Below are 55225 nucleotides of genomic sequence, written 5' to 3' on the forward strand. Positions count from 1 at the left end.
CGATGTTCCGCACCTGGCTGGTCAGGGTCGAGGCGAGCTGGTTGACGTTCTCGGTGAGGTCACGCCACGTACCCGAGACGCCCTTGACCTGGGCCTGACCACCCAGCTTGCCCTCGGTACCCACCTCACGCGCCACCCGCGTCACCTCGTCGGCGAACGACGACAACTGGTCGACCATCGTGTTGACAGTGGACTTCAGCTCCAGGATCTCGCCCCGGGCGTCCACAGTGATCTTCTGCGACAGGTCACCCTTGGCGACGGCGGTCGACACCTGCGCGATGTTCCGCACCTGCGCGGTCAGGTTCGACGCCATCGAGTTCACGTTGTCGGTCAGGTCGCGCCAGGTGCCGGCGACACCGCGCACCTGCGCCTGGCCGCCCAGCTTCCCCTCGGTACCCACCTCGCGCGCCACGCGCGTCACCTCGTCGGCGAACGACGAGAGCTGGTCCACCATCGTGTTGACAGTGGACTTCAGCTCCAGGATCTCGCCCCGGGCGTCCACAGTGATCTTCTGCGACAGGTCACCCTTCGCCACCGCGGTGGTGACCGACGCGATGTTCCGCACCTGGCTGGTCAGGTTCGACGCCATCGAGTTCACGTTGTCGGTCAGGTCACGCCACGTACCCGAGACGCCCTTGACCTGGGCCTGACCACCCAGCTTGCCCTCGGTACCCACCTCGCGCGCCACGCGCGTCACCTCGTCGGCGAACGACGAGAGCTGGTCCACCATCGTGTTGACCGTGTTCTTCAGCTCCAGGATCTCGCCCTGCGCGTCCACGGTGATCTTCTGACCCAGGTCGCCCTTGGCGACAGCCGTGGAGACCTGGGAGATGTTGCGGACCTGGCTGGTCAGGTTGCCGGCGAGCTGGTTGACGTTCTCGGTGAGGTCGCGCCAGGTGCCGGAGACGCCGCGCACCTGCGCCTGGCCGCCCAGCTTGCCCTCGATGCCCACCTCACGGGCCACCCGCGTCACCTCGTCGGCGAACGACGAGAGCTGGTCCACCATCGTGTTCACGGTGTCCTTCAGCTCCAGGATCTCGCCCTGGGCGGCCACCGTGATCTTCTGCGACAGGTCACCCTTCGCCACAGCGGTCGACACCTGGGCGATGTTGCGCACCTGCGCGGTCAGGTTCGACGCCATCGAGTTGACGTTGTCGGTCAGATCCTTCCACGTGCCCGCCACGCCCGGCACCTCGGCCTGGCCGCCCAGCTTGCCCTCGGTGCCCACCTCACGGGCCACCCGGGTCACCTGCTCGGCGAACAGCCGCAGCGTGTCGGTGAGCGAGTTCATCGTGTCGGCCAGCTCGGCCACCTCGCCGCGCGCCCCGACCGTGATCTTCTGCGACAGGTCGCCCTTCGCGACGGCCGTCGCCACCTGGGAGATCGACCGCACCTGCCCGGTGAGGTTCGACGCCATGGTGTTCACCGAGTCGGTGAGGTCCTTCCAGGTGCCGGCCACCCCGCGCACGTCGGCCTGGCCGCCCAGCTTGCCCTCGGTGCCCACCTCGCGGGCCACCCGGGTCACCTCGTCGGCGAACGACGAGAGCTGGTCCACCATCGTGTTCACGGTCCGGCCGATGCGCAGGTACTCACCGCGCAGCGGACGACCGTCGATCTCCAGCGCCATGTGCTGGGAGAGGTCGCCGTCGGCCACCGCCACGATGACCCGGGCGATCTCGGTGGTCGGGCGGCCCAGGTCGTCGATGAGCGAGTTGACCGCCCGCTGCCCCTCCGCCCACGAGCCGTCCAGGCCCTCGTCGTCCAGGCGCTCGGTGAGCCGGCCGTCGCGGCCGACGATCCGGCTGATCCGCCGCAGGTCCAGGTGCTGCCGTTCCTGCAACGACACCACGTCGTTGAAGGCGTCGGCGACCTCACCGGGCAGACCCGCCCGCCGGGGCAGGCGCACCCGGAGATCACCGCGCCCCACCCGGCGCAACGCCTCGACCAGTTCACCGAGGAGCACCTCGTGGTCGGACGCGGACGGGTCCGCGGTCAGCGACTGATTCACCGTGGCCATCGTTCCTCGCTCCGCTCGGGCTCGTGCGGTCACACGGGCCATCCCATCATTGTGCCGCGCGATCCGTCGAGGTCACCGCGTGTGATCGCGCGTCACGTGCGGTATCAACCCGGGTGGTGGGTTCGCCGGGACGCTTGGCACCCGGGGTGGGCGCGGTGGAGGATACGAAGGTGTCAGCGGAGGCAGGGCCGGCCAGCGGCGGCGCGGACGAGCGCGTCCGCCGGGTCCGCCTCCCCGCCGACCGCCGCACCCCCGCCGCGGCCCGCGCGCTGGTGCGCACCATGCTGCTCGAAGCGCGGCTGCCCGAACTGCTGAACGAGGCGCTGCTGCTCACCACCGAGCTGACCACCAACGCCGTCGAACACGCGCGTACCGAACTGGACATCGAGGTCGACACCGACCGCACCGGCCTCACCGTGACCGTCACCGACTTCGCCTCCGGCCCGGTCGACGAGCTGATCGTCGGTGTGCGCAACACCACGTCCGACATCACCGAGGTGGCCACCAGAGGGCGCGGGCTGCTGCTCGTCGACCACTTCTCCAGCCGGTGGGGCACGACCTACCTGCCCACCGGCAAGGGCGTCTGGTTCCGCCTGGACCGGCCCGGCCCCGGCGGGTCCGCCCGGCCGTCGGCCGGCCCGCTGCGCGTCGCCGAACCGGACCGGAACGGCGACGGTACGCCGAGCGCCGCAGCCATGAGCGACCTGATGCAGCTCACCCCCGACGCGTACGCCGACGAGCCGCTGCCCGAGTTCGCCACCGGGCTGCTGACCCGGGTCGCCGAGATGGTGGGCGCCGCCGGTGGCACGGTCCGGCTGGACCGGGGCGACGGACTCGGCACCCAGGTCTTCGCCCGGTACGGCCGCCCACCGCGCGAGGGCAACGAACTGCTGCGCGTACCGCTGGCGGTGCACCGCCCGTACTCCGGCGAGCTGGAGCTGGACGCGGCGCCCTCGGCGTACGCCCGGCCACTCGCCGTACTGGCCGCCGAACGGCTGTCGCTGCACCTGGAGAACGACCGGCTGCGCCGCGCCGACGTACGCCGCTCCACCTGGCTGACGTTCCTGGCCGAGGCCAGTGAACTGCTCGCCCAGTCGCTCGACGTCGAACTGACCATGGCGCTCGTCCCGCAGCTCGTGGTGCCCCGGCTCGGCCAGTGGTGCGCCGTGCACACCACCGACGAGTGGGGCCGGCTGCGCCTCGCCGCGTCCAGCCACGCCGACGAGGCGATGCTGCCGCAACTGCACCGGATCCTCCAGGAGACCGGCCCCGACTCGATCCAGTCCCGGCTGCGCGAGGCGTCCCGCAACGCCGCCCAGGTGCCGCTCGGCGGGCCGATGGAGGGCTTCGCCGTACCGTTGATCGCCCGTGGCCAGCGGCTCGGCACCCTCGCCGTGGGCCGGCACCAGCGGCAGCGGCACGACCCGGACGAGGTGTCGGTGCTGGAGGACGTGGCCCGCCGCGCCGCCCTCGCCATCGAGAACGCCCGCATCCACGCCGAGCGCCGCCGGGTCGCCCAGACGCTCCAGCAGTCGCTGCTGCCGCCGGTCCTCCCGGTGGTCGAGAGCATCGGCTTCGCCGCCGAGTACGTCCCGACCGGCGACGACGCGGAGGTCGGCGGCGACTTCTACGACGTGCTCCCGCTGCCGGACGGCCGGTGGCTCGTGGTGGTCGGCGACGTATCCGGCAAGGGCGTGCAGGCCGCCGCCGTGACCGGGCTGGTCCGGGACGTGATCCGGGTGCTCGTCGGCGACGGCAAGCCGCTGCCCGAGGTGCTCGGCCGGCTCAACGAGACGCTCGTCGAGCGCGGCGGCGGACGCTACTGCACGCTGGCGCTGGCGGCCGTCGCACCCGGCGACGGCGACCAGCTCGACGTCTCGCTGCACCTGGCCGGCCACGACCGCCCGGTGCTGCTGCACGGCGGTGGCGGCGCGACGTTCGTCGGGGCCGGCGGTACGGCGCTGGGCCTGCTCGACACGATCACCACGCCGACCGCCGAGCTGACGCTCAAGCCCGGCGACGCGCTGATCTTCTACACCGACGGGGTCACCGAGCGGCGGCGCGGACGGGAGCTGTTCGGCACCGACCGGCTGCGCGAGTCGGCGGCGCCGCTGGCCGGGTACTCGGCCGACGTGGTGGCCGCCCGGCTGCGCGCCGCCACCATCGCCTTCTCGGTCGAGCCCCCACGCGACGACATAGCCATCCTGGTCCTCCGAAACGACACCCCCTAACCCCCGCCCTCCCGACCCGGGCGGACGCCCCGTGCCCGGGCGGGACGCCCCGTCGATCATGAAGTTGGCCGCTCAATTCGCCCGTTTCCTCCCCGTCAACTTCATGATCAACCCACTCCGGCACGCCAGGGGCGCCTCGGGTGCCCGTCGTCGCGCTTCAGGTCGCTCCCGTCGCGCTTCAGGTCGCCCTTCGGCGGTGATCAAGGAGTTTGTGTTCTCCGGGGGCGCGAAATCTGACGCAAAGTCCTTGATCACCGGGGAGAGGCAGGGCGGGGACGAGAGGCGGAGACGCGGGTGGCATCGAGGGTGGGGGCGGGAAAGGGCGCTAGGCGGGTGAGGGCTGGTCAGAGGCCTCCGGGGAGGCGGCCGGGGGCTAGGCGGTGGTGTGGGTCCAGGTGGGCCTTGGCGCTGCGCAGGCGCGGCAACGTGGGCAGCTCGCCCCAGAGGTCCACGGCACGGCGTACCGGCGCGGGCGCGGCCACCACGACGCACCGGCCCCGCCGGGCGATCAGCACACTGCGGACCGCGGTGAGGATCGAGGCGACCCGTTCGGGCGGCAGCGCGCCGGAAAGGGCGGCGTGGACGGTGCCCGAGCCGGCCGAGCCGCGTACCGGCACCGGGCTGCCGGTGGCGTCGCGCAACGCGTAGACGGCGGCGTGCAGGTCGTTGATCGGCACCTCGATGCGCAGCGCGGTGTCGCCGGGCGCGAACGGGTAACGCCCCCACCATTCCGGCGCGTGGTGGCTGATCATCGCCTCGGAGCCGAGGACGGCGGTGAGCCGTTCGGCCCGCTCGGTCACGTCGGCCGGGCCGCCTTCCAGCAGCACCACCAGGCTGCCCGCCGCGGGGCGCCCGGTCACGGCGGGATGGTCGGGACGGTTGATCACCGACGGGTGCGTAGCCGGGATACGACGCCGGGGCAGCGGCACCGGCACCGGCAGGTCCAGTTCGACAGCGGCCGGATCGACGCCCGCGGCCAGTACGGCCCGGACCAGGTCGTGCACCTCCAGCGGCGTCCACACCGGGCGGGAGATCCAGAGCCGGCCGGCCGGCACGGCGTGCACCCGCATGGTGGCCGAGACCAGCACACCGAGCCCGCCCTGCGAGCCGCAGAGCAGCCGGGCCACGTCGAGCCCGGGCACCTCGCCCCGCCCGAGGATCGCGTCCCCGCCACCGCGACCCGGATCTCCGCCGGCACCGCCCGCCGGACCGCCGGCACCCCAGCCCGCACCAGCCGCCGGATCTCCGACACGCCAGCGGACACCGCCCGCCAGATCTCCGGCATCCCAGCCGCGGCCGTCCGCCAGACCGCCGGCACCCCAGCCGGGACCGTCCGCCGCACCGGCAGGCCCGGAGCCGGCACCGCCACCACCATCGCCCGTCGGACCGCGCCCGCCCGGTCGGCCACCGCCACTGCCCGGGGTGGCCCGGCCGAGCGCCTCCGTGCCGGACTCGCCGACGCTCACCAACTCGCCGTCGGCGTCGAGGTAGCGCACCCCGACGAGCTGGGCGCACGGGCTGCCGTGCCGGTGACGCAGCGGACCGGACTCGTCGGCGGCGAGCACCCCGCCGAGCGTCGCACCCGGCGAGGGCGCGTCGACCGGCAGCCGCCGGTTGGTGCGCGCGAGCGTGGCCTGGACCGCGCGCAGCGGCGTGCCGGCGCCGATCTCGGCCACCGCCGCGTCGCGCGGCTCGTGCCAGACCCCGGCGAGGCGGCCGGTGTCGAGCATGATGTCCACCTGGGCCGGGGCGGCACCCCAGTCGATCTTCGTGCCGGCGCCGCGGGGCACCACTGTCAGGTCGTGCGCGGCGGCCAGCCGCAACACCTCCGCCGCGGCGTGCGGGCCGCCCGGCACGGCCACCCATCGGGCGGTACGGCCGGCCACCTCGTCGGCCGGGCCGGCGAAGCGGGCGAACGGGTCACCGCAGATCGCGGCCAGCTTCCGGGTGATGTCGAGGGCTTCGAGTCGGTCGATGGAACGTGCCGCATCCGCCATGGCGGTTATCGTACACATGTTCGAAAGACCTGGCGGCGAGTCGCGGGATTCGGCCGGCGGGCGAGCCCGGCGGCGGCCCGGCGACCGGTAACGTGGCGCCGTGACCGAAACCCCACCGCCCGTCGCCAAGCGCGTCCCGACCGAGCGCGTCCATCACGGTGACACAGTCCTCGACGAGTACGCCTGGCTCGCCGCCAAGGACGACCCGGACACGATCGCGTACCTGGACGCCGAGAACGCGTACACCGAGGCGCGCACCGCCCACCTGGCCGGGCTGCGCGCGGAGCTGTTCGAGGAGACGCGCCGGCGCACCCAGGAGACCGACCTGTCGGTGCCGACCCGCAAGGACGGCTACTGGTACTACACCCGCACGGTCGAGGGTCAGCAGTACGGCGTGCACTGCCGGCGCGCGGTCCGGCCGGGCGAGACGGCGCCCCCGGTCAGCGCGGACGGCGCCCCGCTCGACGGCGAGGAGGTGCTGCTCGACGGCAACCAGCTCGCCGAGGGGCACGACTTCTTCTCGCTCGGCGCGTTCGACGTCAGCCCGGACGGGCGCTGGCTGGCCTACTCCACCGACTTCTCCGGCGACGAGCGGTTCACGCTGCGGATCAAGGATCTGACCACCGGCGAGTCGCTGCCGGACGAGGTGCCGGACACGTTCTACGGCACGGCCTGGTCCAGCGACGCGTCCACGCTGTTCTACGTGACCGTGGACGAGGCGTGGCGGCCGAACCGGGTCTGGCGGCACACCGTCGGCACGGCGTCCACCGAGGACGTGGTGGTGTACCAGGAGGACGACGAGCGGTTCTGGGTCGGTGTCGAGCTGACCCGCTCGGAGCGCTTCGTGGTCATCGACATCCACAGCAAGATCACCAGCGAGGTGTGGGTGATCCCGGCGTCCAACCCGACCGGCGAGCCCGCCGTCGTGGCCCCGCGGCGTCAGGGCATCGAGTACGCGGTGGAGCACCACGGCCACCGCTTCCTGATCCTGCACAACGACGGCGCGGAGGACTTCGCGCTGGCGTACACCTCGGCGGACGCGCCGGGCGAGTGGGAGCCGCTGATCCCGCACACCCCGGGCACTCGGCTGGAGGCGGTCGACGCGTTCGAGAACCACCTCGTGGTGTCGCTGCGCGCCAACGGCCTGACCGGCCTGCGGGTGCTGCCGGTGGGCAGTGACGACAGCTGGGACATCGACTTCCCCGAGCCGATCTACAGCGTGGGGCTGGACGCGAACCCGGAGTACCGCACGAACGAGGTCCGTCTGCGCTACACCTCGCTCGTCACCCCGGACTCGGTCTACGACTACGACCTGGTCACCCGCGAGCTGACGCTGCGCCGGCAGAAGCCGGTCCGTCCCGGGCCGGACGGGCGCGCGTACGACCCGGCCGACTACGAGCAGCACCGCGACTGGGCGCTCGCCGACGACGGCACCCGCGTACCGATCTCGCTCGTCTGCCGCCGCGAGACCCCGCGCGACGGCTCGGCGCCCGCCGTCATCTACGGCTACGGCTCGTACGAGGCGAGCATGGACCCGTGGTTCTCGATCGCCCGGCTGAGCCTGCTCGACCGCGGCGTCATCTTCGCGGTGGCGCACATCCGGGGCGGCGGTGAGCTGGGCCGTCGCTGGTACGACGAGGGCAAGCTGCTGGCCAAGAAGAACACGTTCACCGACTTCGTGGCCTGCGCCCGGCACCTGGTGAAGGCGGGCTGGACGGCGAGCGACCGGCTGGTCGCCCGGGGCGCCTCGGCCGGCGGCCTGCTGATGGGCGCGGTGGCGAACCTCGCCCCGGACGCGTTCGCCGGGATCGTCGCGCAGGTGCCGTTCGTGGACGCGCTCACCTCGATCCTCGACCCGTCGCTGCCGTTGACGGTCACGGAGTGGGAGGAGTGGGGCAACCCGCTCGACGACCCCGAGGTCTACGCGTACATGAAGTCGTACACGCCGTACGAGAACGTCACCACCGCCGACTACCCGGCGATCCTGGCGGTGACCAGCCTCAACGACACCCGCGTGCTCTACCACGAGCCGGCCAAGTGGATCGCCCGGCTGCGGTCGCTCGCGCCGGCCGGCGACTACCTGCTCAAGACCGAGATGGGCGCGGGCCACGGCGGCCCGAGCGGCCGGTACGACTCCTGGCGCGAGGAGGCGTTCGTGAACGCCTGGATCCTCGACCGCGTCGGCCGGGCCTGACCCGTTCCGGAGCAGATGAGCGACGAGGAGCAGCCGGGCCGGCGTGCGCCGGCCTGGCTGCTCCTCGTGGTGGTCGCCGGTGCGCTCGTGGTCTGCTGCTGTTCGACGGTGATCGGGCTGGCCGTCGCCGGCTCCGCCGGCCTGCTCGGCCGCTGACCGGTCAGGTGCTGCGCAGTTCCTCCACCGAGGTCGCGGCGCGCAGGAACAGCAGGCCGGCCACGACCGTGCACAGCACCGCCGCCAGCCCGCCCACCGCGAGCCAGGCCAGCTGATCCCACGGTACGTCCGGCGGGACGGTCGTCTTCGGCACCCATTCGATACGGGTGTACCGCGGCGCGGTGGCCGGGTCGCCGCACAGCTCCGTACCGGCGTCGCAGATCGTTCGCGCGAAGCCACCGTTGCTCGGTGCCGGCATGACGCCCCGGACCAGCAGGTAGCCGACCGTCAGCGCGAGCCCGATCGCGGGTACGGCGGGGGCGAGCGCGGCCCAGAGCAGTGACCGGCCGATGGTGGCGCGTGGTACGCCGGTCGCCACCTGCGCCGCGTACGCCCGTCGCCGGCTGGTGATCCCCTCGACCACGGCCACGAGCAGCCCACCGCCGGCGATCGCCATCGCCACCACTACCGCGAGGTCGACCAGGTCCATCGCGCCGAGGAAGAAGTCCGGGTCGGCCAGTCCGGAGCCGGTGCGGCGGGTCACCTCGGCCTGGGCCTGGAAGTCGGCGCGCAGCGCCGCGGCACCGGCGCCGAAGATCAGCGCGGCCAGCAACGCGGCGAAGGTGCGGCTGCCGGCCCACGGGTCGGCGGCCAGCCGGCGGGCGGCGAGCAGGGCGGCCGGGCCGCGTCCGTGCCGGTGCAGCAGCCGCCCGGTCTGGTACGAGATCCAGCCGGTGCCCGAGACGACGCCGATCATCGCGGTCAGCCCGCCGACGACCAGCAGCGTCGGCACCAGCCAGTCGGGTGCCACGACGCCACGCCGCTCGTACCAGAGCAGGAGCGGGCGGATCGCGGCGAACATCGCCAGTGCGGCGAGGATGAGCACGCCCGGCCACGGCCAGGGCGCCCGGGTGCGGACCCTGCGCACGACGCCGAACGGGGTGGTGGCGACCCGCCGCAGCAGCAACGCGCTCACCAGCGCGGCGGCCAGCGGCAGGCCGAGCACGACGGCGGCCACCGCCACCGGGGCCGGATGCACGTCGGTGGGCAGCGGCAGCCGCCCGTCCGCGTCGGGCCGGTGCAGCAGCCGGCGTCCGGCCAGGAAGACGGCCAGGCCGACGAGGGTGCCGATCAGGCTCACCACGCCGGTCTCGGCGACCGCGACCCGGGTGACCTGCCCGGGGGTGGCACCGGCCAGCCGGAGCGCGGCCAGCCGCCGGTCCCGGCCGGGCGCGCCGAGGCGGGCGCACTGCCCGGCCAGCCCCAGCACCGGTACGCAGAGCAGCAGCAACGCGAGCGCGACGCCGGGGCGCAGGCCGGGTTCCCGGAGCAGGGCGTTTGTGTACTGCTCGGACTGCGTCCAGGCATGGCCGGGCGGCTTGACCACCGACAGCACTGTCAGCGCGGCCAGCCCGGCCAGTGTCGCGAGCGCGGCGCTCACCGCGGTGAGCGCCACCCGTGCGATGTCGGTGCGGGTGCCCGCCAGCACGAGTCGCAGCAGCGTGCCCGGCCTCACCGTGACCCGCCCGGCAGCGCCGGGTCGAGCCCGAGCCCGGTGTGGTCGACCATGCCGTCGCGCAGGCTCACCTCCCGGTCCGCGTACGCGGCGATGCGCGGCTCGTGCGTCACCAGCACGACTGTGGTGCGCTGCTCGCGGGCCAGCCGGACCAGTTGGGTGAGCACCTGCTCGCCGGCCAGCGTGTCGAGCGCGCCGGTCGGCTCGTCGGCGAAGATCACCCGTGGTTCGGTGACGAGCGCCCGGGACATCGCGCAGCGTTGCTGCTGCCCGCCGGACATCTCACCGGGCCGGGCGTCGGCGACGTCGGCCACGCCGAGCCGGTCCAGCCAGGCCAGCGCCGCGGTCCGTGCCGCTCGCCGCCCCGTGCCGGCGAGCAACAGCGGAAGTGCGACGTTCTCCGCGGCGGTCAGCTCGGCGACGAGCTGACCGAACTGGAACAGCACCCCGAATTCCGTACGGCGCAGCCGCGAGCGGGCCGCCTCCGACCACGTGTCGATCCGTTCCCCGCGCCAGGTCACCTGACCGGCGTCGGGACGCAGGATGCCGGCGAGGCAGTGCAGCAGCGTGGACTTGCCACAGCCGCTCGGGCCGGTGACCGCGAGGATCTCGCCTTCGGCCACGTCGAGCGTCACACCCCGCAGCGCGGGTGTGTGACCGTATGCGCGGACGACTCCGCGCGCTTGCAGGAACGTCACGAGCGCACCTCCCGGTGCCAGTCGGCGACCCGGTCCAGGGTGGTGTGCAGCCACCGGAGATCGGCGTCGAGGTGGGCGATGGCGAAGTCGGCGGCGACCACCTCGTCGAGGCGGGCGCCGGGGGCCGTCTTGAGCGCGGTCAGTTCGCGCAGCCGTTGCGTGTGCGCCTGCCGCTGCGCGATCAGGTAGGCGCGGGCCTGGTCGACGTCGGCCACCAGGAGCGCGACCACCACCTTCGCGAAGAGCGTGCTGGCCACGTACGGCATCGGCGGCTCGACGGTGCCGAGCCAGTGGTCCAGCGCCGCCCGCCCGTCGTCGGTGAGCGCGTACGAGGTGCGGTCGGGGCCGCCCTCGCGGGTCTGGCCGGCCGTGGCCACGAGGCCGTCGCGGCACAGACGCGCCAGTGTCGCGTAGACCTGCCCGAAGGCGAGCGGACGGGCGCGGGGCAGCCGCTCGTCGTGCGCGCGCTTCAGCTCGTAGCCGTGGCGTGGGCCTGCGGCGAGCAGCCCGAGCAGGACGTGCGATGTGGACACGGCCCTACTATTCGCTGAGTGAATAGCGGTGTCAAGAACGGCCCGCGCGGCGTACCACGCGGGCCGTCCGGATTCAGCGGGTCCAGGCCGGGTCGCGCCCGGCCCGGCCGAGCAGCGCGTCCATGCTGTCCGGTGCCGCGTCGGTGGGCACCGGCGGGCCGAACGCGCCCATCTTCTGCCCCGTGTCGCCCATCCGGTCCATGAACTCGTGCCCCGCCGCCACCACCGCGCGGTCCACGGTCAGATCCTGGCCGGTGGCCCGCGCCAGATCCCATCCGTGGATGGTGAGGTCGATCAGGGCCATCAGGCCGACCGTCTCCTGCGGCAGTCCCATGCCCGGCGAGACACCCTCCTGCGTGGACGGATCGGACCACGCCTCGGTCAGCCGGGCCGCCTCGGTCGCGAACCGGTCCCGCCAGCCATCGGTCAGGTGATCGGTCTTGCCGGACCAGTCGACCTCCTCCCGGCGGGCCAGCGCCTGGAAGTTGACCACCACGTCGAACAGGTGACCGAGCAGGTCGCGCACGGTGTAGTCGGGACAGGGGGTAGGCAGGACGAGCTGGTCGTCGGAGATGCCGCGCACCATCGCGGCCGTACGCGGCGCCGCGACGGCGAGCAGTTCACTGGTCTTCGTAGTCATCGGGCCAGCCTATGAGGACTGTCGCGAGGAAACGGGACACGAACCGGCGGGGTCCGGTTCCGGCACCGGCCGGCCGCCCCGGCGACCGCGCCGGTCGCTCAGCGACGGCGGACCGCCACCACCGCGACGTCGTCCTGGATCTCCGGCGGCGCCAGCTCGACGAGCAGCCGCCGGCAGAAGTCGTCCAGGTCGTCGTCGACCCGGGTGGCGGCCACCCCGAGCGCCGCCATGCCGTCGTCGATCGTGGCGTCCCGCCGCTCGATCAGCCCGTCGGTGTAGAGCACGAGGGTCGCCCCGGCCGGCAGCACGAACTCCAGGTCCGGCGGGCGCGGCGCGCGCACGCCGAGCAGCGGCGCGGACTGCGTCACGAACTCGACCCGCCCGTCCCGGCTCAGCAACGCGGGCAGGTGCCCGGCGCTGGCCAACCGCACCAGCCCGGTCGGCGGGTGGAGCAGCAGCACACAGATGGTGGCCAGCTCGGTCGGCAGCAGGGTGCGCATCAGCTCGTTGACCCGGTCCAGGATCACGCCCGGCTGGTGCCCCTCGACCGCGTACGCCCGCACCGCGTGCCGCAGCTCGGCCATCACCGTGGCGGCGTGCAGCGAGTGCCCGGCCACGTCGCCGATCGCCACCAGCAGGTGCCCGTCGAGCATCACCAGCTCGTAGAAGTCGCCGCCCACCTCGGTCTGCGCGCTCGCCGGCTCGTACCGGACGGCCAGGTCCAGGCCGTTCACGTCGGGTAGCCGCTGCGGCAGCAGGCTGCGCTGCAACGTCACCGCGATCCGGTGCTCCTCGTCGAAGGACCGCTGCGCCTCCACCGCCGAGGCGACCGCCTGGGCGAGCTGCACCAGCACCGGCGTGCGTACGGTCTGGGTGGCGGTCGGCACCACCACGTAGAGCGGGGCCCGGTCCTCGCGCAGCCGGGACGCGGCCACCGTCACGGTGTCGCCGTCCGGCCAGCCCGCCACCGCCCAGTTGGCCGGCTCGTCGACCCGTACCCGGGTGCCGATCGGCACTCCGGTGTCGTCCACCACCCACGGCACGATCCGGGCCGGCGTGTGCGGGTCGGCCGCCACCCCGGCCAGGCAGTCCCCGTCGAACGTCTCGGCGACCACCGCCGCCGGGGCCTTGAAGATCCGCGCCGCGCCGCTCGCGGCGGCCTCCAGCAGCCGGACGAAGTTCGGCGTCGCGTGCATCTCCACAGTGGCGTCGGCGAGCGCGGCGAGCCGCTCGGCGAGCTGCTCGGCCCGCAGCCGGGCCTGGTAGTAGCGCAGCACCGCGTGGGCGGTGGCGACCAGTTCCTCCGGCTCGATCGGCTCGGTCAGGTAGGCGTCCGCGCCCCGGGTGAGACCCTGCGCCCGGTCGACCACGTCGACCGCGTGCGCGGAGACGTGGATGACCGGGATGTACGGGTACTCCTCCTTGATCCGCTCGCACACCTCGAAGCCGCTCATGTCGGGCAGCCGCACGTCGAGCACCACGAGGTCGACGTGCTCCCGGGCCACCCGGTCCAGCGCCGCCGTGCCGTTCTCGGCCTCGACGGTGACGAAGCCGGCCCGGGTGAGCCAGTTGACCAGCAGGTATCGCTTGGGGCCGCTGTCGTCGACCACAAGCACGGTCACCGGCCCGCTGTCCACCGTCACGCTCCGCCCGCGGGGAGGACCACTGTGAACGTGCTGCCCCGGCCGGGTTCGCTGGTCAGCTCCAGCGTCCCGCCGAGCAGCGTGATCAGCCGCCGCGCGTACGGCAGGCCGAGCCCGGTGCCACCGACCCGGGTCGTGCCGGGCACCTGGTAGAACTCCTCGAAGACCCGTTCGCGCAGCTCCGGCGGGATGCCCACGCCGGTGTCGGTGACCGACAGCGTCCACTGCTCGCCGCGGCGCTCGGCGCGCAGGCGGACCTCGCCGCGCTCGGTGAACTTCAGGCCGTTGTGCAGCAGGTTGCGCAGCACCTGGGCGAGCAGCACCTCGTCCGAGCGGAGCGTCGCCGGGGCGGGCGGCTCCTCGACCACCAGCTCCACCTCGGAGCGCGTGGTGAGCGCCCGCAGCGTGCCGCGCAGCTGCCCGAACACCGCGCGCAGGTCGACCTCGGACCAGTCCGGCTCGATCCGCCCCGACTCCGCCTTGGCCAGGTCGAGCAGCTCGTTGACCAGCCCCAGCAGGTCGCCCGCCGAGGACCGGATCAGCCCCACCTGGCGGGCCTGCTCGCCGGTGAGCGGGTCGGAGGCGGAGTCGGCCAGCAGCCGGGCCAGACCGATGATCGCGGTCACCGGCGCGCGCAGCTCGTGGCTGACGTTGGCCAGGAACCGGCTCTTCGACTCGCTCGCGGCGCGAAGCTGGGCGGACTTCTCCTCCAGCTCGGCGTAGAGCGCCACCACACCCCGGTTGGTCTCCTCCAGCTCCTCGGTGAGCTGGTTGTAGAGCGCCATCACGCCCTGGTTGGTCTCCTGGAGCTCCGAGTTGAGCACGGCCAGTTCGTCGCGCTGACTGCGTACCTCGTCGAGGGCGGCGATGAGCTGGGAGTTCTGTGCCGCCAGCTCGTCCAGCGCGGAGCCCGGAGCGCGCTCGGCCAGCTCGGCACGGAGCCGGCCGGCGCGTTCCGGCGTCAGCTCCTCGGCGTGGTCGGGCACCCGTCTGGACATCCTCACGACGGTATCGCCCTCGACGGCCACGACCCGCAACGTGTCCACCAGACGCGCGACGGCGCCGGACTGCGGCTCGTACCGGCCGCCGGGCAGCGGACGCAGCGGTGACAGGTCGACCTGGAGCACCCGGCGGCCCACGGCGTCCCGGTCGAGGGCGAACATCACGTCCGCGCCGTCGACCCCGCGCAGCAGCTCCCGGGCCACCTCGCTGAGCGCGGTCGCGATCCGTACCTGGTCCTGGTGTTCCAGCCCGACCGCCGCGGCCACCTCCCGGCCACGCTGCCGGACCAGGAAGATGTCCTGCTCGACCCGGAGCGCGAGGTGCAGGAGCGGCTCGCTCATGCCGCCTCCCGGGCCACCAGGACGCAGGCGTCGTCGCGGCGGGTGCCGGCGTCGCGCAGCAGCGTCGCGGCGGCCAGCAACGGGTTGCGCCCGGCCAGCCCGGGATAGTCGTCGAGATCCCAGCGATCCACCACCCCGTCACTGTGCATGACCAGGGTGGCGTCGCGCGAGAAGGGGTAGTCGTACCCGCGGATCACCGGACGCTGGTGCCCGGCGATGCCCGGCAGCGAGACCAGCCCGCGCCGCCGCTCGCCCGGCGCGACGATCATCGCGGCGATGTTGCCCAGCCCGGCGTAGCGGAGCACTCCGGCGGCCGGATCCGGCTCCGCCACCGCGAGCGCGGCGCCCCGGGTGTGCGAGATGGCGGCGTGCAGGTGCCGCACCACGACGTCCGGCGGCCCGTCCGGCGCCGAGCGGAACGCGGACACGGCGGCACCGGTCGCGGCGGCGGCGAGCGGACCGTGGCCCAGCCCGTCGGAGACCAGCACCTGCCGCCGGCCGTCGAGCTGGCGGACCGCGTAGCCGTCGCCGCTGCTCTGCTCGCCGGTGATCGGCCGGGCCAGCCCGGCCGCCCAGTCCGGCTCCGGCGGTGCGGCGTCCCAGACCTGGACGACCAGGACCGTGCCCCGGCCCGGCGACGAGTAGCCGTCGAACCGGCTCGACTGCCGGGCGATCGCGCCGAGCCCGATGCCGAGCGTGCCGGCGGTGGAGTGGCCGTCGACGGAGGAGAGCGTGAGGTCGGCCATGCCGGGGCCGGAGTCGATCGCCACCAGCTCCACCCCGGCCAGGCCGCCCCGGCGCGCCGGGCGCATCAGGAGCGTGCCCTCGCGGGCGTGCTTGACCAGGTTGCTGGTGATCTCGGCGGTGACGATGGCCAGGTCCGCGACGCGCGACGCGCTCAGTTCGAGCTGCCGGCCGAGACGCTCGGCCGCCCGGCGTACGCTGCCGGCGGTCGCGCCGGTGTCGACCCGGAACCAGATGCCGTGGTCGGGCACCACGTCGGCGGTCATCGCGACCACTTGGTGACGGTGATCCGCGTCCCCTCGCCGACAGCCGTCCGGATGTCGAAATCGTCGACGAGCCGGCGGGCGCCGCTCAGTCCCAGACCCAGCCCGCCACCGGTGGTGTAGCCGTCGGTGAGCGCCAGGTCGAGGTCGGGGATGCCCGGCCCCTCGTCGGCGAAGACGATCCGCACGCCGCGGCGGCGGCCGTCGGACACGGTGCTCACCTCGGCGCTGCCCCCACCGCCGTAGATCAGCGTGTTGCGGGCCAGCTCGCTGGCGGCGGTGACGAGCTTCGTCTGGTCGACCAGGGAGAGCCGGGCCGCGACGGCCGTGGTACGCACCAACTGCCGGACCCGCACCACGTCCTCGTCGCTGCGGATCGCCTGGGTCGCCGGCACACCCAGGTCGACGCCCGTGGTCATGCCGTCGCCGTCGTCTCGGTGTCCCCGTCGTCGGCCGTCTCGTCCCACTCGTCGGCGCGGCTGGCCGCGATCAGCTCCATGCCGCGCTCGACGTTCAGCGCGGTACGGATGCCGTTGAGCGACAGCCCCAGCTCGACCAGCGTGATGGCGACGGCCGGGCGCATGCCGACCACCACCGTCTCGGCGTCCAGCACCTTCGAGATGGACGCGATGGTGGACAGCATCCGGCCGACGAAGGAGTCGACGATGTCCAGCGCCGTGATGTCGATGATCACGCCGTGGCAGCCGGTGGCGACGATCCGCTCGGCCAGGTCCTCCTGCAACTGGATCGCCGTCTGGTCGGACATGTCGACCTGGATGGAGACCAGCAGGATGTCGCCGATCTTGAGGATCGGCACCCGTTCCATCAGGACTCCCGGCGCGCGCGGCGGGCGGTGGTCTCGACGCCGGTCAGGCGCAGCACGTGGCGCAGCGCGTCGGCGAGGCTCGCCTTGGTGGCGATGTCGCCGAACTCGATGCCGAGAGCCACGATCGTCTGGGCGATCTGCGGGCGGATGCCGGAGATGATGCAGTCGGCGCCCATCAGCCGGGCGGCCACCACGGTCTTGAGGATGTGCTGCGCGACCTGCGTGTCCACCGCCGGCACGCCGGTGATGTCGATGATCGCGTACGGCGAGCCGGTGTCGACGAGCGTCTGGAGCAGCCGCTCCATCACCACCTGGGCGCGGGCCGAGTCCAGCGTCCCGACCAGCGGGACGGCGACCACGCCCTCCCAGAGCTTGACCACCGGGGTGGAGAGCTCCAGCAGCTGCTCCGCCTGGTCGGCGATCAGGCTCTCCCGGGCCCGGACGAACGTCTCGAAGGTGAACAGGCCCATCTGGTCGATGAGCGCGGAGTAGGCGACGAAGTCACGCAGAGTGCCGTCACCCTTCTCCTCCTCCATCAGCTCCAGCAGGGCTTCCTTCAACGCGAAGACGCTGATCGCGGTCTCGGTCGCGGAGAACCCCTGCCGGGCCCGGTTCGTGGACAGCTCGGACAGCACCGCGCGCAGCTCACCGCCGTGCTCGCCGGCCAGGTCGGAGACGCCGTGCCGGCCGACGTCGACCAGCGCGCGGTGCAGCTCCTGCATCTGGCGAGCCAGCTCGGCGCGGCTCAGACGACCACGCAGCGAACCGGCGACGATCTCGGTCCAGCGACTGGTCAACCGCTCCGCGTGCTCGGTGAGCAGGTGGGCGAGCCGATCACCCTGTTCGGCGCTCAACGCCATGGTTGACCTCCCTGATTTGGACGGGCGGACTCTATCACCGGAGGCTGACGCGGTACTTGTCGCGGAGCAAAGAATGATCGGCCGCACCCGTGACGGCTCCCGTTCTGCGCGGCGCGCCCGTCGTGGGATACCGTTTCCCCGAACACAGGAGGTCGACGTATGTCCTTGACGGTGCACACGGAACAGCGCGGCGACGTGGTCGTCGTGTCGGTCGCGGGCGAGCTGGACATGGCCACGGCACCGCAGCTGCAGGACCAGATCACGGATCTGCTGGACAAGGGGCGCAACCGCCTGGTCTTCGACCTGGCCGAGGTGTCGTTCTGCGACTCCACCGGTCTGTCCGTGTTCGTCCGGGCGAAGAACAACTGCGACGAGGCCGGCGGCGTCGTCCGGCTGGCCGCCCCGCAGCGCGGCGTGCTGCGCATCCTCGAGGTCAGCGGACTGGTCGAGGTGCTGCACACGTACCCGACCGTGGAGCAGGCCGTCGCGGGCGACCCCACCCCGGCCTCCTCCTGACCGATCCGGCTCAGCGCTCGTCCTCGATGTAGCGGGGACGAGCGATCACCATGCCCGCCGCCGTCTGCACGGCCAGCGCCACCAGCAGGAAACCGATCGGGGCGGTCCAGCCGCCGGTCGCCTCGTAGAGGATGCCCACCAGCAGCGGCCCGAGCGCCGCAATCACGTACCCGGTGCTCTGCGCGAACGCGGACAGCGCCACGGTCCCCTCGGCGGTCCGGGCGCGCAGCCCGATCGTGGTCAGGATGAGCGGGAACGCGCCCTGGCCGAGCGCCAGCAGCAGCACCCACAGCGGCGCCAGGCCGTGCGGGGCCAGCGCCAGACCGGTGTACGCGGCGGCGGAGAACACGGTCAGTGACAGCACCAGCGGCCGGAGCGTGGCGAGCCGGCCGGCGAGCGCCGGCATCATCAGCGCCACCGGCACGCCCAGCGCGGTCACGCCGGCGAGCAGCAGCCCGGCCGCTTCCGGCCGGTATCCGGCGTCCCGGAAGAGCTGGGCCAGCCAGCCCATGATCGCGTACCCGCTGAGCGACTGCGCCCCGAAGTAGACCGCCATGGCCCAGCCGAGCCGGGTCCGCCCCGGCTGCACCCGCGCCGGGGCGGCGACCGCCACCGCCGGGGGCGCGGCCCGTCGCGCGGCGCGGGCCCGCAGCGCCAGCGGCACCCACGGGAGTACGGCCAGCGCGGCCAGCCCGGCCCAGATGCCGAGTCCGGCCCGCCAGGAGCCGAACGCGTGCGCGATCGGCACGGCGGCACCCGCGGCCACCGTCGTGCCCACGGTCAGGGCCATCGTGTACGCCCCGGTGACCAGTCCGGTGCGGTGTGGGAAGTGCTGCTTGACGAGCATCGGCAGCAGGATGTTCGCCACCGCGATGCCGGCGAGCGCGAGCGCGCTGGTGAGCACGAAGATCGCGGCCGAGCCGGTGACCGCGCGCAGCACCTGCCCGACGGTGAGCGCCAGCATCGCCAGCACCAGCACCCGGGGCGCGGCCCAGCGGCGGACCAGCCAGGGGGTGAGCGCGCCCAGCCCGGCGAACGCGATGGTGGGCAGCGTGGTGACCAGGCCGGCCATCGCGCCGGAGAGGCCCAGCCCGACCCGGATCTCGTCGAGCAGCGCGCCGAGGCTGGTCACCGCGGCCCGCAGGTTCAGCGCGACGAGCAGCATCCCGGCCAGGACGAGCAGGCCGCCCCGGACCGGGCCGGCCGCCGGGGATCGGCCCGGCGCGGCGGTGACGCCCGGTGCGGGCACTGTCGCGGCGGGCGCAGGTGGCGGAGTCATGACCTCGAACCTACAATCATGGGATGAATTTCGGCACGAGGTGTAACCGGTGACACCCGCCCGGGATTCCGTCGCCGTGCCTCCGCGCGGTCATCGGGTCCGGCAGACGATCGAGCAGCTCCGGGAACGGATCCTCGACGGCGAGTGGCCGGTGGGCGGGCGCATCCCCACCGAGCCGCAACTGGTCGCCGCGCTCGGCGTGGGGCGGAACACGGTCCGCGAGGCGGTCCGGGCGCTCGCGCACGCCGGGGTGCTGGAGTGCCGGCAGGGCTCCGGCACCTACGTGGTGTCGACCGACGAGCTGGCGCCGGTGGTGGCCCGCCGGCTCACCGACGACCGGATGACCGAGGTGATCGAGGTCCGGCGCGCGTTCGAGGTGGAGGCCGCCCGGCTCGCCGCGCTGAGGCGTACCCCCGAGGATCTGGCGGCGCTCGACGGCGCGCTCGCGGCCCGCGAGGCCGCGTGGGGCGGCGGCCGGGTGGGCGAGTTCGTCGAGGCGGACGCCGCGCTGCACACGGTCGTGGTGGCCGCCGCGCACAACGCCATGCTCGCCGAGCTGTACGCCTCGGTCGGCGCGGCGCTGCGCAGCACGGTGGCCCAGGCGATGGGCGAGGCGCTGACCCCCGAGCGGTACGTGGATCACAGTCGGCTGGTCGAGGCGATCCGGGCCGGCGACCCGCAGCGGGCGGCGATCGAGGCCGGTGCTTTTCTCGAAGGGCCCGCCGGGGCATAGGTTTGTCCCCGACGCAGACTCATCAGGGCACGGGAGTACGGATGCTCAAGGGCTTCAAAGACTTCATCATGCGCGGCAACGTCGTCGACCTGGCGGTCGGTGTCGTCATCGGCGCCGCGTTCACCGGCGTGGTGACCCAGCTCACCAAGTCGTTCCTGGAACCGCTGGTACGCGTGTTCATCGTGTTGATCACCGGCAACAAGGACGGGCTCAGCGGCTCGACGCCCAAGTTCCGGGGCATCCCGTTCGACTGGGTGGCCTTCGTCAACGCGGCGATCACGTTCGTGCTCACCGCGGCGGCGCTGTACTTCCTCGTCGTCTACCCGATGAACCGGCTCGCCGAGCGCCGCAAGCGCGGCGAGGAGCCGCCGCCCTCCGCCCCGAGCGAGGAGGTCAAGCTGCTCACCGAGATCCGGGACGCGCTGCTCGCCGGCAACCACGGCACGCCCGGCCAGCGCAGCGCCCTGGACGACGTGCTCGGCCGCCGGCAGGAGCCGCCCGCGCCGCGCTGAACGCCATAGCCGATCGGCCCTCGCGACGATCTCGCGGGGGCCGACGTGTATCGAACACATGTTCGATAGAGTCCGGGCATGGAGCAGCGTAGGCACTGGTGGAACGGGAAATGGGGACGGCTCGCCCGGCGTGACGTCTTCCTCCGGGTGGACGGCGACCGCTGGCACGTGGAGCAGCGGGCCGGCGGCGCCGAGGGGGTCTCCCGGTTCTACGAGCACGCCAGCGTCGAGGAGGCCGAGGAGACGATCCGGGCGCTGCTGGACGGCACCGACACCTGGCGCGAGCTGTCCCCCCGCCCGCCGGGCGGCTGGGCCCCCTCCGTTTAGCGCCCGTGCGCCCCGGGAACCGCTGCTGCATGAGCCAGCAGCAGGACACCGTCTCCCGGATCACCACCGGCATGCGGGTGGTCGACTCCGCAGGCGTCGAGGTGGGCACTGTCGATCTCGTGCAGCGCGGCGACCCGGCCGCGGTGACCGTGCAGGCGCCCGCCCCGGTCGACCCGGGCAGCAGCCTGGACGAGCTGATCGAGTCGGCCGCGGCCGAGGAGCCGGACGTACCGGCCGACCTGGCGGCCCGGCTGCTGCGCGACGGCTACCTCAAGGTCTCCACCGAGCTGGTCCGCACCGGCGCCGTCTACGTGCCGGCCGGCCGGATCGCCGCGGTGAGCGACGGCGCAGTACGCCTCACCGTCCCGGTCACGGAGCTACCCGCCGAGGAGTGACACCCGGTAGAGGTGATGCATTTATCACTCACGGTAATGAATGATCAATGCAAGTTGCCCCGAAAGGCGCTCGCCAATCCGCTTGCACAGAGTCTCAATGGCATGACTTTGCGCTCCAATGGCAGATAAATGCCTTGATCATTGATCTTCAAAAACATTGCGCGTGCTCACGTATCTACATCGACCCTCCGCCACGGATAGTTATTGGCGAACCAAGGGGGCCGAGGGGGAACGATGAACGAAGCGCTGGCGGAACCGCTCACCGGATACCAGGTGGTGGCAGTGGCTACAGCAGTCGCCGGAGTGGTCGCCGGTCTGGTGCGAGCCTATGTGGCATACCGGGCCCGGATGAACGAGGAACGCGAGGCGACGACACGCACCACAGCCCGGGTGACATGGCTGATTCGGCTCGCGGAGGCCGACCATGACGTCGTGCGGATCGTGGAACGCGACCGCGACGGGCATCGAGAGGTCGAGCTGGGCGGACGTAGCGCGCCGAAGCCCGGGGCCGTCGAGGAGGCGGCGTGACCGACATCAAGGGCACGGCCGCGCTGACACCGGGTCCCGCCGACAGCGACGCTCTGCGCGAGGCGGAGGCAGCCCGCCTGAAAGCCCTCCACGACCGGGAGTTCGCCGAATTCGCCGAGGGCTCCTACTACCGGGTCGAACGGATCCTCAGGGCGACGTGCCGAGACCGTCAAGCGGTGGATGACGCCCTCCAGGAAGCGTATCTGCACGGCCGAGTCGAGTGGCCCAAGCTTCGCGAGCACGTCAAACCGGCCGGCTGGATCATCAGCACGGCCCGCTTCAAGATGCTGAAGGATCACGATCGGCGCCAGCGGGAAGCCGCGATGGCGCCGGAAGACCTGCCACCGTCGTCCCACTCGGACATCGCGGACGCGTGGGAGGCGCAGGAGACGCTGCGAGGCTGGCTGCACCAGCTACCGGCACGGCACGCCGAAGTGTTCCAGATGTCGCGGGAGGGCTTCTCCAACCAGGAGATCGCAAGCATTCTCGGGCTGACCGAGAACAGTGTCCGCTCCTACAAGACCGCCGCCAAGAAGAGGCTGGGCGAACTGGCCGAGGAGGCAGGCTTCACCCGTTCGGAGCGCGACCGGCGTCAGGGGGCGGGCCGTGGACCTCGATGACATCCTGACGCTGGCCGAGACCAGGCCCAGCCCTCTCGAACTCGCCCGCGCCCGCCGTGTCGCACGGACCGTGCAGAGCCAGTACGACCTCTCCCAGACCGAGGGCTACAAGATCATCGTGGATGCCGACCTCGTCGACCCGCTGACGTGGGACGCCGACGAGGCCACCCGGGTGGCGCGCGCCGCCCAGCTCGCGAAGCGGGGCACGGTCACCTGGCTGGTCGGCGCCGGCCAGACGGAGCATTCCGAGCGGCTCTCCTGGTCCGACGAGATGGCGATGATCGTCGGCCACGCGCCCGGAACGCTCCGCCTCACCCCGCGGACGCTCTTCGACCTCGTCCACCCTGCTGATGTCGAGCGTGTCCTCGCCGCGGTGAGGACGGCGTGGGAGCAGAGCCGTCCCGACGAGATCGGCTTCCGGGTGGTCCAGCCCGGAGGCAGCATCCGCCACGTGTCCTGCCACCTCGAGATCCTGACCGACGTGGGCCGGCCGGTCGGCGTCATCGCCACGGGCGAGGACGTCACCGCGCTCGAGCTCGCCCGCCAGGAGCAGCGTCGGCTCGCCACCCGCCGTCAGATGCTCGGCGCCGATCTGGCCGTACGGGACGTGCTCACCGGACTACAGACCCGCGGCTATGTCATCGACGAGGTCGACAGGGCTCGTCGCACGACCGGCGGCGCCCTGATCGTCGTCACGACCGAGCCCGCCACCCGCATGCCTGACGCGCTCACCGACGAGGACCGGGACCAACTGACGGCTGACATCGCCCGGACCCTGCGCACAGTCGTGGGGCATGACGTGACCAGCGGCCTGGTGGGCTCCGGCTCGTGGGGCTTACTACTCGCCCGACAGGAGCAAGCGGGGACGGCGGAGAGCCTGGCCGCGCGGATCGTCGGCAAGTTCCGGAATCATCTCTTCAGCGTCCGCCAGAAGCCACTGCGGCTCAACATCTCAGCCGGTGTGGTCCATTTCGGCAGCGACATCCCGGACACCGGCTTCGACCTTCTCATCGACGGCGAGCACGCGGCCCGCGACGCACGCCGGAGCGCGACCGACGTCAAGGTCCTGGAGCATCCGGCCGCCGAGAGGGAGCGGACGGAGCGCTGCCGTTCGCGGATTCTCGGTGCTGTCTCGACCAACCGTTTCGCCCTGTACGCCCAGCCCATCATCGATCTCGCACTCAACCAGATCGCCCGTCACGAGATTCTGCTGCGGGTACGGAGTGACACCGGCGAGCCGGTCGCGCCGTGGGCCTTCCTCGACATGGCCGAGCGTGTGGGTGAGATCCTGTCCGTCGACAAATGGGTCATCGATCATGCTCTGGAACTGATCGGCCGCGGAGCTCAGACCTCCCACTATCAGGTGAACGTCTCCGGAAAATCGCTCGCCGACCCGGGGTTGCTCACCTTCGTGACCGAGGCGATCAATCGGCACAGCGTCAAGCCGGAGTGCCTGACATTCGAAATCACCGAAACCGCGCTGATCGAGAATCGGAACGAGGCCCTGACCTTCGCCACGGGAATCAGAGAAATCGGGTGCCACCTCGCGCTCGACGACTTCGGCACCGGCTACGGCGCTCTCGCCCAACTGAAGTACCTGCCGGTGGACCTCGTCAAAATAGACGGAGCGTTCATCGTCGACCTCTGCCGATCCCCGGCAGACCAGGCTGTGGTGTCGGCGCTTGTCGAACTGTGTCACACGCTCGGCATCCGTGTCGCCGCCGAGTACGTCCAGGACAAGGAGACGATGGACCTTCTGCGCGCGGCCGAGGTCGACTTCGCCCAGGGCTACCACATCGGGCGGCCGGCACCGATAACAGTGAGTCAGGAGAATGTTCAGACGGTCGAACTCGAACTGCGGTTTCCGCCTCAGCAGACAGCGATGGGCTGAGCAACCCGGTGAGTAAGGCACAAAGGGCCCGCGTGAGAGCGGGCCCTGAGGCGGTTGCGGGAACCCTCGCGGGCCTCCTGCGTACGTCACGCTAACAGTTGTCACCCTGAGCGGGCGGGAACCGACGGGGCGGATTCCGGCTCGGCGGGCTCGACCGGCTCGACCGGCGGAGGTGCGGTCCCGCGGCGGAACAGCAGCAGCATGAGCCAGCCCGCGACCAGTCCCCAGAACGCGCCGCCCACCCCGAGCAGGCTCACCCCGGAGGCGGTGACCACGAACGTCACCACTGCCGCCTCCCGCGCGTCCGGCTGGGCGACCGCCGCCGTGACGGCTCCGGCGAGCGCGCCGAGCAGGGCGAGCCCGGCGACGGCCTCGACCAGCACCGGTGGGGAGAGCAGCACCAGGGCGGTGGCCACGCCGGCGCCCAGGCCGAGCAGGGCCAGGCCGATCCCGGCGGTGACCGAGGCGATCCAGCGCCGTTCCGGGTCCGGGTGGGCGTCCGGGCCGGCGGCCAGGGCGGCGGTGATCGCGGCCAGGTTCACCGCGTGCCCGCCCGCCGGGGCGCCGAGCGCGGTGGCGAGTCCGGTCACCCGCAGCGCCGAGCCGAGCGGGGCCCGGTAGCCGTACCCGGCGAGCACCGCGGTGCCGGGCACGTTCTGCGCGGCCATGGTGACCAGGAACAGCGGCAGCGCGAGCCCGACGACGGCGGGCAGCGTCCAGGCCGGCGCGGTGAACGCGACGACCGGTGCGGCGTCCAGCCGGGCCGGCCCGGAGGTGGTCAGCGCGATCGCGACCACCGCCACGGCGAGCGCGCCCGGCACCGCCCACCGACGGGCGAACCGGTGCAGCAGCAGCCAGACCAGCACCACCGGCCCGGCCAGCAAGGGCACCTCGACCAGGGCGCGTACCGGCGCCGTACACAGCGGCAGCAGCACCCCGGCGAGCATGGCGGAGGCGATCGGGGTGGGGATGGCGGCGACCGCGCGGCCGAGCGCGGGGATCAGCCCGGCCGCGATGATCAGCAGCCCGGCGAGCAGGAAGGCGCCGACCGCCGCGGGCCAGCCGCCGGCGACCGGCCCGGTGGCCACGAGCAGCGCCGCGCCCGGCGTGGACCAGGCGATCGACAGCGGCAGCCGGTGCCGCAGGCCGAGCCAGACCGCGCAGGCGCCGCTGGCGACGCAGAGCGCGAGCAGGCCGGAGGCGGCCTGCTCCGGTTCGGCGCCGACCGCGCGCAGCCCGGCCAGGACGACTGTGAACGAGCTGGCGAAGCCGACCAGGGCGGTCACCACACCGGCCAGGACGGGTTGGAGCCGACCGCCCATGCTCTCCTCCTCCGACCGTTCCGTTTACGGAACGGCACGGTGTAGCACGATAGCCCTCATGACAGCCGCCGCACCAGCCGATGACCGGGGCGCCCGGGAGGTCGGCCGGCGCATCCGCTCGCTCCGTACCGAGCGGGGCATCTCCCTGTCCGAGCTGGCCCGCCTCGCGGGCGTCGGCAAGGCCACGCTCTCCGGCCTGGAGAACGGTGTGCGCAACCCCCGGCTGGAGACCCTGTACGCGATCACCGCGCAGCTCGGCGTACCGCTGACCGCCGTGCTCGCCACGCCCGACCAGGCGCCGACCCTGCGCGGGGCCGCGGTGGAAGGCACGCTGCTGGAGGTGTTCAGCGACCGGGAGGCGACCTACGAGCTGTACCGGATGTGGGTCACCCCGGGCCCGGCGCAGCTCTCCCCCGCCCACTCCAGCGGTGTGACCGAACACGTGACGGTCTTCTCCGGCGTGCTCCGTGCCGGGCCGGTCGACGCCCCGCTGACCGCCGGTCCCGGGGGCTACCTGCGGTGGACCTCCGACGTGCCGCACACCTACGCGGCGGTGGGCGAGGAGGAGGTCCACGCGAGCCTCCTGCTGCGCTATCCTCGTCCATCCACACTGGACAGTTGACGCATACCCAGGATGCAAGCTGATGACATTTCTTTCAGCAGACCCGCCAGCGCGTGCAGACGCGGAGCCGTTCTTCTTGGCAAGCTTGTCCTCATGACGCTCATCCTCCGCTCGGCCATCCTCAACGACGTCGGCCTCGTCCGGACCAACAACGAGGACTCCGCCCTCGCCGGTGACCGCCTCGTGGCGGTGGCCGACGGCATGGGCGGGCTCCCCGCCGGCGAGGTGGCCAGCGAGATCGTCATCCGGATCCTGGACGAGCTGACGCCGCCCACCGGCGCCGACGAGGCGGCCGACGCGCTGCGCGCCGTCGTGAGCACCGCGAACCAGCGCATCCGCGCGGCCATCACGGTGGACCCGGCCCGCGACGGCATGGGTACGACGCTCACCGCCGCCCTGCTCGCCGGCGACACCCTGGTCCTGGCCCAGGTCGGCGACTCCCGCTGCTACCTGCTGCGCGACCACGAGCTGACCCAGCTCACCCGCGACGACACGTTCGTGCAGGCGCTGGTCGACCAGGGCGCGCTCTCCCGCGACCAGGCCCGGCACCACCCGCAGCGCTCGCTCGTCACCCGCGCGGTGCAGGGCTCCGACGCGCCACCCGCCGTCGGCGCGCTCACCGTGTTCGCCGGCGACCGGCTGCTGCTGTGCAGCGACGGCCTCTCCGACTACGTGGAGGACGCCGCCATCGCCGCGGCGCTCGCCACCTACGGGGACCGCCAGCAGTGCGGCGAGCAACTGGTGAAGCTGGCCCACCAGGCCGGCGCGCCGGACAACGTGACAGTGGTCATCTCGGACGTCACCGAGGCGTGAGCGGGCGCCCTTTCCGGTTGCGGACCGCGCCGGGTGCGGTTGGGATGAACGGATGCACATCCGCCGGCTGGCCGCCGATGAACGACTGACCACCAGCTTCCCGCTCCAGGCGTACGCGTTCGAGGCCTCGCCGATGGGCGCCTCCCGGACCGACCAGTTCCGCGCGTACCTGCCGTACAACGCCGGGAACACGACGCTGGTGGCCGAGGAGGACGGGGTCACCGCGGCGGCCGTGTCGGCGATACCGATGCGGCAGAACCTGCGCGGCGCGGTGCTGCCGATGGCCGGTGTGGCCGGCGTGGCCACCCATCCGCTGGCCCGCCGACGCGGTCACGTGCGGACGCTGATGCAGCAGCTCCTCGACGGCATGCGCGACGAGGGGCACCAGCTCACCGCGCTGCACCCGTTCCGCGCCTCGTTCTACGAGCGCTTCGGCTACATCGGGCTGCCCCGGCGGCGTACCGCGGTCTTCAACCCGGCGGACCTGGCGCCGCTGCTGCGGGCCGAGCTGCCCGACGAGCTGGTCTGGGAGCGGATCGGCGCCGGTTATGCGCGGTGGCGCGCGTACACCGAGCGGTGCCTGCGCGAACGGCACGGCTTCGCGGTCTTCCCGGACTTCCGCGCGGTCGGGCTGCGCGACCGGGACGACCGCTGGCTGGTCAGCGTGGTGCGCGGCGGCGAGACGGTCGGCGCGGTGACCTACCGGATCGACGACCACGCCGGCACGCTGTTCGCCGACGACCTGCTGGTCGACGACGCGTACGCCCGCGCGTCGGTGCTCCAGTTCTTCGCCCGGCACGTCGACCAGGTGGCCCGGATCAGCGTCCAGGTGACCCCCGACGAACTGCCCGAGCTGTGGCTCACCGACCTCGACGTGCAGGTGGAGGCGCGGGTGGCCCGGCCCGACCCGACCGCGCCGATGGCCCGGCTGCTCAGCCTGGACGCGCTCGCCGAGCAGCCGGTCGGGGTCGGCCGGGTACTGATCGAGCTGGTCGGCGACCGCTGGCTCGCCGGCCGGCACCTGCTCGACGGCACCACCGGCAAGCTGGCGGTGCTGCCGGCGCAGACCGCCGCCGAGGGCAGCGTGCCGACCGCGCGGCTCACCGCCGCCGGGCTGTCCGCCCTGGCGTACGGGGTGCTCGACCCGGCCGAGGTGGTCGTACGCGGGCTGGGTGAGGTGCCGGTGGACGCGGCCGGTGAGCTGCGCCGTCTCTTCCCCCGTGAACTGCCGCACCTGTTCGCCGACTTCTGACCCGGTTGACGGGCGCCGCGCCGGGGGTAGGGTCCAGCGCGTGCCGGAGTGGCTGGAAGCGGGATTCTGGGGCCTGCTCGCCGGGTCGGCCCTGCTGATCGGGGCGGCCGTCGGGTTCTTCGCGCGCGTACCGCGCCGGGTCACCGCCTCGGTGATGGCGTTCGGGGCGGGCGTGCTGCTGTCCGCCGTCTCGTTCGAGCTGATCGACGAGGCGCACGAGCAGGGCGGCCTGCTGCCGGTGGCGATCGGCGCGGCGGCCGGCGCGCTGGCGTACACCGGGGCGAACGTGCTGCTGGCCCGGCACGGCGCGCGGCACCGCAAGCGCTCCGGCGACGAGCAGCCCTCCGAGCGGGAACAGCCCGGCTCGGGTACGGCGATCGCGGTCGGCGCGCTGCTCGACGGCGTACCCGAATCGGTGGTGATCGGCGCGAGCCTGCTCGCCGGCGGCCCGGTCAGCCTGGTCACTGTGATCGCGGTGTTCCTCAGCAACGTGCCGGAAGGGCTGTCCAGCGCGGCCGGCATGCGGCAGGCCGGACGCACCCGGCGCTACGTGTTCGGGCTGTGGACGGCCATCGCGTTGATCTCCGGGGCGGCGTCGCTGGCCGGGTACACGCTGCTCGGCGGCGCGCCGCCCGAGGTGCTGGCGACGATCACCGCGCTCGCCGCGGGCGCGATCCTCGCGATGATCACCGACACCATGGTCCCGGAGGCGTTCGCGGACGCGCACCTGCTGGTCGGGCTGATCACCGTGCTCGGCTTCCTGGTCGCGTTCGCGCTGTCGCACGCCTGACCGTCGCACGCGGTGCCCGGGGGCGCTGCCTGCTGCCGCGCGGTCGCGGGCTCAGGTGCCGGCGGCGGCTCCGCGACTCCGGCTCCGGTGCCGGCTGCGGCTCCGGTGCCGGTGCCGGCTGCGGCTGCGGCTGCGGCTGCGGCGCCGGCTTAGCGGCGGGTTAAGGATCGGCTGTGGGGTCGTGCCGGGGCGGACGGTCCTCCTAGCATCGGGCGGTGCGCGTGAAGTCGGCTGTCACTCTGCTCGTCCTCGCCCTGGCGACGGCGACGCTGCCCGCCTGTGGCGACGATCCGGCCCCCGCGCCTGCCGCCGACGCCGCCGGCTCGTCGACCGGTCCGGCAGCCGCCCCGTCGCCCACCCCGAATGGGCGTTCCGGACTGGGCAGCGCCCGGCCGAGCCCCACCCCCGCCACCGTGGCGTTCCGCGCCGGCAACCCCGCCGGCCGGGCGAGCGTGCCGGCCGAGGCGCGTCCGGTGGACACCTCGCGCCCGACCCGTACCGTCGGCAGCGGCACCCCGGCGAGCTGCACCTCGGAGGCGGTGGTGAAGGCCGTCGCAGCCGGTGGTGTGATCACGTTCGACTGCGGGCCCGCGCCGGTGACCATCACGATGAAGGCCACCGCGAAGGTGGTGAACTCGCACGGCCCGCGCGTCGTACTGGACGGCGGCGGCAAGGTCACGCTGAGCGGCGGCGGCAAGCGCCGCATCCTCTACCTGAACACGTGCGACCAGGCGCAGGGCTTCACCACCTCGCACTGCCAGAACCAGGACCACCCGCGGCTCACCGTGCAGAACCTGACGTTCGCCGACGGCGACGCCACCGGCGAGCGGACCGAGGGCGGTGGGGGCGGCGCGATCTTCGTACGCGGCGGGCGGTTCGCCGTGATCAACTCACGGTTCGTCGACAACCGCTGCGACCGTACCGGCCCGGACCTCGGCGGCGCCGCGCTGCGCGTGCTCAGCCAGTTCGAGAACAAACCGGTGTACGTGGTGAGCAGCACCTTCACCGGCGGAGTGTGCGCCAACGGCGGGGCGTTGAGCAGCATCGGCGTCTCCTGGACGGTGCTGAACAGCGTCTTCCGGGACAACCGCGCGGTCGGCACCGGCGCGAACCCGGCCCGGGGCGGAACACCGGGCGGCGGTAGTGGCGGCGCGATCTACTGCGACGGCAACGAGTTCGCGGTGCGGATCGCCGGCACGGTGATCGAGGACAACAGCGCGAACGAGGGCGGCGGCGCGATCTTCTTCGTCAGCAACAACCGCACCGGCACCCTGAAAATCGACAGCAGCACCCTGCGGCGCAACCCCAGCCGAGGCTTCGAGACAAAGGGCCACCCCGGCATCTTCTTCCTGGGCGCCCGCATCTCCTGACCCTCTCCCCCTCCCCACCGGTTCGCCCCGCTGTTGATCATGAAGTTGGCGGCCTCCCCGTCGGCGTGTCGCGCCGTCAACCTCATGATCGCCGGCTGATCCAGCCGGCCCGCAGACGCCGCTCTCGCCCCGCCTCGTCGATCATGAAGTTGACGGTCCCGTCATCGGCGTGTCGTGCCGCCAACTTCATGATCACCGGCCAATTCCCGGCCCGTCGGCACTCGCCCCGCCCGTTCACCCCCGCGTTTGCCCTCTTGGCTCGGTGATCAAGGGGTTCGTGTCCTGGTTGATCTCTGTGCGGGACACAAACTCCTTGATCAACAGGGCATGAAGACGCAGCGGCGAAGGGCGGGGTCAGTAGGGGTTGGGGTGGCCGGGGAGGTGGCCTCGGGTCAGGGCTGCCGGGCGGCCGGGCAGCGCCGGGTTCGGGGACAGCGGCGGGGAGTCGGTGCCCGCTCTCGTGGCCATGCCGGCGAACAGCTCCTTCAGGGCTGTGACCGTGTCGACGGCCGGCGCCCAGCCGAGTTCGGTCTCGGCGCGGTGGCTCGACATCAGCGGCACGTTCAGCGCCAGGTCGACCCAGCCGGTGTCGACCGGTTGCAGCCGCGCCCGCCAGGTCACCGCCGCCGCGGCGCGCAGCACCGGAGTCGCCACCGGCACCGTCCAGCCGTGGAAGTGCCGGGCCACCAGCTCCGGCGTCAGCACCGGGTCGGCCGCCACGTTGAAGGCGCCGCTCGCGTCCCCCACGACCGCCCGGGCGTACGCGTCCGCCACGTCGTCGGCGTGCACCGCCTGCATCCGGAGTCGCTTGTTCGACGGCACCAGCGGAATCCGGCCGTACCGCAGCAGGCGCACGGGCACCAGCGGGCCGAGGAAGTAGCGGCTGATCTCCGTACCGGCCTCGCGCTGGAAGATCAGTCCCGGGCGTAGCCGTACCACCCGCAGGTTCGGGTGCTCCCGCTGCACGCCGTCGAGCAGTGCCTCCACCTCCGCCTTGTCCCGGCTGTACGACGACGTCTCAACCCCGGTCGCCGGCCAGTTCTCGCTGACCGGGTGGTTCTTCGGGCCGGGCGCGTACGTGCCGACCGATGAGGCGTACACCAGGGCCGGAACGCCGACCCGGACGGCGGCCTCGATCACCGCGCGGCTGCCGCCGACGTTGGTCCGGTAGAGCGTGCGCCGGTCGTGGCTGGGCTGGATCTGCCAGGCCAGGTGCACGACTGCCCGCGCCCCGGCGAAGATCCGCACGAGCTGGTCCGCGGCGCCCGGCGCGCCGATGTCGCAGGAGTGCCACTCCACGTCTTCGTACGGTTCACCGGCGTCCGGTCCGGGTAGCCGGCGGGCCACGCCGACCAGCTCGGTGCCCGTCTCCCGCCGCAGCCGGCGCAGCACTGCCGTCCCCACGTTGCCGGTCGCCCCCACGATCACGATGCGCATGGTCGTGCCGTACCCGCTGAACCGGGCAGCAACCGCTCACGGACGGGGGTTCGTGCGCACCCAGCCCTTCTCCCGTTCGCGGCGACCGGCGGTGGCGGCCAGGCAGCGCGGGCAGAGCCAGCTCTCCGGGTCGGCCTCGGTGAGCACGTCGGTACCGGAGTAGTCGAACGGCACGTGCGGGAAGCGACGCAGCCGGGTCCGGCTCAGCGGCAGCCCGCACAGCGTCTGGTTCTGCCCCGGCAGCCAGGCGTGCACCTCACCGCCGGGCCGGCGTACGCCGTCGTCGCCCGGCACCTCGCGGGACGCCGCCACGGCGGCGGTGGTCGTGACTCGCATGGTCGCCCAGGTTCCCCGGCCGCCGCCGTTCACGCCTGGAGACAACCCCTGGGGTACGCGGGCGGAGCGCGTACTCCCGTGGTGGTAGCCCGATCGACGACTCCGGGGCGACGACCGGCGGCGATGCGCGTCCATACGCTGCCGCCGTCACCACTTGCCGCGACCCGAGGGAGTCCCAGAATGTCCATCCGTCACCTGCTCGCCACCACTGTCGTCGGAGAGTTCGCCCCGGCCGCGCACGCCTCGCTCGCCGCCGGGGGCATCGGCGGCTCCGGCCGGGCGGGCGCCACAGTCATCGCCGTGGTGGGCCTGGCGAGCGTGGTCGTCGGCGGGCTGGCACTCAGCCGCTCCCGCCGCGGGCCGGGCGAGGGGCGGGCCCAGGCCCTCGTGGCGGCCGCGGCCGGGCTGGTCAGCCTGGTCCTCAGCGCGTGGCATCTGGCGCTGACCACCGAGGGTCTCGGCAGCGGTCAGGGACGCGCAGGTGCGGTCGCCGGGGTGGCGTTCGGGCTGATCGGGGCGGTGCTGGGCGGGCTGGCGCTGGCCCGTTCCCGGCGTAGCGCCTGACCCGGTCGCTCGTCCTGTCCCGGCGCGCTGGTTCCGCCGGCCGCTCGTTCCGTCCCGGCGGCTCGGTCAGGAGGCGGTGAGCCAGCCGGGCACGGTGAGCCCCGACTCGTACGCGAGCACCACGAGCTGGGCCCGGTCCCGTACCCGCGTCTTGGTCATGATCCGGCTGACGTGCGTCTTCGCGGTGGCCGGGCTCAGCACCAGCCGGGCCGCGATCTCGTCGTTGGACAGGCCGGCGGCGACCAGGGCGAGCACCTCCCGTTCCCGCTCGGTCAGCGCGCTCAGGCGAGGGCCCGGGTCCGGGTGCCGGGTCCGGGCGGCGAACTCGGCGATCAGCCGACGCGTGACGGCCGGGGCGATCAACGCGTCGCCCCGCGCCACCACCCGCACGCCGTGGATCAGCTCCGCCGGCTCGGTGTCCTTGACCAGGAAGCCGCTCGCGCCGGCCCGCAACGCGCCGTAGACGTAGTCGTCCAGGTCGAAGGTGGTCAGGATGATCACCCGGGCGTCGGTGCCGGCGACGATGTCCCGGGTGGCGGCCAGGCCGTCCAGCAGCGGCATCCGGATGTCCATGAGGACGACGTCCGGCCGCAGTTCCCGTGCCAGCCGTACCGCACCGGCGCCGTCGGCGGCCTCGCCGACCACCTCGATGCCGTCCTCGCCGTCGAGGATGGAGCGGAAGCCCGCGCGTACCAAAGTCTGGTCGTCGGCGAGCAGCAACCGGATCACGTCGTCTCCCCCCGTTCCGTGCGTGGCGCGGGGACCGGCAGCGGGACGGGCCGCAGCGGGAGGCGGGCCCGCACCAGGAACCCGCCGTCCGGCCCCGGCCCGGTGGTGAGCGAGCCGCCCAGCGCCCGGGCCCGCTCGCCCATGCCGAGGATCCCGTTCCCGGGCGGACCCGTGGGACCGGCGCCGTCGTCGGCCACCTCCACCAGCACCTCGTCGCCGTCCGGCACGACCCGGACCACCGCCGTGCTCGCGCCCGCGTGACGGCTCACGTTGGTGAGCGCCTCCTGGACGATCCGGTACGCGGACAGGTCCACCTCCGGCGGGAGCGGCCCGGTCTCCGTCACCTCGGTACGCACCGTCAGCCCGCGCCGCCCGGCCGTCGTGACCAGCTCGTCGAGGCGGTCCAGACCGGGTGCGGGGTGGCTCGGCGTCGTACCCTCCTGCCGGAGCACGCCGAGCGCCGCCCGCAGCTCCCGCAGCGTCTCCCGGCTCGTCTGCTTGATCACGGTGAGTGCCTCCGCCGACCGCTCCGGATCGGGCCGGTGCAACGCGGCGCTCGCCTGCACACTGATCAGCGAGAGATGGTGGCCGAGCAGGTCGTGCAACTCGCGGGCGATCCGCAGCCGCTCCTCGGTGGCCCGGTGGCGGGCCTCCTCCTCCTTGCGCTGCTCCGCGGCCAGCACCCGGGCCTGCACCTCGGCGAGATAGGCCCGCCGGTTACGGGTCACGCCGACGATGACCGCGACCAGCCAGCCGGCGTGCAGCAGCGTCGCGCCGTTGCCACTGACACCGGTCCGGGTGTAGCTGTCGGCGACGGCGAAGGAGACGACCGAGGCCAGGCCGAGGCCCACCGCGACCGCGAGGTGCCCCTCGTCGACGACCGTGTACAGCGCCACGACGAACACCAGCATGATCGGCCCAGGCCGGTGCAGCAGAGCGCCGTACGCGGCGACCGCGGCGAGCGCCACCAGGCCCACCGCCACCGGGTATCGCCGGCGCAGGTAGAGCGCGGCGGACGAGGCCAGGACGACGAGCAGCGCGACGAGTTCGGCGGTGGTGTCGATGCCGTCCGACTGCACGATCAGGCCGAGGAGGGCCACCAGGGCGACGGCAGGCACCACTGCCGCTTTCGCCTTGGGGCCGTGTCGGCGCCAGCTCGACATTGCCGAAGCGTAGCGGTCCGCGGACGCAGCGGAGGGCCCCGAAGCGGCGTCGTGGCGTGCCGGAGCGTGGTCGAGAGGGTCGGTGCGCGACGCACGCCGGGCTGATCGGGTTCGGGTAACCTGTGCCGTGCGGGCCGCTAGCTCAATGGCAGAGCTGTGGACTTTTAATCCATAGGTTCAGGGTTCGAGTCCCTGGCGGCCCACTCAACAGCGCATCTGAGCTGCGAAAACGTCGGCCGAAGATCATCGGGCACAACCAGGGCACAAGTCAGCTCTGATCTTGGCCGGTGGAGCGTTCAGATGACTTGCCGTCTGCCTGCCGCAGGAGGCTGCCGACCAGGCCGCGCGGGCGGTCCTTCTTCGGCAGCCAATGCACGTAGGTCTCCAACGTGATCCGCAGGTTGGCGTGCCTCAGCGCCTTCTGCACCTCCTGAGGCTCGACACCGTTACTCATGAGCGTGGTGGCGAAGAAGTGGCGCAGAGAGTGGAAAGTGCCTTCCTTCGGCCACCCGGCGGCCTGCCGCCAGTCCGCCCACAGCTCTGACCAGTAGGTGTCCGTCAGCAGCTTTCCGCGTGCCGAGGTGAACAGGACCGCCACCGGTCGAATCAAGCGCTCCCCGGTCGTGATGTCGGGCAGCTCGAACTCGACAGGACCGACCTCGTTGAGATGGGCGGTCAGTTCCTCAGCGACCACCGCGTCCAAGTCGACGGTCCCGGTGGACCCGCTCTTAGGTGGCGAGAGGTAGAAGCCGCCGAAGTGCTCCGGCGAGTGCCGTAGTTGCTGCACCACGTGCAGCTCGCCATGCTCATAGTCGGCACAGCGTGAACCGGCTTCCATTCCCAGGACCTCGCCGAGGCGAAGCCCCTCCCCTGCTCCCAGCCAGATAGCCGCCCGGAATCGCCGGGGTACCACCTCAACGAGCTTGAGCACCTGGTCCCCGGTGGGAACCCATTTCGGTGCCCGCGACAGACCGCGCAGGATCTGGGCGAGCTTCACGCCGTTGCAAGGGTTGTCCGGGATCGCCTTGTCAACGACGGCCGCGTTCATGATGGTCTTGAACAGCCCGAAGTACAGGCTCACCGAGGACTTCGGCGTCTGCTTGTCGAGCAGCCGGCCGAGCCACGACAGAACATCCGTCAGGGTGATCGACCGGATGGCCCTCGCGCCGAACGCGGGCAGGAGGTGCTTTCGCAGGTTCTGCGGTATCCGCCGCCGGGTCTCCGTCGACCACCCGGATTCGCGGGCCTCTCGCCACCGCTGCGCGTACTCGGCGAAGGTCAGTTCGGCTTCCGCCCGCTTGACCAGCACCTCTGGCGCTACACCGGATCGGCACGCCAGGTCGAAGGTTTCCGCGTCGCGCTTGAGATCGAACAGCCGTTCCCGGTCGTTGTTATCGGCATCGGCGTAGCGGACCCGCCAGCGCTTGCCCCGGCCGTGCCGCTTGGACGGGATCGGCTTCTTCGTGTCGGGGTCGCGCTTCTTGAGGTACCACAGATCATCGATGGGCATGTCAGGCCGCCTGTTCTTCCAGCCATGCCCGGACGTCGGCCGGGTTGTAGCGCAGGTGCCGACCGACCTTTGAGGCACGGGGGCCGGTGCGGCGGTGTCTCCACTGGTAGAGCGTGGCGACGGGGACACGGAGGAACGCGGCCGTGTCTTGGATCGACCACAGTTCCGGCAGTGGGGGCGGGGTGGGTGCGGTCATTGGGGCTCCTTCCTGGTGATGGTGATGTAGGCGCGGCTTTCGCCGCTGTAGTCGGCGGTGCGGGTGCTGGTGCGGCAGGTGACGCGTTCGCGCCCGCCGTGGTGGGCGACGAGTTGGGCCGCGATGGTGGCGGCGTGGGTGGTGACGGTGGCGGTCGGGCCGATGAGCCGGACCGCGACCAGGGGGCGGGGGCGTGTGGGCATGCGTGCTCCTTCCGGGCCGGGTGGCGGGGGTGTTGCGTGCGCTGTGGAGTTGTCAAGGAACGGCTACACAAGGCGTTGACACGTACGTGTCAAGCGGCCAGGGGTCGGGCCGTGCGGGTGGCGGTGAGTTCGTCGGCGAGGGCGTCGAGTCCGGCGTGGTGTCGGGCGCGGGCTTGGGCTGCGGCGGTGTTGGCGAGTAGGGCGTCGCCGGTGGTGATCCAGCCGGTGGCGTGGTAGCCGAGTTCGTAGATGACCTGTTCGGCTTGTTCGTCGTCCCAGGTGTGGGGGTGGCCTTCGGTGCGTCGCCAGATGGTGCGTTGCATGCGGATGAAGCCGAGGGTTGCGGAGAAGGCTCGGCTCTTGGTGGTGATGTGGCCGCCGTAGCCGAACTGGTGCGCCCATCGGCGAAGGCGGGTGTAGTCGGGGTGTTCGCCGATGTCCCAGCAGGCGCGGATGAGGCGGCCGAGGTGGGTTGCGGGGTCGCCGTGGACGTCGATGGTGAGGTCGTCGACGCGGCGCAGGGTCAGGCCGGTGACTTCGGTGCTTTTGGTGACGTACTTGGCGATGTAGCCGGTGATCTGGGCGAGGTTGACCTCACCGCCGGGGGCGTTGACGTGCTTGACGTCCAGGCCCTTGTCGCCCCAGGCGATGTGCCATCCCTGGCCGCCGTTGGCGGGGTGGCCGGCGGAGGTGTAGGAGGTCTTGACGAACGCCGCCCGGGCCGCCTGTTCGAACATGTCCCGGGTGATCTGGCGGGGTGGGGGGACGATCGCGCCGGGGCAGTCGGGGTTGTGGCCGTCGAGTCGGATCAGCGCGTGGTAGTGCACGACGCCGCGTACCTGGAATTCGTAGACCTTGATGTAGCGGCGGCGCAGCTCGACACCGTGGGCGCGGCCGAGGCGGCGTAGCTCCCGGTCGACCTGTTGGATGGTGCGGCGCCACAGCTCGGGTGCTTCGTGGTTCCAGACGACTTGGGCGGTGTGGTCGTAGCAGTCCAGGCACAACGGCTGCCCGAGCTGACCGTCACCGGCCTTGTGCCGGACACCGCAGCGCAGCTCCTGGCCGTGGGGGCAAGTGCGGCCGAAGGGGTGGCAGACGGAGGCGCGGCACGTGCAGCCGTCCTTCTTCCGGCAGTCCGCGGCATGGACCTTCACCACCCGGTGGTGCACCGGCCCGAACGAGGGCGCGGTGGCGGTGAGGAAGAGGGCGATGTGTTCGTGCAGCGGCGGCAGTCCCCACCGGTCGCCCTGGAGTCCGGCCTTGATGAGGTGGTAGGTGTCGCGGCGGTAGACCTCGGCGCAGGACGGGCAGACGGCGGCGCGGCGGTTGCCGCAGGGGGTGTAGATCGCACCGTCGGGCATGGTCTCGGTGTCGATGGTGACCATGCGGTTGCCGTCACGGTCGTTCACGTGGATCTGCCCCGCCAGCCGGATCGGGTGCTTGCAGGCTGAGGCAGCGCGGACGTGACCGAGCCAGTCGGCGTAGTCGGGATCCTGGGCGCGAGCACGACCGGAGGCGACGGTGCGGGGATCGTGGCCGCGTACCCAGCCGTCATCGGCGGGGCGGGTGGAGGTGGGGGAAGCCCAGGGCCAGTAACCGGCGGGCTCGGCGGAGGCTCCCGTACCCGGGACCGTAGTGGTCCCGGGTGCGAGAGGCAGCGTCGAGAAGGTCACGCGGTGGCTCCCACGGCAGTGCCGTTGTGGGTCTTGTCGTTGATAGTGGTCGGGTTGTTGAGGGCCGTCAGAAGGTCGGCGGCCGTGTGAGTCGGCACGCGCAGCCGCACGGCGAGCTGGCCCGGGTTGATCGGTTCACCGTGGGCCTTTTCGTGCGCGGCGGCGACGAGCCGGGCGTTGGACAGCAGCGCGGGCGGCGGGCCGGTGGTGACCGGTGCCGCAGGTGCCGGGATCGGGTCCGTGGCGGTGGTGTCCGGGGTGGGCTCGACCGTCGTCGGGGTGTCGGTGTCCTCGCCGGAGGTGGGCGGGTTGACGGGTTCGATGGGACGCGGATCGGTGTCGGGAATCGGGTTGGTGGCCGGGGTCGCGGCGGCCGGGCGGACCAGCGTCGAGGCGGGGTTGTCGGATGACGGGGCCTCGGCGGTGGTGGCCGGCGCAGGTGCCGGGACGAGATCAGTGGGCCGGGTGGTGCGGTTTCCGGTGGCGAGTAGTGCGGCGGTGGCCATGAGCATCAGGCCATCCACGGCGAGGGGACCGAACCAGACGACGAGGGTTTCCTCGTTGTAGTGGTCGAGCAGTCCGGACAGGTGCCGGTAGGACACGAACGCGGCGACCAGGGCGACGGGCGGCAGCCCGACCCAGCGCAGCACGTTCCAGCCCCAGCCGGTCGGCCAGGGCGTACGAGCAAGGATCTCGATGGCGATGAACAGGAACAGCGGCCACACGACCGCAGAGACCACCGCACCGGGTTCCGGCGACCAGTCGGCCGGGGCGTCCTTGGGTGCGATGAACGAGTGGGCGATGTTGGCGGCGACGGAGACGAGTCCGCCGGAGAACGCGCCGATGTAGGCGTAGACGCGGCCGTTCTTCTTGGCAGTCATGACGCCGCCTTGGGGGCGGGGTCGGCGAACAGGGAGAAGCCGAGGATGACGGCGTTGACGTAGCCGCTGTTGCGCAGGTGGTTCATGACGACGGTGACGTCATCCATCGAGCGGATGGGCCGCTTGCAGGGCCACTCGATGCCCATGAAACCGATACCGGTCGGCGCTTCGTAGCTGAACGAGATCATGTAGCGGTACATGGCGTGTCCTTTCAGAGGCAGGCGATGAGGAGGGCGGAGGCCCACAGGCAGGCGTGGTGAAGGGCTTGGTCGGCCAGGTACATGCCGCAGATCGGGGTTTGCCTGTCGGCGAAGGCGGCGGAGCCGGTGGCGCGCAGGATCAGGCGGACCGTCCAGCGGCGGTCGAGCAGGGCGTGGGTGACGGCCGAGAAGGCGATACCGGCGATGAGTCCGAACGCGGACACCGGCAGGTCGAGCAGGACGACAGTGACGGCGAGCATGACCGCGACCGTCAGGTGGTAGGTGGCGACGTGGGTCAGGAGGTGACGCCAGCCGGTCCAGCCGGGCGCGGCCTTTCCGCAGGCGTCGGCGTCGGTCTGAACAATGTGGTCGGCCAGGTGGTGGGCCGGGATCAGCACGGCCGTCACGACCGCGAAGACGAGAGCGGCATTCATCGGGAAACCTCCGTGCAGTCGAGGCAGGTGCCGGTACGGCGGGGGATGTAGTAGGGCTTGACCTGGCCGCAGTCGGGGCAGGTGCGCCGGGCGGTGAGCGCCTTGTCGACGGCCGCCAGTTGAGCGGCGGTGGCGGTGCGCTTGGGTTGCGCGAGGTCGAGGCGGTAGAGGTAGGCCACGCGCTTGCCGCGACGCCAGAGGATCTGCGCGGCGGGATCCTGGCCGCCGGGGCGAAGGTCGCGGGCGCGCAGCTGACGGCGGGTCAGCAGGTCGCCGGGAGCGAGCTTGTACGGGTAGGTGGGCAGGCCGTAGCGCTCGCCGGTCGGGTCGTAGAAGACCATCGGGTCGTCGTCCTCCTGGTCGTCGTCGCCCTGTCCGCCGGCCGGGGTGCCGGTGGCGAAGGTGGGGTGTTCGTAGGTGCCCCGGTCGATGTCCTCGGGCAGGAACGCCGCCGAGCAGACGGCGCAGACGATCGGCCCTTCCTCGAAGGCCGTGGCGGAGATGCGCAGCTTGCGGGGGCACTCGCATTCACACGAGACGCCGTTGTTGTTGTTCGTGCGCTGCTTGCCCTCGCCGGTGGGTTCGGGGTGGCGGTAGAAGCGCAGCGCTTCGGTGAGGTCGGTGATGACGGCCCGGTAGCGGGCGCGGGTGATGTCGGTGAGGGTGCAGGGGGAGTAGCCGAGCTTGTCGTCCTTGGTGGTGGACATGCCGAGTTCGGCGGCGAGGGTGGCGAACTTCTTGTTGTGCCAGCGGCCCTGCCGGGAGGTGTCCTGGATGCCCCGGACGTCGGCCAGGGCGTGGGTGGCTTCGTGCAGGAGGGTGGTGAACACCTGCTCCGGTTCGCGGGACAGCCCTTCACCGGAGATGAGGATTTCGGGTAGTTGGGTGTCGCCGTGCTGCCAGCGCAGAGCGGCGAAGTGGCCCCACTTCATGCCCTGGTTGGGCTTGGTGGGCGAGCCGGAGCCGACGACGAGGACGACGGCCGGGATCTCGGTGTGCTGGGCGCGGATCGCAGCCCAGGCCGATTCGAGCGCGCCGACGAGCGCGGCGGTGGAGACCGGGTTTTGACACGTACGTGTCAGGTCGGTGATGTGGGCGGCGGTGCTCATGCGGCCCTCCGGATGGTGTGCTTGCGGTAGGCAATGGCGGCGGCGCACAGCGCCTGCGTGACGTGGGCCGGGGTGCGGCCGGGGGTGGTCTCCCAGGCGAAGACCGGGGCGTGCTGGCCGTCGTGGCCGACGGCGATGAGGTAGGTGTTGAACCACTCGACGGCGGCGCTGTAGGTGCGCTGCTCGGCGTCGGTGATGCCGGTGAGGTACCAGCGCGGCCGGCCGAACACGGCCGCCCGGATCGCGCCGAGGATCGACGCCGGGTACAGGCCGGTGCGGTGACAGGCACACTTCGCGGGGCACCCGTCATGGGCGTCATAGAGGCCGGTCGAGGTCCAGCCGTGCTGGCCCAGGTAGAGGGCGGCGCGGTCGAGGACGGCGTGGACGTTGCCGGTCGGCAGCGCGGTGACGGTGCTCATCGGGCACCGAGCCAGGCGAGGAAGCCCTCACGGGTGGGCAGCGAGTCGTTGGCGTACTCGCGCTCGGCGTAGGTTTCGAGCTGCTCGGCGGTGGCGTGAGTCCAGTCGTAGTGGTCGGCAGCGGCGCGCAGCGTGGTGATGACCTGCTCGGCGGTCTGGTCGTCGCGGTCGTTCCAGCCGAACGTGTCCACCGGAGTGGTGCTCCAGTCGTCGCCGTAGGCGATGACCCCGAGGTCGGTCAGGTAGTCGGTGAGGTAGTCGAGAGCCCGTGCGCAGTCGCGGGCGCCGGGCCCGCGCTCGGCGGGGATGGTGATGAGGCGGCCGTGGGCGGCCATGCCGATCGCGCCGACGGCGCAGGCGGGCGGGAAGGTGCCGCCCTGGTTGCTGTAGTAGGTGCCCTTGATCCAGCCGTGGATTTCCAGGTAGCGGGCGGCGCAGCGCAGGGTGTCGGCCGGGGTCAGGTCGGCCAGCGCGCCGGGGGTGGTGGTCGGTTTTTGGGTAGGGTTCATGGCGGCCACGTCCTTTCGTGGGCGGTGGTTGGGCCGACAGATCGGGGAGCTTTCTCAGGGCGAATCCCGGTCTGTCGGTCGTCCTCTATCGGTGGTGCAGGTGGAGCCGGAGGAACACCCGCTGCCGGTCGTCATGAGGGCCAGCGGCGGTGGGTGCGGAGCGGAAGACGAGTACGCCCGCGTTGCGGGCGATGGCGGTCAGCGCGGCGACGTCCTCACCGGTGCCGACGAGCACCAGGTCCACCACGCGGGTCGGGACAGCGGTCCGGCCGTTCACGCCGCCGCTCCGATCTCGGAGCTGTCGTGGCGGCGGGTCCAGGCGGCGTAGTCCGCGACGCGGATGATGTCGGCGTCGCTCATGTAGGCGGCCTTGACGCGGTTCGGGATGCCGCCTTCGGCGATGAGGAAGCCCTCACCCTGGTTGTTCGGGTCGATGGTGTTGGAGGAGAAGCCCCGGGCGTACCAGCCGTGGCCGAGGATGATGTCGCTGGACACGTCGTTGGTGCAGCGGCCGGCGAACCGCCACGCGAACAAGTCCCGCAGCGACGGCGGGATGATGTCCGAGGACGGGCGCTGCGTCGCGGCGGCGACGATGATCCCGACCGCACGGCCCCGGGCCACGATGTCGCGCAGCAGCGCGGCGAACAATTCCTGGGTCTTCTTGTCCCCGGCGGTGGCGGAGAAGTAGGCGATCTCGTCGCAGGCGACGAGGATCTGCCCGAACACGTCGTTGCGGCCGATCTTGCGGCGGCGGCGCGACATCAGGAACGAGTAGCGGTTGTCCATCACCGTCTGCACCCGGCGCAGCGTGCGGATGGCGTGCTCGATGTCCGGGCCGACGAACACGTCGGCGGCGTCCTGCCACAGACCGAGTTCGACCTGCTTGCCGTCGAGCAGGCACAGCCGCACATCCGGGCACAGAGCGGCGTGGCCGACGATGGTGTTCAACAGCGAGGACTTGCCCGCGCCGGGCTCGCCGCCGATGAGGATGTTCCGGTAGATCATCGGCAGGTAGACGGCCTGGCCGAACTCGTCGATGCCGAGGAAGACCGGGTCGAAGATGGACAGGCCCGCGCCGACCGGCACCGTGTCGGCCGACGTGGCGGGTAGTTCGATGGTGTCGGTGAGGTCCATGACGGGCTCCCGGTGGGTCGGTTGACACGTACGTGTCAAAGGCGGGTGAGGGTGGGAAGGGCGCGGACGCTCGACCCGGTAGGGGTGCCTGGTCCGCGCCGTCCCGGCGGTCAGGCGTAGTCGGAGGGGTCGAACCCGTTGGTCGGGCTCGCCTCGGTGGTGGGGTTGCGCGGTTTGCGCGGCCGAGGAGTCTCGGCGGTGAGGGTGGCCGGGGTGTCCGGCACGTCGGGCAGGTCCAGGCCGACAGGAGGCATGCCCGGGGAGGTGGGGGCGTTGGCGGGCATGTCCGTGGGGACGTGGTCCGGCAGCGGGGACACGATGGTTGCCGCGAGGGGTTCGCGGCGGGTGATGTCCAGGCGGATCAGCGCCGCGTAGCGGCGGGAGGCGCGCATGACGCGGACCTCGTTGGCCCAGCAGGCGACGGCGAGCTTCTGCACCTGGCCGTCCTGCTCCAAGTCCCGCAGGGACAGGCCGGGACGCAGCCACACCCACACCCGCTCACCGGCCGGGGTCGGCTTCGCGGGCAGGATCAGCGGCAGCGAGCCGTGCCGGTTGGTGGCGATGAACGCGGCGAAGCACAGCCGCAGCCGGTGCCGCACCACCAGGCACCACACGAGCGCCATGACGCGGCGGCGGACCGGGCCGATCGCGGCCGGCACGCCGACGACCAGGGCGATGACGAGCAGCGATCCCCACGTCGGGGTGGACTGCATCAGCGCGGTCCAGCCGTAGACGGCGGCCAGGCCGAGCCCGATTTCCGGCAACCAGTGCCAGAAGACGCGCAGGACCGGCCACGCCACGATGAACGCGAACGTCACCGCGCCGAGCACAGCGCCGATGATGCCGCCGAGCAGGGCGCCGACGATCGGGTGCAGGTAGTGCGAGGCGACGGTGGCGGCCAGGAGGCCGACGACGCCGAGAACGAACCAGAAGGCGATGGTGGCCCGACGACGGTAGGACCGGGCGATCGGAGCTTCGATGACAGTGACGTTGCCCCCACGGTTCGACCAGCCGAACGGGGACCTCTGGCTAGACTTGGACACGACAAGTCCTCCCAACACGGGACCGGAGTTGTTGACAGGACGCGGGCTCGCAGACGACGCCAATCACCAGCGAGCCCGTGTCCACCACTACTTCTGTAGGAGCAGATGGCACGCCCGCCGCTAGGCGGCGGTGTCCAGCGGCGTCAGGCCCGAGGCCCGGAACGCCACACCCGAACGGACCTTGCCGTCCCGGTCGTTGACCCAGGGCAGCGCCTCCAGGTCCACCGGGACCACAGGCTGACGAACGGTCACCGGCGGCATCACCGGGTTCACGACCGTCACGTTGATGACCTCCGCAGCGCCCTCCGACAGGGCGTAGAGGTGCACCGTCCACATCGGGTTCTTCGTCTCCCGGTCGAACTTCTGCTGGCCGTTCTGGTCCAGCTTCGGCACCGGGTTGACCGACACCTCGTACGACACCCGCGAGGTGTCCAGCAGCAGACGTCCCATGACTGACTCCTTCAACTCGTGAGCTGAGCCCGTATCGCCGGGCCAGATTCGTCCTCCCTGGACGGCAGCTCTTCTGGAATCAGAGTGCGTCGATCGGTAGTGACGAGTTCACCACAAGATATGGACGACTAGGGACGTCCTTGCTAACGTAAGTCGTCCCTGAAGTCGTCCCGTTGTTCAGGAGCAGGAGCGTCCATGCCGAACGACCGCCTACGCAGCAGGCTGCTGACGAAAGGGCTGACGCCTGGGGCACTCGCGGAAAGACTTGGTGTCGACCCGAAGACCGTCGAGCGGTGGATCACCCAGGACCGGAACCCATACCCGCGCTATCGCCACAGGATCGCTGAGCTGCTGGACGAGAGCGAGTCCTACCTCTGGCCGGACGCTCTGCCGGCGCAGCGAGCGGCGCAGGTCAGCCAGTCCGAGGTGGTCCACATCTACCCTCGCCGCGGAGCCGTCCCGACGGACCTCTGGCAGCAGCTCTTGGAGAAGGCCACCCGACAGATCGGCGTCCTGGTCTACGGCGGCCTGTTCCTGCCCGAGTTCAACCACCGATGGGTGCCGACGCTTCGCGAGAAGGCGCTCGCAGGCGCCCAGGTGGAGTTGCTATTCGGTGATCCCGACGGCAAGCACATCGCCGAGCGGGGGAACGACGAGGGCATCGGCGCTGCCATGTCGAGCAAGATTCTGAACGCGCTTGCCTTCTACAAAGAGCTACGAGACCTGGACACCGTCGGGATCTACTACCACGACACGATCCTCTACAACTCCATCTACCGCTTCGATGACGAGATGCTGGTTAACACCCACCTCTACGGCACACCCGCCGCCTACGCCCCGGTGCTGCATCTCCGGCGCATCGGCGGAGCGGAGCTGTTCGACAACTACGTCGCCAGCTTCAAGCAGGTACTCGGGAAGAAGCGGGCCGTCTGGCCTGAGCACTGAGTTGCTGCCGATGAGAGGCTAGGACCATGGCCCGGACCGAGCACTTCAACGACCCGAACGCCCCGAAGCCGAACAGCATCGTTGTCGCGGTCACCGTCTTCGTGCAGGACGAGTTGGGTCGGGTACTCCTCATCCAGCGGACCGACAACGGACTCTGGGCGCTGCCCGGCGGCGCTCAGGATTTCGGGGAGTACATCGCGGAGACGGCCGTCCGCGAGACGCGCGAGGAGGCCGGTGTGGAGGTCGAGGTGACCGGTGTCGTCGGGATCTACACCAACCCAAATCATGTGGTCGAGTACAGCGATGGCGAAGTGAGGCAGCAGTTCTCAATCTGCTTCCGAGGGCGCTACCTCTCCGGTCGGCCGACCCCGAGCGATGAGTCCTCGGAGGTGCGGTGGGTCGCACGCGAGGAGCTGGACGACCTCGCCATCCACCCGTCGATGCGACTTCGGGTCGACCACGGCTTCGAGAGGCGGCAGCAGCCGTATATCGGCTAGGCCCTCAGGCGTTCTTCTGTTCGACGGATGGCTTCCAGCAGCGGCGCTTCCGCCTTCACCCAGAAGCGCGTCACTAGGTCATCCGGTCCGTATCGCTCGCGGATCTCTGCCAGCCGTTCATCTACGGTCAGGTCTTGACCGTCAGGCCCTGTAGTCATGTCGGCGAACCAGAGAGCGTCGGACGTCGGTGACTGTTCAAGGGGAAACTCGGCCATGAGAGCACGCTTCAACCCCCGTTCCTCAGCTTCGTAAGAGGCGCAGGAGTGATGGGCGACCAAGCTTGCGAGGCGTGGCTGGAAGCCCTGCCGGAGTAACCATCTAGCGCCATCCAGCGCATGGAATCCGGTGTCAGCGATGTTCGGCGCGTAGCCGATGTCATGAAGCCATCCAGCAGCAGCAAGAACTTCCGCATCATCGCCGACGAGTCGGCCCAGGCTCTCAGCCTTCACTCCGACGGCCTGTACGTGCTTCCACCGACGGGGAAGAGCCACGGAGAGGCATTGCTCAGAAAGTTGAGCGGCTAGGTCAGCTTGACGGTCCACCGTGACAGGCTACGGCCATGTGCCGGGCCGGTGTAAGGGCTGCGCTCTGGTCTTGACACACAGATGGCCCGCCTACGTGCGCGAGAGTTGCGAGACGGCTGAGCGGGATATGGGGCCGACGGTCGAGTAGGACGAATCCATGCTAGGTGATGTGCGACGGTCCGGCGAACCGGTTCGCATGATTGACAAGTGGTCGAGGTGAAAGCATCCTCTTCGAAGGAGCATCCAATGGCGGCGCAGGAGACGCGCTTTAGCTCAAACTTCCTGAACGGTAGGGGCAATGGACGGCGAGGGCTCGACTATGCGGCGCATTCGATTCTACGGCCCCACCGACCTGGCGATGCCGTTGCAGCGTGGTCGCGCCATCGAAATCGTTGAGCGGTTCGACCCTGAGGCCCTCCCGACGCACGCTGCGGACCTCATCGAGTTGCACAATGTTCAGCAGTTCGTCGAAGCTGGGCTATTCCCAACGGAGTATACCGACGCGCAACGCGTTCGGGCCAAGGCGCACGCATCGGCTATTCGAAGCATCGTTGCGCGAGGATTTGCTAACATCAATAATATAAACATTCGTGAGCGCATCGCAGGGGTCGACTACGACTATCACGCTGATCTGCTTGAGCTTTTGGCTAGAAGCGGGGCCTTCGAGCGCTGCGACTCGGCGGCCATGCTCTCCGCGCTTAACGCCACAGGTGTCAAACTCCGCACAATGCTTGCGAACAAGAGGCTTGTGCGCGCGTACGATACCCAGCTACGCGACACGCTTGTCTCGGACGTGCGCAACGCTGAACATTTGATACGAAAGCATTTCCATGGGGATTACATCAACGAAATCTATCTTCCTGGAACCTTGACGCCTGCCGATGCGCGTAAGTTGTTGGAAGGCTATGTCGATAGCGCTGATGCGAACTTGAACTACATCGAGCTAATTGAGACCGCCCCTGTTCGCAGTCAGACGGGTGTTGACGCCAAGCTCAAGTTGCGGGCAAAGCGGCGTAAAGAACAAATGACAGAAGAGTTTTTCCGTACCAACGCAGGCATTAATACTGGCTGTGAAGTCCGCCTATCTGACACTCAAGATGATCCGGTGAAGGTAGAGATGGATGGGATGGTAGCAACCTTCACGTATGGCCGGAATTGGCTCGACGATACTCTAGACGAACCCAGCATCCTCAACAATTTCCAACACCTCTTCGGCTTCGCCGATCTCTCCGTCCTGCTGATATTCCCTGCTTACCCGGCGGACCTGGGCGTCCTTGAGCGGGTTCTCGCGACCGCAGGTCGGCGAGCATACCGCGTCGGCGTAGCGTTTCACACCGCAGACATGATCTCTCTGCTGCAGACACGCTTCTATCATCACTACCTGGCATCTAAAGGCATAGACCTGGAAGCAGTCATCGCGTGGTTCTTCCAGGAATATCTCCCTGAAGAGTTCGGTGCCTTAAACTTTTCATTCACACCCTCAGGTGGCGGCTCGTCCTACCTTCAGAAGGCTAGACACCTCTTTGCTGAAATGGAAAGCGTCGCCATGCAATTCTCACTGTATGCAGAGAACGGCGAGCTAGACCGGGACCTTCTTGCAATCACGTCCGACCCTGCTTTGTACAAGGAGCTGCCGAGTCTCCTCGCCGGGAAGTACATCTACGCAGGCGAGGGTGAGGAGATTTCTGGCATTCTCCACACAATCTTCTCCGATCAGTCCGGGCTGACTTACATCAACGACGTACTGAACGCGGAGAGCACTGCCGAGCTCATTATCCATAACGAGGTTACTTACAGCGACTTTGCGAACTACCAGAGGCCAGTGGTAGACCATTTGATCACGCTTGGCGTCCTTGAGGACACCGGAACGCGCGTGCAGTTTGCCAATCCAGAGCAGTTTCTGATTCTGAGGTCGTTGTTTAAGACTCAAGCGTGTAGTTACTACCACCTCTCGAATCGAGGACGGGCGGAGGCTGATTCAATGGTGGCGCGGGGCTGGATGACTCGACGTTCGTCTCTCTTGACCCCAGCGGAAGCCAGTTACTATAACTACTTCCTGAACAAGGTTGATTTCGATAATGGTCCGGAACTGCGAAACAAGTACCTTCACGGGTCGCAGGCGAACGGCGAGGGCGAGCTAGCGCACTTCCGCACGTACATTATCGCGCTGAGGTTGATCGTCGCCCTAGTAATCAAGATGAATGACGAATTTAGGTTGGCAGACGAAGAAGGGCGGGCGCGAGACTAGAGATCGGTATAGTTTTTTCCGGCGGACCAACTCGCGTAGAGCGGTGGGGATGCGAGAGGATGTCGCCCCGTTGACAGATCCGCGAGTCCCGCTGGCGTACTGAGGTGCCCGTAGGCTCATTGCGCTGTTGCCCTTCAGGTGCCGGGCTATGTGTTGCTGCACCAAGTTGTTGGGTCGCCTGGCCGGTGGGAGCTCTGTGAAAACTTTCTGTACGGGATCAAGGCGGCCCGCTTCGCAGGCCGCTCGCGCCGCCGAACCTGGGCCGGGCCGATGGCCCGCCGCCGCGCCTCTGGCCTTCGGCCGCCAGCGCGACGGTGATAGCCCGCCGGCGGCGCGACATACGAAGAAGCCCCGGGCCGCCATGATCGATGGCAGTTCCAGGGCTTCGAGTTGGTCGAGACACGGGCAGTGCCTCCGGCGGGGCGCTCGGGCGCTCTGGGATGGGGGCGCCATCCCGACAATCTCCGTCCGGGCAAAGCCGAGCGGGTGGGGCCTGCCCGGTCAAGGTCGTTCAGACAGTTGGGTGCTCCACCTTGACCGGGCAGGCCCCACCCGCTCCACGTCGTGCGGACGAAGGCCGACGGGATGGCTAGGGCTCAAGGGAAGGTGAGTCGTCAGGCGCGGGGCATGGCAGGCGTTCGGTTCTCACCCGCGGGACGGTAGCGCTCTGTCGCATGTTGATGACATGGTGTGGCGGTGATGACGACACCCAAGCCTCGCGCCGAGGGCGCTGGCGAGCGAGGGAACCTCCCTCCGGCGATGCTTGCCGCACTCTGGACTGTCAGCAACGGCCAGTGCTACGCCCCGAACTGTCCAATGCCGGTCGTCCTGGAGGTAAGACCAGGCGTGTATCAAAAGAACTCGCAGGTGGCGCACATCTACGGTGTGAAGCCAAAAGCCGCCCGTTTCCAGGGAGAGATGCCGGCGGACGAACGTGACTCGTTTGCCAACCTGCTCCTGCTCTGCCTCGCGCATCACAAGGAGGTAGACGGCGACGAGAGCCGGTACACACCCGAGGTGCTGAAGTCCTGGAAGGCTCGCCATGAGGGCGAGGCAGGCGCGGTGCTGGCCAGGTTGCGTGTGCCCGACGCTGAATCGCTCGGCAAACTGCTGACGGAACTTGCTGAACCCCCGCTGGAGCGGCTTGAGGCCGTGACGAAACGGCTGGAGGAGACCGGTGTGGCGAACGCTGAGACCGTCACGGAACTGAAGGGCATCATCGCGACCATGTCGGCAGCGGGGGACGGCGTGAGCGGCCAGACCGCCCGAGCACTTGCCTACGCGGCCGAAGCGCTAGGAACGGATACCTTCGATCGCAGTGCTCGCGCTGTTGCCTACGCCGCCGAAACCTTCGAGGCCGGCAGCTTCGACCGGAGCGTCCGTGCCGCCGCACATGTCGCCGAGACGTTGCCGCACCTGGTGGAGCGGCTGGAACGAGCCGCCCGGCAGATGAGCCAGTTCCACTAGCCTCCGACCAAGCGGCGCTTGGCCCGCCCGTGCCGCCGTCTGGCCAGGTGGTATAGCAAAGAAGTGCAGCAACCGACGACACGGAGCGAAACCTATCTGACCGTCGTCAGACCCTTGATCGGCGGTGCGCTCCCAACCGGACTGCATCGCCGATCTCTGGGGGGTAAGGGGCAACCTTACGGCTGATGTCTCGCTCGATCTTCGTCGCCTTCCCCGAACGAGGCAAGGATTGATTGCGGAGTCGTGTTTGTTGCCATCGACGCCAGGTGGAGCAAGGTCACTCCTAGGTTGATCGTCCCAGTCAGTACTGGCTCAATATCCCCGTCTTCATCTATCAGTTGATTTACCGTATCGAAGAATGCTGGCGAAGGGCCGCCTTCGTGCAGATGCGCGCTGAGCACCAAGGATCCGCGCTTCATTCGATACCGGCCCTCAGGTGAAATGGCGGGTGGGCCAGTCCTAACGAATTCACCAGTGCGCCGGAATGGAGCAAGCAGGTCGCCTGTCGGATCTACCGCCTCAAGCTTGACGATGCTATCCATTGGTAGCGGCATGGGCGTTATTTGATAACCTCCCAGGTCGTTCGGCGTTAGACGCAGAAGGCACGGCTGAGCCGCAGCGGTCATTCGATCGAGGTATCGCCGAATAACTGGAAGCGTTTGAAGGCACTCCCTCACGTCAGTTGCAACGGTGGTTTGCAGGATGTCGTCGAGGTGAGGCATGGCCTGACTAATCAACGGAAGTAGTTCAAAGGCCGGCTCCATTGCGGCCAAGTCGGCTCGAACCTTCGGGCCCCAGTTGAAATCGCGCAACAGATCGTCCCGGTTGAGGCGGAAAGAAATCCGTTGGTGCAATCCGGCCGCTCGCTCCTCTTCCGTGGGCGCATCAAGATTTACGCTGCTTATGGGTAGGCCGCAGTGGGTCGCATAGTTCCTGAGCTTGTAGAGAAAGCGATATGCAGTGGAGGAGTCAAACGCGCGACTGCACGCCGACTTGAAGTCGGTGAAGTGGGTGGAGGTTTCACCGAATGTTCGTTTTAGCCACGTTTCTTCATGGTCGAGGAACAGTCGGACAACGTTCAGCCAGTTAATGCAGGCATTCATGAACCCGATCGCCGCATCGCGGGGTGGGATGCGCCCACGCTCCCGAGGTAAACCGAACAATCTCAAATAGTACGTGTTCAGCGACTCTATTTCATCATAGTTGCGGGCCACCAGCTTGAAAATGTCGCGTACCCCAAGTCGCAGGACGGGCTTAAGTGCATCCTCAAGCTCCTGATACTCTGCTGCGTCTAGCTCGACATCGAACCGGAAGTTCAATTTCGCGCCCTGGGTGCCTTCTTCCAGAGAGGCTAGGCCATAGGCAGGGCGATCTGCCCTCTGAGGAGGTGGGGTCATTGGCCTAACGTAAAGCTTGGCGAGCGGCAATGGAAGCGCAAAAGGGGCCTGCCGTCCGCTGCAGTTCGGCTGACTGGCGCGGGGGGCCACTGGCGCAGACCCGGGCGGCAGTCTGCCTCGATGCAAGATCAACGGGCGCAGATCCACTGCAACCGAGGGCAATCAGCGTCGGCAGACTCCGCCCTGGTTGAAGGGCTGAATGGTCTGGTTGATGATGTTCGGCCGCTGCGGTGAGTGTAAGGGGCCCCTCGCGTCTTCCGGATGCCGTTGCCCGGTCGCAAGATCATGCCGGTTCCAGGCCGTTGAACGAGAGCCAGCAGTGACCATCGTTGACCATCCATGCCAACTGTAGCCGCAAGTCGGAGGCGCAATCGTCCAGGTTTGATCGACTACGCTCCAACCCTAGATCAATACCGCTGGAAGTGACTTCGTCGGAAGACCGACAGGCAAGAACCCTTCATGTTCTGTGCTCGAATACGTACCGTACGCACTCATGGCGTCGCGTGGAAGATCGAAGTTGTGGCAGTACTGGGGCTACGCGGTTCTAGCGCTGCTTCTCCTATCCCTGGGCAACAACGCGATCGGGCCGGGAATCTACGCCGTTCTCGTCGGCCTCCTGGTCCTCTTCGTCCTCTTTCAAGCGCCGGTGTACTGCGGCGCCATCAATCGCAAGCGTGGTGGCGTGGTCGAGTTCTGCCGCAACAACTCGACAGGGCTGGTGCTGGGATGCCACCTCAGACAGCACAAGTGGCAGAAGTTCGGGCGTGACTGGTGGTCTCTCGGCTGGCGGGAGAAGTCCAAGGGCATTTGGACCGGCGCGTCAGCCAAGCTCGCAACGGTCAGCGGCATCGTCGGCACGGTCACGGGGATCATCGGCGTCTTCAAGTAGCCCTGCGACCGGGCACGCCCATCTTCCCTTGTGGCAAGGTCATCGGGCACAGATCCGGCACAACTGAGGCCGACAAGAGCCGTCAAACGCTGTCAGGCAACGGAAGAGTTCGCCCAGTTCAGCGCGTCGATCCGCCCGGTTCGCCATGATCCAACCGGCACCAGGGGGATTCAGGGTTCGAGTCCCTGGCGGCCCACTCCGTTCCAGCTCAGCGACCCTCTACGGGGCCGCTTTTGTTGTGCTCCGGGCCGGTACAGCGGCTAGACGCAGCAGCGAAGGGCAGCAGTGAACCAACCGCCAGTCCGACCTCCGTGTCGGGGGTGCTCTCCTAAGCGGCAGGGGACCGAACAGATGGAGGTGGGCGATGCCGGACCAACCGCTCGTGCGCAATTCACGGCTGCTCGGCCTGTTCGTCGAGATCGTTCGAGGGCCCGAAGGAACCCTGCGGGCAGTAGAAACCGCCGGCCGCGGCATCACGGCAGAGGCACGCTGCACACTGGCCGTGGCCGCCGACAAGATGACCACCAACTCCGGCAGTCCGGCCGAGGCGCGTCAGAGAAACCTCGCCTGCGCCGATCGACTCGTCGAACTTGGTGCCATCGAAGACGACCTTAGCGAGTTGTGGTCCCGCCGCCGGGAAGGCGATCTTGATGAGGCCGCGTTTGAGGCAAGCCTCCTGCGAATAGTCATGCGTCTGGAAGCGTGGCCGCAATCCTGGCCGCTCCTGTCAGCCTGATGAGCAGGGTTCGTACATCCGGCGCGGAGGAAGGAGTGGCCGGGACTGAGTCGAGTCCTCAAGGCACCGCTCGACAGCGCTCCGGCACCACCGGTCGAATACCGGCCGAGTGACGGAGGAACCGGCTGGCAGGTCGACGCGGTGGACGATTCATGGTGAGCGGGTTGTCGACCGGAGCCGGCGCTCGCGGTTGAGCATCGCAGATGTGGAGTTGCCGGTCGAGCATCGCCCTCTCGGCGTTCATCGCATTGGAAAACGGGTGCCCCCACGCTAACGCTCGTTAGGGCTAGGGTCAGCGACCATGGTGAATACGACTCGCAATCTTGGGCTGGGGCACGGCAGCGCGTTCGGCGAGCGTGGGGTGGCGAAGAGGCTGGGCACATTGGGCCGGCACACATCACTGACCGGCCGGCGATTACTGGAGATCGGCTGCGGGGACGGCACGTACACGATGCGGCTGGTCGGCGCGTTCGATCAGATCGAGGCCGTGGACATCCAGCAGGATCGGTTGGCACTGTTCCGGGAGCGGCTGGCCGACGACCCGGCGGCGGCCCGGAAGATCAACGTGCGGGAGTTGTCCGCTACCGAGCTGGACTATCCGGACGAGAGCTTCGACCTGGTCACCGCCATCGAGGTGGTGGAGCACATCGACGACCTCGATGCCGCGCTGCGGCAGGTCCATCGCGTGCTCGTTCCCGGCGGCTGCTTCGCCCTGACGACGCCCAACCGGTGGTTCCCGTTCGAGACTCATGGGTTCCTGATCCGCGGGAAGCGGTACCGGCCCGCGCGGGGTCCGTTCCTGCCGTGGATCGTGCCGCTGCACCGGCGGCTGGCAGATGCCCGTTGCTTCACCGCCCGCGGCTTGTCCGCGCGGCTCCGGCGGGCCGGGCTGGAGCCGGTAGCGGTGGACTACATCATGCCGCCGTTCGACCGGTCCCGCTTCGGGCGTCGTATCCGGCCGGTGACCGACGCGGTCGAGCGATCGCCGTTGAAGTTCTTCGGCATGGCCCTGGCGGTGGTCGCCCGCCGAACGGCGTGACGGTCCACCAGGACACCCAGGTTTAGCGGCTTTCCGGATGGCTATGAGAGGTATCGATCCGCAGACCCCATGAGCAGACCCGCGAGCGAGGAGAGCCGATGGCCAGCGTTGCGATCCCGTCCGACGATCCGACCCGTACCCTCGTCCACGCCAGTCCCGACGACCCCGCCCTCGCGCACCTCGCCATCGCGGGCGGCACCTACACGATCCTGGTCACCGGCGAGCAGACGGCCGGCCGGTACTGCCTGATCGACATGCGCGTTCCGCCTGGCGGTGGGCCGCCTCCGCACCGGCACGACTTCGAGGAGATGTTCACGGTGCTCGACGGGGCGGTGGAGTTCACGTTCCGGGGCGAGCAGACCGTCGCGCGGGCCGGGGAGACGATCAACATCCCGGCGAACGCGCCGCACTTCTTCCGCAACTCGTTCGACCAGCCCGCCCGGTTGCTGTGCATGTGCACCCCGGCCGGGCAGGACGAGTATTTCCTGCGCGTGGGCGATCGGGTGGACGGTCCCACCTCGCCGCCGCCGGCTCTCACCGACGAGGAGCAGGCCGAGCGCCGGAACCGGGCCGCCGCGCTGGCCTCCGAATACCGCTCGGAGTTGCTTGTCCCCTGACCTGGCGGGCACGAATCAGGCGTGCCGGGCGGCGATCTCTCGCAGGCCTTCGTAGAACGTGACCAACTCGGTGTCGCTCTGGTCGATGGTCCGCAGGCGGCGGGCCGCGCCCTCGGCGAGCGCGGCCGCAATTCGCTCGGCTCGGTCCGGTTCCATGCCCGGCAGCCTCAGCAGGCCCATCGCCCGGGCAGGCCACATGTGCAGCTCCAGGTCGTCGTCCTGGAGCATCCCGGCAGGCACCGACT

Annotated in this window: 60 protein-coding genes, 1 tRNA gene and 1 pseudogene (1 of these 62 cut by a window edge); 27 read left to right on the forward strand and 35 right to left on the reverse strand. The window is 70.3% G+C overall.

Annotated elements, in window-relative coordinates:
* A partial coding sequence (locus M8C11_RS19960) for a HAMP domain-containing protein (RefSeq protein ID WP_252451911.1) occupies positions 1-2017 on the reverse strand: 2017 nt, incomplete at its 3' end.
* A 170-nt stretch (positions 2018-2187) separates the two neighbouring features.
* Between M8C11_RS19960 and M8C11_RS19965 the strand changes: the two genes are divergently transcribed.
* Complete coding sequence (locus tag M8C11_RS19965) at positions 2188-4248, forward strand: SpoIIE family protein phosphatase (RefSeq protein WP_252451913.1); 2061 nt, start codon at positions 2188-2190, stop codon at positions 4246-4248.
* A 344-nt stretch (positions 4249-4592) separates the two neighbouring features.
* Here the strand turns inward: M8C11_RS19965 and M8C11_RS19970 are convergent, their stop codons facing one another.
* A complete protein-coding gene (locus M8C11_RS19970; protein WP_252451915.1) occupies positions 4593-6245 on the reverse strand; it encodes an FAD-binding oxidoreductase in 1653 nt (550 codons plus the stop codon).
* Positions 6246-6345: 100 nt separating this feature from the next.
* Here M8C11_RS19970 and M8C11_RS19975 point away from each other — a divergent pair, with 100 nt between their 5' ends.
* Complete coding sequence (locus M8C11_RS19975) at positions 6346-8439, forward strand: S9 family peptidase (RefSeq protein ID WP_252451917.1); 2094 nt, start codon at positions 6346-6348, stop codon at positions 8437-8439.
* Positions 8440-8454: 15 nt separating this feature from the next.
* On the forward strand, positions 8455-8595 hold the full coding sequence (locus tag M8C11_RS19980; RefSeq protein ID WP_252451919.1) for a hypothetical protein: 141 nt from the start codon (positions 8455-8457) through the stop codon (positions 8593-8595).
* A gap of 4 nt (positions 8596-8599) precedes the next feature.
* Here the strand turns inward: M8C11_RS19980 and M8C11_RS19985 are convergent, their stop codons facing one another.
* The 10 genes from M8C11_RS19985 to M8C11_RS20030 all read right to left on the reverse strand — a co-directional run bounded on the left by M8C11_RS19985 (position 8600) and on the right by M8C11_RS20030 (position 17661).
* On the reverse strand, positions 8600-10111 hold the full coding sequence (locus M8C11_RS19985) for an FtsX-like permease family protein (RefSeq protein WP_252451921.1): 1512 nt from the start codon (positions 10109-10111) through the stop codon (positions 8600-8602).
* A complete protein-coding gene (locus tag M8C11_RS19990; RefSeq protein WP_091414312.1) occupies positions 10108-10809 on the reverse strand; it encodes an ABC transporter ATP-binding protein in 702 nt (233 codons plus the stop codon). The genes M8C11_RS19985 and M8C11_RS19990 overlap by 4 nt, the downstream gene beginning before the upstream one ends.
* On the reverse strand, positions 10806-11342 hold the full coding sequence (locus M8C11_RS19995) for a PadR family transcriptional regulator (RefSeq protein ID WP_120572135.1): 537 nt from the start codon (positions 11340-11342) through the stop codon (positions 10806-10808). Before M8C11_RS19995 ends, M8C11_RS19990 begins: the two co-directional genes overlap by 4 nt.
* A gap of 73 nt (positions 11343-11415) precedes the next feature.
* Entirely contained in the window at positions 11416-11982 is a 567-nt protein-coding gene (locus tag M8C11_RS20000) for a TIGR03086 family metal-binding protein (protein ID WP_252451923.1), read from the reverse strand.
* 98 nt (positions 11983-12080) lie between these two features.
* Positions 12081-13619, reverse strand: coding sequence for a SpoIIE family protein phosphatase (locus M8C11_RS20005; RefSeq protein WP_252451925.1), 1539 nt, complete (start codon positions 13617-13619; stop codon positions 12081-12083).
* A gap of 2 nt (positions 13620-13621) precedes the next feature.
* On the reverse strand, positions 13622-14968 hold the full coding sequence (locus tag M8C11_RS20010) for a sensor histidine kinase (RefSeq protein WP_252451928.1): 1347 nt from the start codon (positions 14966-14968) through the stop codon (positions 13622-13624).
* Positions 14965-15978, reverse strand: coding sequence for a SpoIIE family protein phosphatase (locus M8C11_RS20015; protein WP_252452166.1), 1014 nt, complete (start codon positions 15976-15978; stop codon positions 14965-14967). Before M8C11_RS20015 ends, M8C11_RS20010 begins: the two co-directional genes overlap by 4 nt.
* The gene (locus M8C11_RS20020) at positions 15975-16394 is read right to left on the reverse strand and encodes an ATP-binding protein (protein WP_252451931.1); all 420 of its coding nucleotides are present in this window, start codon (positions 16392-16394) and stop codon (positions 15975-15977) included. The genes M8C11_RS20015 and M8C11_RS20020 overlap by 4 nt, the downstream gene beginning before the upstream one ends.
* Positions 16391-16801, reverse strand: coding sequence for an STAS domain-containing protein (locus M8C11_RS20025; RefSeq protein WP_121684396.1), 411 nt, complete (start codon positions 16799-16801; stop codon positions 16391-16393). Before M8C11_RS20025 ends, M8C11_RS20020 begins: the two co-directional genes overlap by 4 nt.
* A complete protein-coding gene (locus M8C11_RS20030; RefSeq protein ID WP_252451933.1) occupies positions 16801-17661 on the reverse strand; it encodes an STAS domain-containing protein in 861 nt (286 codons plus the stop codon). Before M8C11_RS20030 ends, M8C11_RS20025 begins: the two co-directional genes overlap by 1 nt.
* A gap of 159 nt (positions 17662-17820) precedes the next feature.
* Here M8C11_RS20030 and M8C11_RS20035 point away from each other — a divergent pair, with 159 nt between their 5' ends.
* On the forward strand, positions 17821-18177 hold the full coding sequence (locus M8C11_RS20035; RefSeq protein ID WP_091414301.1) for an STAS domain-containing protein: 357 nt from the start codon (positions 17821-17823) through the stop codon (positions 18175-18177).
* Positions 18178-18187: 10 nt separating this feature from the next.
* On the opposite strand, the gene M8C11_RS20040 is transcribed toward M8C11_RS20035, so the two are convergent.
* Positions 18188-19456 carry an MFS transporter gene (locus M8C11_RS20040; protein WP_252451935.1) on the reverse strand — a complete coding sequence of 423 codons (1269 nt, stop codon included), beginning with the start codon at positions 19454-19456 and terminating at the stop codon, positions 18188-18190.
* Positions 19457-19505: 49 nt separating this feature from the next.
* Between M8C11_RS20040 and M8C11_RS20045 the strand changes: the two genes are divergently transcribed.
* The 7 genes from M8C11_RS20045 (at position 19506) to M8C11_RS20075 (ending at position 24462) form a co-directional block, all read left to right on the forward strand.
* Positions 19506-20189 carry a FadR/GntR family transcriptional regulator gene (locus tag M8C11_RS20045; RefSeq protein WP_252451937.1) on the forward strand — a complete coding sequence of 228 codons (684 nt, stop codon included), beginning with the start codon at positions 19506-19508 and terminating at the stop codon, positions 20187-20189.
* Positions 20190-20230: 41 nt separating this feature from the next.
* Positions 20231-20701 (forward strand): large conductance mechanosensitive channel protein MscL, encoded by a 471-nt coding sequence (gene mscL / locus M8C11_RS20050; protein WP_252451939.1) that lies wholly within the window; start codon positions 20231-20233, stop codon positions 20699-20701.
* Positions 20702-20779: 78 nt separating this feature from the next.
* Entirely contained in the window at positions 20780-21028 is a 249-nt protein-coding gene (locus tag M8C11_RS20055; RefSeq protein WP_121684401.1) for a hypothetical protein, read from the forward strand.
* A 29-nt stretch (positions 21029-21057) separates the two neighbouring features.
* Positions 21058-21423, forward strand: coding sequence for a hypothetical protein (locus M8C11_RS20060; RefSeq protein ID WP_252451941.1), 366 nt, complete (start codon positions 21058-21060; stop codon positions 21421-21423).
* Positions 21424-21657: 234 nt separating this feature from the next.
* Positions 21658-21951, forward strand: coding sequence for a hypothetical protein (locus M8C11_RS20065; protein ID WP_252451943.1), 294 nt, complete (start codon positions 21658-21660; stop codon positions 21949-21951).
* Positions 21948-22571: an RNA polymerase sigma factor gene (locus M8C11_RS20070; protein WP_252451945.1), complete on the forward strand. Its 624-nt coding sequence runs from the start codon at positions 21948-21950 to the stop codon at positions 22569-22571. Before M8C11_RS20065 ends, M8C11_RS20070 begins: the two co-directional genes overlap by 4 nt.
* On the forward strand, positions 22558-24462 hold the full coding sequence (locus tag M8C11_RS20075; RefSeq protein WP_252451948.1) for an EAL domain-containing protein: 1905 nt from the start codon (positions 22558-22560) through the stop codon (positions 24460-24462). The genes M8C11_RS20070 and M8C11_RS20075 overlap by 14 nt, the downstream gene beginning before the upstream one ends.
* Positions 24463-24563: 101 nt before the next feature.
* Here the strand turns inward: M8C11_RS20075 and M8C11_RS20080 are convergent, their stop codons facing one another.
* Positions 24564-25784: a benzoate/H(+) symporter BenE family transporter gene (locus M8C11_RS20080; RefSeq protein ID WP_252451951.1), complete on the reverse strand. Its 1221-nt coding sequence runs from the start codon at positions 25782-25784 to the stop codon at positions 24564-24566.
* 58 nt (positions 25785-25842) lie between these two features.
* Here M8C11_RS20080 and M8C11_RS20085 point away from each other — a divergent pair, with 58 nt between their 5' ends.
* The 5 genes from M8C11_RS20085 to M8C11_RS20105 all read left to right on the forward strand — a co-directional run bounded on the left by M8C11_RS20085 (position 25843) and on the right by M8C11_RS20105 (position 30631).
* The gene (locus tag M8C11_RS20085) at positions 25843-26406 is read left to right on the forward strand and encodes a helix-turn-helix domain-containing protein (RefSeq protein ID WP_252451954.1); all 564 of its coding nucleotides are present in this window, start codon (positions 25843-25845) and stop codon (positions 26404-26406) included.
* A 93-nt stretch (positions 26407-26499) separates the two neighbouring features.
* Entirely contained in the window at positions 26500-27219 is a 720-nt protein-coding gene (locus M8C11_RS20090; RefSeq protein ID WP_099162983.1) for a PP2C family serine/threonine-protein phosphatase, read from the forward strand.
* A gap of 52 nt (positions 27220-27271) precedes the next feature.
* On the forward strand, positions 27272-28471 hold the full coding sequence (gene eis / locus M8C11_RS20095) for an enhanced intracellular survival protein Eis (RefSeq protein ID WP_252451956.1): 1200 nt from the start codon (positions 27272-27274) through the stop codon (positions 28469-28471).
* Positions 28472-28511: 40 nt separating this feature from the next.
* Entirely contained in the window at positions 28512-29261 is a 750-nt protein-coding gene (locus tag M8C11_RS20100; RefSeq protein WP_120572146.1) for a ZIP family metal transporter, read from the forward strand.
* Between the two features lie 221 nt (positions 29262-29482).
* Positions 29483-30631 (forward strand): hypothetical protein, encoded by a 1149-nt coding sequence (locus tag M8C11_RS20105; RefSeq protein ID WP_252452171.1) that lies wholly within the window; start codon positions 29483-29485, stop codon positions 30629-30631.
* Between the two features lie 354 nt (positions 30632-30985).
* Here the strand turns inward: M8C11_RS20105 and M8C11_RS20110 are convergent, their stop codons facing one another.
* Together M8C11_RS20110 and M8C11_RS20115 are read right to left on the reverse strand one after the other, a co-directional pair.
* Entirely contained in the window at positions 30986-32068 is a 1083-nt protein-coding gene (locus tag M8C11_RS20110) for an NAD-dependent epimerase/dehydratase family protein (RefSeq protein ID WP_252451958.1), read from the reverse strand.
* A 36-nt stretch (positions 32069-32104) separates the two neighbouring features.
* Entirely contained in the window at positions 32105-32404 is a 300-nt protein-coding gene (locus tag M8C11_RS20115) for a hypothetical protein (protein WP_120574039.1), read from the reverse strand.
* 180 nt (positions 32405-32584) lie between these two features.
* Between M8C11_RS20115 and M8C11_RS20120 the strand changes: the two genes are divergently transcribed.
* Positions 32585-32968, forward strand: coding sequence for a DUF6223 family protein (locus tag M8C11_RS20120; RefSeq protein ID WP_252451960.1), 384 nt, complete (start codon positions 32585-32587; stop codon positions 32966-32968).
* A gap of 66 nt (positions 32969-33034) precedes the next feature.
* On the opposite strand, the gene M8C11_RS20125 is transcribed toward M8C11_RS20120, so the two are convergent.
* Together M8C11_RS20125 and M8C11_RS20130 are read right to left on the reverse strand one after the other, a co-directional pair.
* A complete protein-coding gene (locus tag M8C11_RS20125; protein WP_120572150.1) occupies positions 33035-33697 on the reverse strand; it encodes a response regulator transcription factor in 663 nt (220 codons plus the stop codon).
* Complete coding sequence (locus M8C11_RS20130; protein ID WP_252451962.1) at positions 33694-34860, reverse strand: sensor histidine kinase; 1167 nt, start codon at positions 34858-34860, stop codon at positions 33694-33696. Before M8C11_RS20130 ends, M8C11_RS20125 begins: the two co-directional genes overlap by 4 nt.
* 131 nt (positions 34861-34991) lie before the next feature.
* Between M8C11_RS20130 and M8C11_RS20135 the strand changes: the two genes are divergently transcribed.
* Positions 34992-35063, forward strand: a tRNA-Lys gene (locus M8C11_RS20135).
* 65 nt (positions 35064-35128) lie between these two features.
* On the opposite strand, the gene M8C11_RS20140 is transcribed toward M8C11_RS20135, so the two are convergent.
* From M8C11_RS20140 to M8C11_RS20205, 14 genes are all read right to left on the reverse strand, one after another.
* Positions 35129-36370, reverse strand: a complete 1242-nt coding sequence (locus tag M8C11_RS20140) for a site-specific integrase (protein ID WP_252451964.1) — start codon at positions 36368-36370, stop codon at positions 35129-35131.
* Between the two features lies 1 nt (position 36371).
* Positions 36372-36566 carry a helix-turn-helix domain-containing protein gene (locus tag M8C11_RS20145; protein WP_252451966.1) on the reverse strand — a complete coding sequence of 65 codons (195 nt, stop codon included), beginning with the start codon at positions 36564-36566 and terminating at the stop codon, positions 36372-36374.
* Entirely contained in the window at positions 36563-36769 is a 207-nt protein-coding gene (locus M8C11_RS20150; protein WP_114918896.1) for a hypothetical protein, read from the reverse strand. Before M8C11_RS20150 ends, M8C11_RS20145 begins: the two co-directional genes overlap by 4 nt.
* Before the next feature lie 89 nt (positions 36770-36858).
* Positions 36859-38442, reverse strand: a complete 1584-nt coding sequence (locus M8C11_RS20155; protein WP_308212761.1) for a replication initiator — start codon at positions 38440-38442, stop codon at positions 36859-36861.
* Positions 38439-39323: a hypothetical protein gene (locus M8C11_RS20160; RefSeq protein WP_252451971.1), complete on the reverse strand. Its 885-nt coding sequence runs from the start codon at positions 39321-39323 to the stop codon at positions 38439-38441. Before M8C11_RS20160 ends, M8C11_RS20155 begins: the two co-directional genes overlap by 4 nt.
* Positions 39320-39523, reverse strand: a complete 204-nt coding sequence (locus M8C11_RS20165; protein ID WP_128136805.1) for a hypothetical protein — start codon at positions 39521-39523, stop codon at positions 39320-39322. The genes M8C11_RS20160 and M8C11_RS20165 overlap by 4 nt, the downstream gene beginning before the upstream one ends.
* A gap of 11 nt (positions 39524-39534) precedes the next feature.
* Positions 39535-39957: a DUF3307 domain-containing protein gene (locus M8C11_RS20170; protein WP_252451974.1), complete on the reverse strand. Its 423-nt coding sequence runs from the start codon at positions 39955-39957 to the stop codon at positions 39535-39537.
* Positions 39954-40298: an RRQRL motif-containing zinc-binding protein gene (locus M8C11_RS20175; protein WP_252452174.1), complete on the reverse strand. Its 345-nt coding sequence runs from the start codon at positions 40296-40298 to the stop codon at positions 39954-39956. Before M8C11_RS20175 ends, M8C11_RS20170 begins: the two co-directional genes overlap by 4 nt.
* Before the next feature lie 764 nt (positions 40299-41062).
* Positions 41063-41485 (reverse strand): hypothetical protein, encoded by a 423-nt coding sequence (locus M8C11_RS20180; protein ID WP_252451976.1) that lies wholly within the window; start codon positions 41483-41485, stop codon positions 41063-41065.
* Positions 41482-41994 (reverse strand): hypothetical protein, encoded by a 513-nt coding sequence (locus M8C11_RS20185; protein WP_252451978.1) that lies wholly within the window; start codon positions 41992-41994, stop codon positions 41482-41484. Before M8C11_RS20185 ends, M8C11_RS20180 begins: the two co-directional genes overlap by 4 nt.
* An 85-nt stretch (positions 41995-42079) precedes the next feature.
* Positions 42080-42271 carry a hypothetical protein gene (locus M8C11_RS20190; RefSeq protein ID WP_208576501.1) on the reverse strand — a complete coding sequence of 64 codons (192 nt, stop codon included), beginning with the start codon at positions 42269-42271 and terminating at the stop codon, positions 42080-42082.
* Positions 42268-43128 (reverse strand): FtsK/SpoIIIE domain-containing protein, encoded by an 861-nt coding sequence (locus M8C11_RS20195; protein WP_252451980.1) that lies wholly within the window; start codon positions 43126-43128, stop codon positions 42268-42270. Before M8C11_RS20195 ends, M8C11_RS20190 begins: the two co-directional genes overlap by 4 nt.
* Before the next feature lie 110 nt (positions 43129-43238).
* Positions 43239-44171: a hypothetical protein gene (locus M8C11_RS20200; RefSeq protein ID WP_252451982.1), complete on the reverse strand. Its 933-nt coding sequence runs from the start codon at positions 44169-44171 to the stop codon at positions 43239-43241.
* A gap of 120 nt (positions 44172-44291) precedes the next feature.
* The gene (locus tag M8C11_RS20205; protein WP_208576504.1) at positions 44292-44621 is read right to left on the reverse strand and encodes a hypothetical protein; all 330 of its coding nucleotides are present in this window, start codon (positions 44619-44621) and stop codon (positions 44292-44294) included.
* 195 nt (positions 44622-44816) lie between these two features.
* Here M8C11_RS20205 and M8C11_RS20210 point away from each other — a divergent pair, with 195 nt between their 5' ends.
* Both M8C11_RS20210 and M8C11_RS20215 read left to right on the forward strand, forming a co-directional pair.
* The gene (locus M8C11_RS20210) at positions 44817-45566 is read left to right on the forward strand and encodes a helix-turn-helix domain-containing protein (protein WP_252451985.1); all 750 of its coding nucleotides are present in this window, start codon (positions 44817-44819) and stop codon (positions 45564-45566) included.
* A gap of 26 nt (positions 45567-45592) precedes the next feature.
* A complete protein-coding gene (locus M8C11_RS20215) occupies positions 45593-46063 on the forward strand; it encodes an NUDIX hydrolase (protein WP_252451987.1) in 471 nt (156 codons plus the stop codon).
* Here M8C11_RS20215 and M8C11_RS20220 read toward each other — a convergent pair.
* Positions 46060-46605 carry an HD domain-containing protein gene (locus M8C11_RS20220; RefSeq protein ID WP_252451989.1) on the reverse strand — a complete coding sequence of 182 codons (546 nt, stop codon included), beginning with the start codon at positions 46603-46605 and terminating at the stop codon, positions 46060-46062. The two genes, M8C11_RS20215 and M8C11_RS20220, sit on opposite strands and share 4 nt — an antisense overlap.
* 280 nt (positions 46606-46885) lie before the next feature.
* Between M8C11_RS20220 and M8C11_RS20225 the strand changes: the two genes are divergently transcribed.
* Together M8C11_RS20225 and M8C11_RS20230 are read left to right on the forward strand one after the other, a co-directional pair.
* Positions 46886-48835, forward strand: a complete 1950-nt coding sequence (locus tag M8C11_RS20225; protein WP_252451991.1) for a hypothetical protein — start codon at positions 46886-46888, stop codon at positions 48833-48835.
* Between the two features lie 867 nt (positions 48836-49702).
* Positions 49703-50302 (forward strand): hypothetical protein, encoded by a 600-nt coding sequence (locus tag M8C11_RS20230; protein WP_252451993.1) that lies wholly within the window; start codon positions 49703-49705, stop codon positions 50300-50302.
* Between the two features lie 176 nt (positions 50303-50478).
* On the opposite strand, the gene M8C11_RS20235 is transcribed toward M8C11_RS20230, so the two are convergent.
* Positions 50479-51699: a hypothetical protein gene (locus M8C11_RS20235; protein WP_210942617.1), complete on the reverse strand. Its 1221-nt coding sequence runs from the start codon at positions 51697-51699 to the stop codon at positions 50479-50481.
* Between the two features lie 493 nt (positions 51700-52192).
* On the opposite strand from M8C11_RS20235, the gene M8C11_RS20240 reads away from it, so the two are divergent.
* From M8C11_RS20240 to M8C11_RS20260, 5 genes and pseudogenes are all read left to right on the forward strand, one after another.
* Positions 52193-52588 carry a hypothetical protein gene (locus M8C11_RS20240; protein WP_210942618.1) on the forward strand — a complete coding sequence of 132 codons (396 nt, stop codon included), beginning with the start codon at positions 52193-52195 and terminating at the stop codon, positions 52586-52588.
* Between the two features lie 364 nt (positions 52589-52952).
* On the forward strand, positions 52953-53324 hold the full coding sequence (locus M8C11_RS20245) for a hypothetical protein (protein WP_252451995.1): 372 nt from the start codon (positions 52953-52955) through the stop codon (positions 53322-53324).
* Between the two features lie 109 nt (positions 53325-53433).
* Positions 53434-53541, forward strand: a pseudogene (locus tag M8C11_RS20250) (NUDIX hydrolase); the annotation flags it as partial.
* 84 nt (positions 53542-53625) lie between these two features.
* A complete protein-coding gene (locus tag M8C11_RS20255) occupies positions 53626-54363 on the forward strand; it encodes a bifunctional 2-polyprenyl-6-hydroxyphenol methylase/3-demethylubiquinol 3-O-methyltransferase UbiG (RefSeq protein ID WP_252451997.1) in 738 nt (245 codons plus the stop codon).
* A 98-nt stretch (positions 54364-54461) separates the two neighbouring features.
* Positions 54462-54980 (forward strand): cupin domain-containing protein, encoded by a 519-nt coding sequence (locus M8C11_RS20260; RefSeq protein WP_252451999.1) that lies wholly within the window; start codon positions 54462-54464, stop codon positions 54978-54980.
* Positions 54981-54995: 15 nt separating this feature from the next.
* Here the strand turns inward: M8C11_RS20260 and M8C11_RS20265 are convergent, their stop codons facing one another.
* Positions 54996-55225, reverse strand: the 3' portion of a protein-coding gene (locus tag M8C11_RS20265) for a hypothetical protein (RefSeq protein WP_252452001.1). Its footprint extends 70 nt past the window's final position; 230 of the gene's 300 nt are visible here — the last part of the coding sequence; its start codon lies off the right edge, out of view; it ends in the stop codon at positions 54996-54998.

Source organism: Micromonospora sp. CPM1 (assembly GCF_023896895.1).
GTDB classification, from domain to species: Bacteria; Actinomycetota; Actinomycetes; order Mycobacteriales; family Micromonosporaceae; genus Micromonospora; species Micromonospora tulbaghiae.

Coding starts and splice junctions, on each gene's coding strand:
- M8C11_RS20130 (WP_252451962.1), bottom strand. CDS start 34,860: ATGTCGAGCTGGCGCCGACACGGCCCCAAGGCGAAAGCGGCAGTGGTG.
- M8C11_RS20145 (WP_252451966.1), bottom strand. CDS start 36,566: ATGACCGCACCCACCCCGCCCCCACTGCCGGAACTGTGGTCGATCCAA.
- M8C11_RS20195 (WP_252451980.1), bottom strand. CDS start 43,128: ATGGACCTCACCGACACCATCGAACTACCCGCCACGTCGGCCGACACG.
- M8C11_RS20020 (WP_252451931.1), bottom strand. CDS start 16,394: ATGACCACGGGCGTCGACCTGGGTGTGCCGGCGACCCAGGCGATCCGC.
- M8C11_RS20065 (WP_252451943.1), top strand. CDS start 21,658: ATGAACGAAGCGCTGGCGGAACCGCTCACCGGATACCAGGTGGTGGCA.
- M8C11_RS20015 (WP_252452166.1), bottom strand. CDS start 15,978: ATGACCGCCGACGTGGTGCCCGACCACGGCATCTGGTTCCGGGTCGAC.
- M8C11_RS20060 (WP_252451941.1), top strand. CDS start 21,058: ATGAGCCAGCAGCAGGACACCGTCTCCCGGATCACCACCGGCATGCGG.
- M8C11_RS20225 (WP_252451991.1), top strand. CDS start 46,886: ATGGACGGCGAGGGCTCGACTATGCGGCGCATTCGATTCTACGGCCCC.
- M8C11_RS20040 (WP_252451935.1), bottom strand. CDS start 19,456: ATGACTCCGCCACCTGCGCCCGCCGCGACAGTGCCCGCACCGGGCGTC.
- M8C11_RS20160 (WP_252451971.1), bottom strand. CDS start 39,323: ATGACTGCCAAGAAGAACGGCCGCGTCTACGCCTACATCGGCGCGTTC.
- M8C11_RS20110 (WP_252451958.1), bottom strand. CDS start 32,068: ATGCGCATCGTGATCGTGGGGGCGACCGGCAACGTGGGGACGGCAGTG.
- M8C11_RS20210 (WP_252451985.1), top strand. CDS start 44,817: ATGCCGAACGACCGCCTACGCAGCAGGCTGCTGACGAAAGGGCTGACG.
- M8C11_RS20035 (WP_091414301.1), top strand. CDS start 17,821: ATGTCCTTGACGGTGCACACGGAACAGCGCGGCGACGTGGTCGTCGTG.
- M8C11_RS20025 (WP_121684396.1), bottom strand. CDS start 16,801: ATGGAACGGGTGCCGATCCTCAAGATCGGCGACATCCTGCTGGTCTCC.
- M8C11_RS20170 (WP_252451974.1), bottom strand. CDS start 39,957: ATGAATGCCGCTCTCGTCTTCGCGGTCGTGACGGCCGTGCTGATCCCG.
- M8C11_RS19980 (WP_252451919.1), top strand. CDS start 8,455: ATGAGCGACGAGGAGCAGCCGGGCCGGCGTGCGCCGGCCTGGCTGCTC.
- M8C11_RS20140 (WP_252451964.1), bottom strand. CDS start 36,370: ATGCCCATCGATGATCTGTGGTACCTCAAGAAGCGCGACCCCGACACG.
- M8C11_RS20010 (WP_252451928.1), bottom strand. CDS start 14,968: ATGAGCGAGCCGCTCCTGCACCTCGCGCTCCGGGTCGAGCAGGACATC.
- M8C11_RS20180 (WP_252451976.1), bottom strand. CDS start 41,485: ATGAGCACCGTCACCGCGCTGCCGACCGGCAACGTCCACGCCGTCCTC.
- M8C11_RS20175 (WP_252452174.1), bottom strand. CDS start 40,298: ATGGTCTTCTACGACCCGACCGGCGAGCGCTACGGCCTGCCCACCTAC.
- M8C11_RS19970 (WP_252451915.1), bottom strand. CDS start 6,245: ATGGCGGATGCGGCACGTTCCATCGACCGACTCGAAGCCCTCGACATC.
- M8C11_RS20115 (WP_120574039.1), bottom strand. CDS start 32,404: ATGCGAGTCACGACCACCGCCGCCGTGGCGGCGTCCCGCGAGGTGCCG.
- M8C11_RS20245 (WP_252451995.1), top strand. CDS start 52,953: ATGCCGGACCAACCGCTCGTGCGCAATTCACGGCTGCTCGGCCTGTTC.
- M8C11_RS20120 (WP_252451960.1), top strand. CDS start 32,585: ATGTCCATCCGTCACCTGCTCGCCACCACTGTCGTCGGAGAGTTCGCC.
- eis (WP_252451956.1), top strand. CDS start 27,272: ATGCACATCCGCCGGCTGGCCGCCGATGAACGACTGACCACCAGCTTC.
- M8C11_RS20030 (WP_252451933.1), bottom strand. CDS start 17,661: ATGGCGTTGAGCGCCGAACAGGGTGATCGGCTCGCCCACCTGCTCACC.
- M8C11_RS20090 (WP_099162983.1), top strand. CDS start 26,500: ATGACGCTCATCCTCCGCTCGGCCATCCTCAACGACGTCGGCCTCGTC.
- M8C11_RS20085 (WP_252451954.1), top strand. CDS start 25,843: ATGACAGCCGCCGCACCAGCCGATGACCGGGGCGCCCGGGAGGTCGGC.
- M8C11_RS20240 (WP_210942618.1), top strand. CDS start 52,193: ATGGCGTCGCGTGGAAGATCGAAGTTGTGGCAGTACTGGGGCTACGCG.
- M8C11_RS20000 (WP_252451923.1), bottom strand. CDS start 11,982: ATGACTACGAAGACCAGTGAACTGCTCGCCGTCGCGGCGCCGCGTACG.
- M8C11_RS20185 (WP_252451978.1), bottom strand. CDS start 41,994: ATGAACCCTACCCAAAAACCGACCACCACCCCCGGCGCGCTGGCCGAC.
- M8C11_RS20215 (WP_252451987.1), top strand. CDS start 45,593: ATGGCCCGGACCGAGCACTTCAACGACCCGAACGCCCCGAAGCCGAAC.
- M8C11_RS20080 (WP_252451951.1), bottom strand. CDS start 25,784: ATGGGCGGTCGGCTCCAACCCGTCCTGGCCGGTGTGGTGACCGCCCTG.
- M8C11_RS20235 (WP_210942617.1), bottom strand. CDS start 51,699: ATGACCCCACCTCCTCAGAGGGCAGATCGCCCTGCCTATGGCCTAGCC.
- M8C11_RS20255 (WP_252451997.1), top strand. CDS start 53,626: ATGGTGAATACGACTCGCAATCTTGGGCTGGGGCACGGCAGCGCGTTC.
- mscL (WP_252451939.1), top strand. CDS start 20,231: ATGCTCAAGGGCTTCAAAGACTTCATCATGCGCGGCAACGTCGTCGAC.
- M8C11_RS20165 (WP_128136805.1), bottom strand. CDS start 39,523: ATGTACCGCTACATGATCTCGTTCAGCTACGAAGCGCCGACCGGTATC.
- M8C11_RS20055 (WP_121684401.1), top strand. CDS start 20,780: ATGGAGCAGCGTAGGCACTGGTGGAACGGGAAATGGGGACGGCTCGCC.
- M8C11_RS20205 (WP_208576504.1), bottom strand. CDS start 44,621: ATGGGACGTCTGCTGCTGGACACCTCGCGGGTGTCGTACGAGGTGTCG.
- M8C11_RS20260 (WP_252451999.1), top strand. CDS start 54,462: ATGGCCAGCGTTGCGATCCCGTCCGACGATCCGACCCGTACCCTCGTC.
- M8C11_RS20150 (WP_114918896.1), bottom strand. CDS start 36,769: ATGCCCACACGCCCCCGCCCCCTGGTCGCGGTCCGGCTCATCGGCCCG.